Genomic DNA, 57,671 nt, shown 5'->3' on the forward strand with positions numbered 1-57,671 from the left:
GTTCTTTCCAAAGCGTGCGGCATAACATTGGAAACGGCTTGCGTATGATCAAGTTCCCTAATGTACCCCTGGAAACCGGGTTGCCATCATCATCCACAATGTCCGCATCAATACCTAAAAATTGGATACCAGCCGATCCAGGTTTCATCGGTGATAACCACGCTGCTCCTGATAAAGGACACCCTGCTGTTTCTGTCTGCCCCCACGTATTGTTCACACAAATTCGTTTTTCACCTAAAACATCACGCGTCCAATGCCATGTTTCCGGATCAAACGGTTCACCGACCAGTGACACAACTTCGAGGCAGGAAAGGTCGTACTTCTCAAGTGCCCTTTCTCCAAGACTTCGAAGCATCCTTAAAGCCGTTGGTGCTGTAAATAATTTATTGATGCGATATTTTTCAATGATTTGATAAAAACGATCCTTTTCCGGGTAATCAGGGGCGCCTTCATAGACAACGGTTGTCACACCATTCGCCAATGAACCGGCAACACCCCATATGTGCATCGTCAACCAGCCGACATCTGCCGTGCACCAGAAGACATCGTCAGGCTGATGAGCCATATGATATTTTGCATAAATATAATTTTGCACAACAAACGCTATAGCTGAATGAACGACACCCTTTGGTTTACCTGTCGTGCCGCTTGTATAAAACACAATTCCCGGTTCATTCGCCTCAACACAGGCAGGTTCGCAGTGGATACTCACTTTCTTCCGTTCCTCGTGCCACCATATGTCTCTCCCTTTTTGTATGGGTGGTTTGGTCTCCAGGCGATCAACGACAATCACACCATTAACAGCAGGGATTTCATTGATAACCTGGTCGACTTTTTCTTTTAATGGGAGTACTTTTCCCCGTCGAATACCAGCATCAGCCGTGACAATTACTTTCGGTTCAAAGCTTTCCAAACGATCTTTAAGAGACTGTTCGGAAAACCCGGAGAATATGGTGCTGTAAACAGCGCCCAAACGAAAACAAGCCAGGATCGCAATAAACGATTCGGCAAGATTAGGAAGATAGAGTGCAACTGGATCACCTTTGTTGACGCCCTGTGACTTGAGGATATTGGCAAATCGATTCACTTCAGCCAGCAGCATACGATAAGTATAAAATCGTGTCTCCCCGTCTTCACCTTCCCAGATGAGTGCCGTTCGGTTGCCGGCACCATTTTCAATATGCCGGTCTAACAGGTTATAACAAGCATTACTGATGCCACCTTTAAAAAACGAAAAATCCGGCAAACTACCACTTACCGTTTCCTGCCATGGCTCAAACCAGTGTAATTCTTGTGCAACCTCACTCCAAAAGGCTGCCGGATCTTCCTGTGACTTCCTTAACAATGATTTGAAAGCTGTCTGACTTCCCAACGACGTCGATTGTTCTTTCGTTTGATCCGGATAAACGAGCTTACTGTTTTTAATCACTTCATGAATACCACCTGCATCTGTTGTCAAGTAAATCTCCTCCTTGTATATTCTATTGATAATTGGATGAATTCGGAAATCCATGTATGTAATTTTCCGCCTGCGCAACACACATCAATTACTTAATTTCCTGTATTGTAAGCGCTATCATTTTAATATATTATAGTTCCTATAACAGAAAAATTCAAGAATTAATTATATTATTAAATATCCCATAACTCTGTGTTCGATGTTGAAACCGCGACTGCTCCGGCATCTAAAGCCGAAGAAACTTCTTCTTTATTCCTGACCAGGCCTCCTGCTATAACGGGGATTTTTGTCTGACTGTGAATATGCTCAATAATATCCGGAATAAGCCCGGGGAGCAGTTCAATACAATCCGGCTGAAAACGATCGATCAGCTTTAAATTATGGTCAACCGCCATACTATCCAATAGAAACATGCGTTGAATCGCAAGCAGATCATGTTTTTTGGCAAGCTTAATAATATTGCCCCTGGTAGAAATAATGCCATCCGGTTTTATATGTCGAATGATATATTCCATCCCATACTCATCAGCTTTCAGTCCCTGAATTAAATCGAAGTGTACCAGGATTTGCTTATCAGCCTGTCTTGAATACTTGATTAAACTTTTTAACTGAGCAAGGCGGGTTTCCAGGAAAACAATGGTCTGATGATCAGAGTCCAAAACCTTTTCGAAATCCTTCATCGTTTTGATGGCTGGCAATATACCTGTTGGCAAATTCATATGAGGACCTCCTTCATGAATGGTTTTCCATCCGCTTCTCCATATCTTCTTTCGTATAAATTACTTACATTAGATTGCCGTAGTGTTTTTAAAGATCTTTTCTCATTGCCGCAAAACCCATGAACTGCGACATAACTACTGGAAAGTCTTCCTTGCAGTCTACCTGGACTGAGTGTTGGTTCGTCGCTGCGGAAAAATACTCGCTTTCCGCGGGGAACGCTTCAGCCTCCTCGCTCGCAAAGACCGCTCGCTGCGGGGTCTTCAGACTGTTCCTTTCCCGCAGGAGTCTCGCATTTTTCCGCAGCTTTGTGTTGTGTTCTGTCCAAGTGAGAGAAACCCCGTTAACTTTTTCGTGGTTTAAAACATCCAATATGCAGAACATCAATATCAGCGGAGGAAATACGCGGAGACTCCAGCGGGAGGATAGGCATAGGTGAGACCCCGCAGTGCGCCAGCGCGAGGAGGCTCACCAGCCGCCCGCGGAAAGCGGAGCGTATTTCCGGAGCGATGTCATTGAACTCACATTTTTCACTGTGTCGCAGTTGTATCAACTAAGCAACTAGTTTTAAGAAAACAGCCTTTTTAAAAAACACAGTATCCACATTCTATAGCTGGATACTGCGCGTGTAACAAATCCTGTTTAATGTTGTCACCGTTATTGATTTGACACAAGTCGGATCATTTAAGCACACTACCCCATTGACCGCTCTTCAATCAAATCCTGTTTCATCTTCCACAAATCATAGCTCAAATCAACAAAATACGTCTGCGGGTTAAGCAGCCGCAGTGTTTCATGCCAAATAAAGGTGAGCTGTTTTTCATGATAGTCGTGAATCGCTTCAAGTGTCGGCAAATGATAAACCTGTTCGCCATTAATAAAAATGGGCTGCAGCAGTTCATAGGCTTCATAGTCACTCACATATTTGAATTTTTGCGGGAAAAACGGGTCGAACATTTTCAGTGGCTTGTCGTCCACTGTCTCATGTTCGAATGCAACATAATCACCTTCTGATTTATTCGTTTTACGGTTAATGATTCTGTATACTCTTTTCAGTCCGGGCGTGGTGACTTTAGCTATATCATCGGACAGCTTAATGACCGGAAGCATTCCATCTTCCGAATCTTCCCTGGCCGTGAGCTTGTACACCCCGCCGAGTGATGGCTTTCTGGCACCGGTAATCAATTTCGTTCCGACACCCCATGATGTTATTTTGGCTCCTTGCAGTTTTAGATGCATGATGACCTCTTCGTCAAGATCATTTGATGTCCATAATCCCCACGTAATCCAAACCTGCTTCATCAAGCATTTGCCGGCCTTCAATCGACAGTCGGGCTAAGTCACCGCTGTCAAGACGGATAGCATTTAATTTTTTACCTTGGGATTCGAGCATTTTTCCGGTTTTGATGGCATTAGGAATCCCTGATTTGAGCGTATCGTAAGTGTCAACCAAAAGTGTTGTCTGATCGGGTAAGGCCTTGGCAAAATTCCTGAATGCCTCTTCTTCTGTGTCGTGATCCTGAATCCAGGAGTGGGCATGAGTCCCCTTCGACGGAATATTAAAAAGCTTACCGGCACGCATGTTGGATGTTGCGTGAAAACCGGCAATGTAAGCGGCACGAGCACCCCAAACAGCAGCATCTGCCTCCTGTGCCCGTCGTGAGCCGAATTCCACCAGCGTATCACTATTGGCAACCTGTTTAATACGGCTTGCCTTTGTTGCAATCAGGCTCTGGTAATTCATGAAATTCAGAATGGCTGTTTCAATTAGCTGAGCTTCGAAAATACGCGCTTCAACACGGATGATGGGTTCATTCGGAAAAACAATTTCCCCTTCATTCATGGCATGTATATTTCCAGTAAAAGCAAATCGCCTTAACTCGTCCAGAAATTCTTCTTCATAATTTTCTTCCTGCTGTCTTAAGTAAGTGATATCCTCTTCCGTAAAGTGCAGGTTGTTGATGTAATGAACAATCCGCTCAAGCCCGGCAAAAACCGTATAGCCATTTTTAAAGGGATTCTTCCGGATATATGCGTCAAAAACGGCTTTTCGATTATGGGAGTTATTTTTCCAATGGGCATACATCATATTGATCTGGTATTTGTCCGTGTGCAGCGTTAAATTTTCGTACTCCATTTTTCTCCTCCATTTATGCATGTGACTTTAATGTTAATGTATATTTAATGTTAGTTAATAAAAGCCAAAATTTAAACCAATATACCAGTCGGAGCGGTTTTCTCCGCTTAACCCTTATCATCATTCATTCGCTTTTCCATCTCTTCCTTTGTATAAATCACTTGCATCGGGTTACCGCCGACAAACGCTCCGGTCGGGACATCCCGGTTGACAAGTGTCGCGGAGGAAATAATTGCACCGTCACCTATTGTTACGCCGGGCAGGATTGTGGAATTAGCGCCAATCATCACATTATTGCCGATCACGACCTCACCAATCCGGTATTCTTTGATTAAATATTCATGCGCCAGAATGGTTGTATTATAGCCGATTACACTGTTTGATCCAACCGATATTTTTTCCGGAAACATAATATCCGGCATCACCATAAGTGCAAACGCCGTCTGTTCCCCGACTTTCATCCTTAGAAAAATTCGATAGAGCCAATTTTTCACACCCAAAAAAGGGGTGTAACGCCCCAATTGGATAAAAATAAAATTTTTTACAACTTTCCAGAATGACACCGTTTTATAAATTTGCCATAACGAATTGGCCTGTTCGACAGGGTACCGATTGGTTTTTCGCATACATTACACTCCTGTCACTTTCAAAAGATCCAGCATATCATCCAACATATATGTCGGCTTATACGTTATTAACTTCTCCCGGCCTTTCAGTGACCAGGCCACACCTGCTGTCTTAACACCTGCATTGTGACCTGCTTCAATATCGTGCGAATTATCACCAACCATTAATACAGACGATGCATCTGCTTCCAAAGAATTCATCGCTTTCATGATTGATTCGGGATGCGGTTTGGCATGAACAACGTCATCAAGTGTAACAATCGTTTCAAAATAATCAGCAAGTCCGGTAACCTTTAAGCCCATGTCAACCGTCCCCTTCATTTTTGACGTAACGATACCGAGCTGAACATCCCGTCTCTTAAGCTCATCTAACGTTTCGGCAACATTGGGGAAGGCTTTAACATAATCATCGTGATGCTCCTGATTATGTTTCCGGTACGTTTCAATCATCATATCCACTTGGCTGGAATTGAATTGCTGAAATGAGTCCCTTAATGGCGGACCGATAAATTCAATCGCTTGCTCACGGGAAAGCTTTTTCCCATAATGGCTGAACGTATGCATAAAGGATTCGATAATCAGCTCATTCGTATCGATTAACGTGCCATCAAGGTCAAAGAGTATGGTATGAATGTTCATGTGCAGGTTCCTTCCTTTTTCGATTTTCCACACGCTTCCAGACAAACGCCACAGTCATCGTCAGCAAAATCGCCGTTACCAGACGGATGACCAATAATGGCCAGACAGGGATCCCCAATGGAATGAAAATCAGTGTATCTTCCACAACCGCATGACAGGAGACAAGGAATATCAATGCCAAATACATATCCCGTCTGGAAACACCATCTTCTTTCACCGCCTGTATCATGAGTCCGGCACCATAGGCAAGGCCAATCGTCAGACCGGCCACAAGCGTCATGGATGTGTTCTTTTCCATCCCGAGCATCCTGGTAAATGGTCCAAGTTTATCGGATATTCGCGTGAGCCAGCCTTTTTCTCGGAAAAATTGCATTGCGATCATCAAGGGAATAACAATTAAGGCTAATTGGATAATCGCTGCAAATGCTGTTTGGAGACCATGCAGAAAAATCTCCTCCCATCCGTTCAAAACAACGTCTGATGACGAGATAAACCCATATTGCGCTGCCTCTCCTCCGCCATTCCACATCAGGTTGATCACAATGGCAGAAAGCAAGGCCAGCGAAATACGAATACCGGAAATGAGCCACCAGCTGACACCCACTTTGGATGCAACAGCTGATTCAATGAACAAATTATGGGAAAAAGATAGCATGACTGCCAATATAAAAACTTCTTTTACCGTGAATTCAAATGATACAATCGCAGCAATCCCGGCATACAAATTCAAAGCATTCCCCAGTACGAGCGGCACGGCTGCCTCACCGGATAATCCCAACAGCCCCATTAATGGCCTGATTTGATCAATAATCCAGGGCAGTACCGGCGTATATTGTAAAATTGTCACAATCAACGTAATCGGAAAAATGATCTTTCCCAGTGACCATGCAACCTGAAGACCTTGCTGCAATCCCCGCTGTAAAATGCCAGTCAATTACGCGTCCCCCACTTCTTTTTTACTTCTTTTTATTATTCTTTTTCACCTTTTTGCCATCATAATGTTTATCAGCTATGCCTTTTTTGCGACGGTACCAGATTAAAGCAGCCACAGCCAAAATAATCACAACGGAAATGAGCTGGGCCATCCGTAAGTCGGTACCCCACACATACAAGCTGTCCGTTCGCATGCCTTCGATAAAGAACCGACCGGCGGAGTAGGCCATCAGATAACTCAGGAACACTTCACCGCGCAATGGGTTCCGACGGCGCAATATCAGCAGGAGTATAAACACCAATATGTTCCAGACTGATTCATATAAAAACGTCGGATGATGCATGACACCATCAATGCACATCTGATTCATAATGAAATCAGGCAAATATGTATGAAAGCTGTTATACGTTGCTTCCGAAATCGGCCCGCCATATGCTTCCTGGTTCATAAAATTGCCCCAGCGTCCGATTGCCTGCCCCAGAATCAGGCTTGGCGCCGCAATATCTGCCAACTGCCAGAATGACACTTTTTTGACGCGGGCAAAAATCAGCGCTGTCAAAACCGCCCCTATTAACGCACCATGAATGGCAATACCGCCCTCCCATATGGCAAACACTTGCCACCATGGTCCATTAACATAGCGGTCCCATTCAAAAATAACATAATATAGACGTGCGAATATGATCGCAACTGGAATCGCAAAAACAACCAGATCGATCATCAAGTCTTTTTGCAGATCTAACCGATCGGATTCCTTTGTCGCTATGTACAGTCCTAAAAAAGCACCAAGAGCAATGATCACACCGTACCAGTATATTGTCAGTGGACCAATGTCTAAAAAAACAGGATCTAATGCAGGTGCGCTGCAACTCAATTCAATCACCCCTAGTCTGTTTCATTTCCCTGATCTATCATGTCAGTCAAACGCTCGGAAAACTCCTCGGCGGCATTCACACCCATCCGTTTCAAGCGAAAGTTCATCGCTGCAACTTCAATAATAACGGCCAGATTTCGTCCGGGACGAACCGGGATCGTTGCTTTCGGAAGGTTGACATCCATGACTTTCATCGTTTCTTCATCCAAACCAAGACGGTCATACTGCTTCTTCTCATCCCATAATTCCAAGTTAATGATCAACGATATTTTTTTATGACTCCTGACCGCACCGGCGCCAAAGAGTGTCATGACATTAATAATGCCCAGACCGCGGATTTCCAGCAAGTGCTCGATCAATGGCGGCGAATTTCCAATCAGCCTGTCATAATCTTCCTGCCGAATTTCCACACTGTCATCCGCAATCAGACGGTGTCCCCGTTTTACCAATTCTAATGCTGATTCACTTTTACCGACACCACTCTGGCCGGTCAGTAGTACGCCAACACCGTAAATATCAACTAAAACACCATGAATGGCAGTAAATGGAGCAAATTTTGCTTCCAGATAGTTTGTCAGCCGGCTGATGACGCGGGTTGTTTGTCGTGGTGAATGTAATATCGGGACACCTGCCTTATCAGCCGTTTCAAGCATAACATCGGGGATATCCATCCCGCGTGAAATGACGATGACTGGCGTGATATCGGTGCAAAGCTGCTCCATGCGGCTTCTTTTAGCTTCATCCGATAAATCAAGAAAATAGGCCATTTCAGTTTTTCCGATTAATTGCAGACGTTCTCTCGGGTAGTAATCAAAATATCCGGTCATTTCAATACCCGGGCGATGCACATCACTCGACGTAATTTCCCGATGGACGCCATCCGCTCCTGCAACAAGAGTCAGATTGAAATTATCCAGCAAGTCTTGCGTTCGCACTTTGGCCATTATCAGAAACCTCCAATTTCCCTGTGTACAACTGATTTACATTGTAGCATATTTTAACAGTATCGAATATTATCTTTGACTGACAAACTAAGAAAAAACGCTGACGCGTCTTTTCAGATGCCAGAGGTCGGAGGTCGGATTGGCAGAAATCGGCGAGTTAGCCGATTTCAGGATTGAAAACGTCATCCGAAATTTATATTTTCTTACATCAAGAAAAAATCGCAGGAATGACACCTGCGATAGTCCGGGCTTATTATCTTACAGTATCTTTCAGTCTGTTCAACAACAAATTCAATATGGAAATAATGACTGCAGCGATAATGGCTGTTCCAAACCCTTCAATAACAAATGAATGGTCCATTATGGCCTGTGTGATCATCAGTGTGATGGCATTAATGACGAATAGGAACAACCCGAGTGTCAGCAATGTGATTGGCAATGTGAGAACAACGAGTATCGGTTTGATAATGACATTTAAAAGACCAAGAATAACACTGGCCAAAAGCGCCGTGCCAAACCCCTCAAGCTGAAAACCATTAAACAGCTCGGCGACGACAATCAGTGCCACCGCATTCAGAAAAACCGATATTAACCAGCGAATCAGCATCAGCGAACCTCCCGCTCATTTGGTATGACGAAAATACCGATAATATAAGCGTAGATTGACGCACCTCCCACAAAGGCGAATGCTGCAAACAGCAAACGGACAATGGTCGGATCGATATTGAAGTATTCTGCCAATCCTCCGCAAACACCTGATACCATACGCTCAGAGTTTGAACGATATAATCGCTTCCTCATCATCATATTCCTCCCTTCACCCTAGTTATTCACCAAAATGCCAAATGTAAAACTGCTCTTTACCCAGGTGTTTTTTCGCAGCTTCCTTCATATCTTCTGTTGCCCAATATTCCTGAAATTGTCCTATAACACCACTTGCCTGTGACTTATGGGATAGAATCGCTTCCATCTTCTTATCAAAATATGCTGTCACATCATTTTTTATATCCGGTTCACCAAGTTCGTTGATGTAATCATTGGTAATCGCCTGTGCCCAGACAGTAGGACGGTGCTGGGCATCCATCATCCGAACCGCCTCAATGGCTGCTGCACCCATTGCGTTATGATCAGGGTGCACGGCATGTTCCGGATAATGTGTGATAACCAGGCTTGGTTGTATCTCATCCAGGATCGATTTTAAGTGCTCGGCAACATGACGTTTGTCTTCAAATTCCATTGTCTTATCACGGTATCCGAGCATGCGAAGGTCGACATCCAGTTGTTTGCATGCTTCTATCAGTTCTTCTTTGCGGATTTCCGGAAGTGTTTCCCGGTTGGCAAAAGCGGGTGTTCCCATATTTCTGCCCATTTCACCCAATGTTCCGCATAAATAAGTGACAGGTACTTCTTCTTCACGGTATTTTGTAATTGTACCGGCAGCACCGAATGATTCATCATCCGGATGCGGGTAAATAACGACAACATGTTTTTCCATCTCTTTCACCTGACCCTTTTTGCTGAAGATATTATAAGCGTTTTGATTTTCTGAATAGATACTTGCTATTCGCCCAATGGTGTTTCACTGATATGCAGCGCAACCATCAGACGTCCTTCACGATCATGTCCGGCCATTAATAACTGCTTTTCCTTATGCAGCGTCCAGTCCGTCAATCCTTCAGCGTAAATCCAGCCCATTTCTGTTTTTAGTCCCACACGGTAGCTTTTGCCGTTGCCAATGATTTTTGCTTGTGAAAACTTAACCTTGGCATTGCGTATATATGCACCAACATTATATGCTTTATCATCAAAATGGCTCGCATAAGCACCATTTGTCGTTTCCAAATGAATATAGACCTCTTTAGCGGTAAAAGAGTCCAGTAATTCTTGTACTTGTTCAATTTCTATCGGTTTCATCCTATTTCCTCCCAAGCGTAAAGCTTCCTAATTTCAGGTTAGCGGAATGGTTATGCTGCGTCAAAAGTTTTGACCTGAAGATGCTTGAGATACTTCAAATTTCGCGCTCATGTTGTGCCGCTCTGGAACATATTTCAGAGCTTCTGGCCCATGTTGCGCTGTTCCGGAACATATTTCAGGATTTCTGGCCCATGTTGCGCTGTTCCGGAACATATTTCAGGATTTCTGGCCCATGTTGCGCTGTTCGGGAACATGTTTCAGGTTTTCTGGCCCGTGTTGCGCTGTTCTGGAACATGTTTCAGGCTTTCTGGCCCATGTTGCGCTGTTCCGGAACATATTTCAGGATTTCTGGCCCATGTTGCGTGCCCGCGAACATATTCCAAGGATTTCAAACCCAGCTCGGAATACCTCTGCACATATCTGTCATCAAATTTTGCCACAAAAAAAGATGGCGCACCCACATGCGGGTGGCCACCTCTTGTCTATTTCGATCCGACTTTTTCACGCTTTTCCATATCCCTTTCCATACGTTTACGGTCTCGTTCTAAAATTGGCTTCAAATAGTGTCCTGTATAGGATTTCTCGTGATCGGCGATTTCCTCCGGTGTCCCGGCGGCAAGGATTTGACCACCGCCGGCACCTCCCTCGGGACCGATATCAATAATATGGTCAGCTGTTTTAATGACATCCAGATTGTGTTCGATAATCAGGACGGAATCGCCATTATCAACTAGCCGCTGCAGCACATTCATCAGGCGGTTGATATCATCCGTGTGCAATCCGGTTGTCGGCTCATCCAAAATATAAAAGGTTTTGCCGTTTGAGCGGCGATGAAGTTCACTTGCAAGTTTAACGCGCTGTGCCTCCCCGCCGGATAGAGTCGTTGCAGGCTGCCCCAGTTTAATATATCCAAGGCCCACGTCGTAAACGGTCTGAAGCTTCCGTTTGATTTTCGGGATATTTTCAAAGAAATCCAGTGCTTCTTCAATGGTCATACTCAGAACGTCCGCGATACTTTTGCCTTTATATTTCACTTCCAGCGTATCCCGATTATAACGTTTGCCATCGCATACTTCACAAGGGACGTAGACATCCGGCAAGAAGTGCATTTCAATTCTGATAATCCCGTCGCCTTTGCATGCTTCACAGCGGCCGCCTTTCACATTGAAACTGAACCGGCCCTTTTTATACCCGCGTATCTTTGCCTCATTTGTCTGGGCAAACACATCCCGGATATTATCAAACACACCGGTGTAAGTTGCCGGGTTTGAACGCGGTGTCCGGCCGATTGGCGACTGATCAATGTCGATCACTTTTTCGATATTATTGAGACCGTTAATCCTTTTGTGTTTGCCGGGCTTTACTTTGGCGCGGTTCAACTGTTTGGCCAATGATTTATATAAAATTTCATTGACTAATGAACTTTTACCTGAACCGGAAACCCCGGTAATAACCGTCAACAGTCCGATTGGAAATGAGGCATCGATATTTTTCAGGTTATTTTCTTCGGCACCGACAACTTTGATTTGCTTACGTTTATTTTGTTTGCGGCGCTCTGTCGGCAGCGGTATATACTTATCACCCGCCAGGTATTGACCTGTCAGCGACGCCTTGTTTTTCTTCACGTTCTCCGGTGTATCACTGGCAACAATATGACCGCCATGCTCACCTGCTCCCGGACCAATATCAATCAGATGATCAGCTGCCAGCATCGTGTCCTCGTCATGCTCAACGACGATTAATGTGTTGTCCAGGTCCCGCATCTGTTTTAACGTATTTATCAGGCGGTTGTTATCCCGCTGATGCAGTCCGATTGATGGTTCATCAAGCACATACAAAACACCGGTCAAGGCCGAGCCGATCTGTGTTGCAAGACGAATACGCTGTGCCTCACCACCTGACAATGTCCCTGCCGAGCGTGACAGGGTCAGATAATTGAGTCCGACGTTGTCAAGAAAATCCAGCCGGTCATTAATCTCTTTTAGTATCATCTGGGCAATCGTTTCTTCCTTTTCCGTCAAATCAAGATTCCGGAAAAATTCCTTTGCACCGGTAATGGCATAATCGGTCACTTCACTTATGTGCTTTCCATTTATAAGTACTGCAAGCGCTTCTTCCTTAAGACGATAACCGTTACAGGTTGGGCAATTTTTATTAGCCATATATTTTCCGAGCAGTTCCCGGGTGAAATCAGAAGATGTTTCCCGGTATCTGCGGGCAATATTATTCAAAACACCTTCAAAATAAATGTCGTTATCACGGATTTTGCCGAAATCATTCTTATAACGGAAACGTATTTTTTCGTTGCCGCTTCCATATAAAATGATAGCCAGCTCATTCTTCGGGATCTCCTTGACCGGGATGTTCATATCGATGCCATAGTGATCACAAACACTTTTCAGAAGCTGTGGGTAATATTGAGAGCTGATAGGCTCCCAAGCCGTAATCGCATGCTGTTTCAAGGTCTTCTCCCAATCCGGAATGACCAGCTCCAAATCAACTTCAAGATTCGTTCCAAGTCCATCACAGGTTGGACAGGCACCAAAAGGGCTGTTAAATGAAAGCAGACGTGGTTCCAGTTCGCCGATTGAAAAACCGCAAATCGGGCACGCATGATTTTCACTAAACTTCAGTTCTTCATCACCAATCACGTCGACAATAATATTGCCATCACCTAATCCCAATGCCGTTTCAATTGAATCACTCAGGCGACCCTCAACACCCTCTTTAACAATGACGCGGTCAACAACTACCTCAATCGAATGCTTTTTATTTTTTTCAAGCTGAATATCGTCCGTCACTTCACGCATTTCCTGGTCGACACGAATGCGGACATAACCTTCCTGTTTCAGTTTTTCGATTGTTTTAACGTGTTCACCTTTACGACCGGAAACAACCGGGGCGAGAATTTGCATCTTAGTTCGCTCCGGGTATTCCATTATACGGTCCACCATCTGCTGAACCGTCTGTGAACTGATTTCGATGCCATGTTTCGGACATGTCGGATGGCCAACACGGGCATATAACAGGCGCAGATAATCGTAAATTTCCGTAACTGTCCCAACCGTTGAACGCGGGTTGTTGCTCGTCGTTTTCTGATCGATCGATATAGCCGGTGATAATCCTTCAATCGCATCAACATCAGGCTTGTCCATTTGTCCCAAAAACTGCCGGGCATACGCCGAAAGTGATTCCACATAGCGGCGCTGTCCTTCAGCATAAAGCGTATCAAAAGCCAACGACGATTTACCGGATCCGGATAACCCTGTCAGGACAACAAAATTATTTTTAGGTATCGATACATCGATATCCTGTAAATTATGTGCTCGGGCACCTTGGATTGTAATTGATTTACTCGGCATGAATAGGTCATCCTTCCACTTTGCTTGTTAGTCATTATTCAATGCTGCCAAAACTTAGTTCCTTCATTGGTGCTGAGGCCATCCAGTTACCCGGCCGACCCAGGGCATCACGCGCCTTCCGCTTTCAGTTCCAGCACAATATCCCGTAATTCAGCAGCTCTTTCGAAGTCAAGTGATTTGGCAGCTTCCTTCATTTCTTTTTCCATATTTTCAATCACTTTGTTTTTCTCAGTTTTGGACATTCCGGCAACATCTGTTTTCTTGCTTTCATAATCATCTGCTTCCTCTGCTGCCACGGTTGCCTGTATGACATCACGAACGTCTTTTCGAATGGTTGTTGGTGTAATGTTGTATTTCTCATTGTGCGCCATTTGTTTTTCGCGGCGACGATTTGTCTCGTCGATAGCTACTTGCATGGAGTTCGTTATCTTATCACCGTACATGATAACTTCACCATTCTCATTACGGGCTGCACGTCCCATCGTCTGAATGAGTGAGCGCTCAGAACGTAGAAACCCTTCCTTATCGGCATCCAAAATGGCAACAAGCGATACTTCAGGAATATCCAATCCTTCCCTGAGCAGGTTAATACCGACAAGAACGTCGTATTTGCCGACACGTAAGTCCCTGATAACTTCAATCCGCTCCAGCGTCTTTATTTCCGAATGAAGATAAGCAACTTTCATGCCGATTTCTTTCAGGTAATCAGTCAGATCCTCGGACATTTTTTTCGTCAGTGTTGTGACAAGCACGCGCTCATTCCGCTTGGCTCGTTTACTGATTTCCTCAATCAGATTATCAACCTGGCCATCAATTGGTCTGACATGGACTTTCGGATCCAATAAACCGGTCGGCCGGATAATCTGTTCGGTCACATCCGGTGCGTGTTCCTCTTCATATGGTCCAGGTGTCGCCGAGACATAAATCAGCTGGTTCGTCACTTTTTCAAACTCGCCAAACTGTAATGGACGGTTATCCAATGCAGATGGCAAACGAAAACCATGATCAACCAATACTTGCTTTCGCGCTTTGTCCCCGTTGTACATGCCCCTGATTTGCGGCAGGGTCACGTGTGATTCATCAATGACACAAAGAAAATCATCCGGGAAGAAATCCAATAATGTATAAGGTGTCGAACCGGGCTCACGAAATGTTAAATGACGTGAATAGTTCTCAATGCCTGAACAAAAGCCCATCTCCTGCATCATTTCAATATCATAATTGGTACGCTGCTCGAGACGCTGCGCTTCCAGCAATTTATCCTGTTCGCGCAACTCCGTTAACCGTTCTTCCAATTCCTTTTCAATATTTTTAATCGCTTTCTGGAGTTTTTCCTCACGGGTGACAAAGTGTGATGCCGGGAATATCGCCACATGTTCCCGGTCGCCGACAATTTCACCGGTTAATGCATCCACTTCCCTGATTCTGTCAATTTCATCACCGAAAAATTCAATGCGGATACAATGTTCCTCACGTGATGCCGGAATAACTTCAACCGAGTCACCGCGTACACGGAACGTTCCACGCTGAAAGTCAATATCGTTCCGTGCATACTGAATATCGACCAGATCGCGTAACAGCTGATCCCGGTCCTTTTCCATTCCCATTCTTAACGAAAGCACCTGGCTCTCATACTCTTCCGGTGACCCCAAACCATAAATGCATGACACACTGGAAACAATCAGCACATCACGGCGTTCAATCAATGCAGACGTTGCCGAGTGCCGCAGTTTATCGATTTCATCATTTATGCTGGCGTCTTTTTCAATAAACGTATCTGTCGATGGTACATATGCTTCCGGCTGATAGTAATCATAATAGCTGACAAAATATTCAACAGCGTTATTCGGAAACAATTCCTTAAACTCACTGTATAGCTGCCCAGCCAGTGTTTTGTTATGGGCAATCACAAGTGTCGGGCGGTTGATCTCTGTCAGCACATTCGAAACCGTAAACGTTTTTCCTGTACCCGTTGCACCAAGCAATGTCTGATGCCGCTGTCCGGCTTTAACCTTTTCGACCATTTCCTTTATCGCTTCAGGCTGGTCTCCGCTGGGTTCGTACTGTGCTACCAACTCGAATTTATTTTCCAAACCGAAAACCTCCGTTTATTCCACATAAACTTATTCTATCATATTTAAATTGATATTTTAACTAATAAACGAACAAACATTCGAATTTATTCACTTTACTTTTCTATTGCCCATTTTACCCGATGCACCACCAAAAATCATTCACAAAGGGTTAACCGGCATGCGTTTCATCAATTCAGATGAATCATGAAAAAACATTAGCGGCTTCATGCTGCTAATGTTTATTTTGGATGATTTCTGTCATTAATTCTGATACTGATCGTTTATCAAGCCGACGATGATATGCGTCAAGATTCGCTTCATACGCTTTTCGTTTTTTATCATCCGACAGAAAGTGCCATAATTGCTGTCCCAAATTTTCATCCGGATTGACCGAAATGGCTGTACCCTGCTGTTGTAATTGTTCTGCATTAATTTTTTCCTGTCCTGGCAATGGATCATATAGAAAGATCGGTTTCCGTTTCATGAGGCATTCACTGATGGTAACCCCTCCAGGCTTTGTCACGACTGCATCCACCTGATCATACAACTTATTCATTTCAACCTTATTTGCGATATACGGAAGCGGTGTTACCGTATTCGATTGGTGCTCAAGCAATTCCTGATATAATGCTTCATTTTTACCGCACAGTACATAATAGTGAATATTATCTGATTTGAGTGATGCCAGTAAACGTTTCAACGAGCCAACTCCAAGACTGCCGCCTGTGACTAATACCTTCAAGATTCGATCGTCAGTCCGACCTTTTCCTTCGTCTGTCTCCGTCTGAAATACGTGATCAATTGGTATGCCGGTCACATAAATATGTTCAGGCGAAACCCCCTTCTTCATTAAGTAGTTTTTTGCTTCAATTGTCGGTACCAAATGATAATCGATTCCTTCAATTCCCCAAACACCATTTATAAAAAAGTCCGTATAAACGTTAACGGTAATCGCCTGCAGTTGGTTTTTCATTTTTAGTACACTGGCAATATTCGAGGGGAGTGCATGTGTACAAAATAAAACGCGGGCGTTATGGCGGGTCATCAACCGCTTGAAAAAATGCATGAACATGGCTTCATACAGATACTGACGTTTGTGTGACGGTGTTTGTTTATAGGCAGCTCTTCTATACAACCAGTTGTATGTATCCGGGAAAAATTTAATCCAATTCAAGTAGGTTTGCGAAACCACTTTTTCGATTCTCCCATAGCTGTACGACAAAATATCCACTTTATCGCATATGATATCGTTATGAAATAAGTGGATTTCGTCAATTAATGCGTCTGCAACATGGTGATGCCCAGTTGGAATTTGCATGAATGGTAAAAATAGTGCCTTTTCCTTTTCCATTGTTTTACCTCCATCACAAACCAGTCAAACCTGGCTTCAATTACCAATGAATCTGCCCTCTGCTGCATGCTATAATTTTACCAGAGAGGAGTTTTGCAATGACAGTTTTCATTATTATGCTGATGATCGTTATCATCGGTTATTTCCTGTACAAAGCTTACAAAAATACAACAGATATTCAGATTAATAAAATACAAATAGAACCTGAACCGGCTGATCAGAACCCGGCATTATCAATCCTTCACCTGTCAGACCTGCATCTGGAAAACATATCGCTGACACCATCACAGCTGGCAGACAAGCTGAAATATGAACCGGTCGATATGATTGCATTGACGGGGGATTTTCTTGACCGGAAACGTACAATCCCCAAGCTTTTGCCATATTTACGCGTGTTACACGATATGAAACCTGCTTATGGCATCTATGCTGTTCTGGGCAATCACGACTATGTTCTGAAAGGCCAGGATTTGTCAGACCTTATTACCACGTTGAAGCAGCATGATGTTCATGTGTTACAGAATGAAAGTGAAAGCTTTTCGATTAATGGACACGTTATTAATGTGATCGGCATTGATGACGACAGCACTAACCGCAGTAACATTCCTTTAGCTTATAAGGATGTGAATCAAGGGACGAATGTAGTGCTGACACATGATCCCAATATCGTTCTGGATATGCAAGGGTACACATTTGATTATTTGATGGCCGGACATTTTCATGGTGGCCAAATTTGCTATCCTAAAGCTTATCATCTTGCTAAAATGGGCAAACTTGCCAGGCAAAATATGATCAAAGGGCTGCACATGCATAACAAAGCACCATTTTATATCAGTGAGGGACTTGGCCAAACCGGTCTTAATATACGGATCGGCTCAAGACCCGAAATAACGTTTCACCAGATTCCGATCAACAGCTCCAAAAGCGCCTGATTCATGATCCCCCATCTAACGGACAGTAAACCGTCAATGAATGGCGGCTATCTGTCCTTAAAAGTGAAGCCCTGCTCTATGTTGGTTTCGAATAGTCCAGCAGCTGGTTTGTGGACATGAACAAATAGACAGGCACGTTGTGGTTTGCCGTATTAGCGATAAAACCAATCAGTGAAAATGTCAGCTGTTTAACGAGACGATAATAGCGATTTTGGAGTGAGAACGTCTCAAATCCTAATCTTTCAGTTCCTTTATGCAATGCCGTAATACCGATAATTGCTTTGATAGCATAACGTCTTGGATGCTTTTCAACGTATCGGGAGAGACACTGCAAATCATTCCGGATCATATGATATAACAGTATAGCTTTTTTCATCTCGCTCTTGACCTGTTTGAGCTCACGAATCATGCGCACATTATGCAAATGAATTTTTAATAACAAGTCGTTTTTATGAATGGTTGTCCCGTCCTTCAGTACAACTGTCTTACCTTTATATTTTGTTAATCTGACACGAAATATTGTTTTATTGTGTTCATGGTCAGCTACATGATGAAGCCTGGTAAAGTTGTAATAAATTGGGTCGAATGTGTTCCATAATGTTAATAAATAACTTTTCATTGCCTTTTATCCTTTACTTTTGCTGGTTTCATTCATTAGTTTGCATAATCAAAAAAATTATATTGAAGGTATTTTAATCCAAAAGCTCTTTTCGTAAGCTTTGTTGCTCTTCGTAGTCGAATATAAACTGCGACACACTGAAAAAGTTGAGTGCAGTGACACCGCTCCGGAAATACGCTCCGCTGCTTTGTGCTTTATAATCATATTATTTATCGTGTAATCAATCCTCTCTTGAGAGTGTTGATTGGAGTGGAGGCCAGTCGACTCCTGCGGGAAAGCGGGCAGCTGAAGACCCCGCAGCGGCGGTTTTCCGCAACGGTGGCTGAAGCGTTGCCCGCGGAAAGCGACTGGCCGGAACGAAAATCAACAAAGCACTCTACGTCGCAACAATCTTTGAGAAAGCAGCCAATCCAGAAAGTCGAAAAACCCGGCCTCTTAAAAAGCCGGGTTTTGTATTTGCATTCCTTCCTTATTCAGTTACAATCAGTTCGCCAATAGCTCCTTTATGAACATGTTCGAATTGATGGGTGACAAATGGATATGTCCCAGCTTCTTTGACTGTGAATTCTACTACTGCACCGCCACTCGCCGGTAATCCAACTGTTTGCATGCCTTCTTGGTGATTGGCAGGGTTCCCGTCAATGTATACATCATCAAACATAGTACCGATTACGTGGAAACTGCTGATTTCATTTGGTCCGACATTATTGATATAGAATCGTACCTTGTCACCAACTTTGGCTTCGAGTGGTTCATCAATTAATGCGCCGACTGTACCATTTGTGTTAGGCTGATCTTCGTGAAGTGCTTTTGTCGAGAATACAACCTGGGATGGTTCTTCGTTTGTCATATTATCAAGATCATTATATTTGTACCATTCGTTCTGGATGATTACATATTCCTGATCAACTTCATCATCTGTTGGATAGCCATCATCCGGTTGTACAATAATCACACCATGCATGCCATTAGCAATATGGGACAGGACTGGATCTGTTCCACAGTGATACATGAATACACCAGGGCTTGATGCCTGATAAACAAACGTTCCATCTTCATTTGGGCCTACATCGGCATACCCTTTATCAGGTGCAGTGTGGACGGCATGAAAGTCCATACTGTGCGGAATGGATGGATCCATATTATCCAACGTAAAATGAATGGTATCGCCTTCGTTAACAACTACCACCGGACCGGGTGCTTCACCATTGAATGTCCAGGCTTTATAATTGTAGTCATCCTCAATCTCAATATCCGTAATCTGTGCTGTCATGTTAATGTAAACATCATCACCATCCCGTTCAATATCCAATGGGGTTGGCTCATGGTTTATCCCTTCATGAGCGGGGATAACCTCAGGTGCTTCCTCAGCACTTGCCCTCTCAACAGAATATTCCAAATCAGGTGATACATCTGTTTCAGATTCGGCATTTTCCCCTGAACAAGCAGATAACAACAACACCAAAACACTCAGACCAACAACTGCTTGAATCCCTAACCATTTGAACATTTCAACCACCTCTTAATGTTGTTAGATAAGTACAACCATTCGGTCTTGTTTGGTCTTTGATTGTTATCTGCCTTATGCGAATGATTCACCCTATCTTTATCTATAGTGTACGTTCATTGGCCTTGCATCCCTGTGATTCAAATCACTTAAATCATGTTCATTTATGAACAATTTATGTCGCTATAAATATAGTGAAAAGTTGATATATCAATGGTTTAAAGTCTCATTTACACTATTGTCATTGTGAAAAAATAGCATATAGTTTTTACATTTATTCTCATTTATATCTCATGTAAAAAACACTCCCCATTTCCTGATGAGCAAAGGAAACGGAAAGTGTTTATGAATGCTAAGGCGATGCTTCCGATTGATCAGCAAAGACATTCTGAAGCATATAGAGAATAAGACTGACTGTAATCACGAGGAAGCCCCAGCCTAATATTTCCTGATCAGATTCCAAATAACTGTTGCAAACCCGGACAGGTGCCTCAATATAAATCCAGGCCAACAGTCCGAACATGGAAATGTAGTTAAAAATAATAAAACTTTTCACTAAAGAACTGATCTTTTTCCAGCTATCCCGGAGCGGTATGCCAGCTAATAGCGGCAGACTGCCAAATTTGAACAGTTCCATGGACCACATCTCGAGCGACCTGTCGATGTTTAATGGAATCATCCAGTAGGCTGTAATAAAAATGACAAGCAGGATACCGGCAATACCGTTTTCATTCCATTTGGTGAAAAACGCCTTAAATCTTTCTTGGAAAACATCCGCCATCAGCCATCCGGACACGATCAAGAGCGGAATCTGGACAAGCATATGGGTTATCATAATCGATTCCAGCGTATTTCTGACAGGTGGGATGATCAGAAAAGCAAGCAAGATCATCCCATATAGAAAGTTTCGCATTTGCCTGCCTCCCCGTACCGCTAAATCTATAGCACTAAGCCAACTGTTCTTTCTTGTAAGTGCCAGGAACTGTTTTGCTCCGAATTCTAATAAACCGTATGAAGTGAATGACAAATATGGCTACCGAAATAAATGCCAACACCCCGATAACACCACCAAATAATGCAGGGCCCATCCATTCCGGAATATGGGTTGCCCATCTTCTCGGTGTACTCAACACGCCGGATACAAGGAATGAACCACTGAGCGCAGCTATGGAAACCGCATAACCGACAAAAGCGAATTTGTCAGCTGCGTTCGTTTTAATCGAACTATCCTGTTTAGCCAGATAATACATAAATCCAAAAATCATGGCACAGGCCCCCAGTGCCATATACATATGGAAGTGTCCCGGGACCCATTTCGTATTGTGCATGACCTGGTTGACGACAATCGTCGCATCGACAATGGCCGGAACAACACCAGCTACCCAGCCGAACATCGACATGAAAATCAGACCTGAGCCTACATCCCACTTAATACCTGATTTATACACAATCATCAGCGCGCCATAAGCTGTCACCACAAGCACCGGCAAGCCATTGGCATGGGAAAGTGCCTGTCCCATAATCAACATCCATGTCGGCATAACAGAGTCCATCAATAAATGATGCGTATAGATCAATAAGGTAAAGACAGTCGACATCGTCCAGGCAATCAGGAATACTTTGTTAACCGCCCACGTCCGCTTCGTATATTGCTGTAAAACTTCATAGACCGCAATGACGCCCATATAAATAATCGAATTTGCAAAAATATGGCCAAACGCGTACGTCAGATTTTTCGCCAGCAGCGGATCAACGGTAAATGCCGGATTAATGACATTGATAGCATTCATGATCAATACGGCAGCCCCGACGGTTAATGCGGTGACATTGATGATGACAACCATCGTACTGGCAACAACGGTACTGGACGGCGCATCAGCCTCTGCTTTTTTTCCGCTTATAACATCCCAGCCCAGTCCTTTAGCCAAGCTGCCATAATTTTTTATAATCGCTCGACCGGCGTCAAGGTAGAACAATAAAAAGCCAACACCTAAAATCAGCATACCGAATAAATACAGAAGGGCACCGATTGTTCCCCACGCATTTGCTGAAAGCTGCGGCAGCGGGTATAAGAATGTCCAGGAACTTGCATATTCAAATGAAAATACCCCAATGATGACCATGACAACACCAATCAGGAAAAATACCAGATTTGTCATCAATACGTTTTTCGATAAGTCCACATATTTACTTAAAAAATAAGCCATTATGCCTGCAGCCGCAAACGCAGAGGCCCCAACCATACCAGTGCCGTGTATTGTAAGAATTTGGTAAAACGCAGCCGGTTGCAGATCGAGAACACCACCTTGTGATAAGAGCATTAAAATCCCAAATATTATCATGACAAGAATAATCAAACCGCCAGCTATCAAATAAGAAACAACGACATTATTACGGGATTTTACCGATTCCATTCATCACACCTCCATCATGTTATTCTGTTACCGTTAACTCCGCCGTCATTAAATGATGAGCCAAGCCGCAATACTCCATGCAGAGAATTTCATAGGTACCCGGTTCATCAAATGTTATATAAACTTCATTCGTGTACTCGGGCATCGCCTGGGTCTGCGTGAGTATATTCATATCCTCATCATAGATACCAAATCCGTGATTAACATCCTGGCTGGTTACATGAAATTCAATCGGCTCGCCAACTTTAAATTCGGTTTGACTGATCTCCCAGCCAAATTGCAGTGCCTCCACATCAACGACGACCGGTTCTTCGTCTGCACTGTATACAGGCTGATTGTATGGAAGGTCTCTTAACGTATAAATCGATACCGCCAATAACAATACAATTAATGCTGCACCATAAAATGTACGCGCCTTGTACCACTTTTTCTTGATCGGTGTATAATCACTTTTTTTCGTGGATTTCAGGGCGACTATACCAAACACCGCTGTAACAACCAGCATGAAAAACAGACTGACAACCCATGCAATTGTTTGTATCAACTCGATGACCCCCTTTAAGATAAACTCCATTCAGAATAGATCTGTATAATCGGTTTCATCATACGAGAAAAGCAGCCGCCTCCGAGTGATGTATATCACTCATTTAAGGTTATTTTTCGAAAAAACAGTTTTTTTAGTTTTTATGGTTACAACCATCTAAACAGTAAAAAAGCAGCAAGATACAATGAGTACCTTGCTGCTTGTTAAATTGAAGCAAATCCAGGATATATTTACGCATACTTGTTTTCCCGATACCGATTTTGGGTTGTGATAATACCCAATTCATGATGATCTTCTTCATAAAGGGCACTTTGAACAAAACGTACTTCGCCATTATCACCGATTATTTCCAGTTTGAAGAACGCACCGCTTTCTTGCAGTGCATAATAAAATGCGTCCATATCAGCCACTTTTTTTCCGTTGACTTTTGAAATCGTTTCACCTATAGAAATGCCCAACCGGTCTGCCGATGTACCAGGGATAACGGCCAATACCTTTATACCGCGTTCATGCTTGTTGAAAAGAGGAGCTTTTTCCTGATCCTTTAAACGATGCCGGTAACTGAAATACTCCCGTCCAACGATCCCGGTCATTACAGCTGCCAGCGACAGCCAGCCAATATACATACTGCCGATAACCAGAAACAGAACAACCAGACTTAAAATATGGATTGAATTGGCTAAACGTGATGCAGCCTTTTCGGGCAAATCCCCTTTCACAGCATGATTAAATCCAACGATAAACGGTACCAGCACAAGGCTATATGTTTCACCGCCCAATGAAAAATACGGCCAGAAAGAGGCAAAAGATGTAATCGAGCCACTGGGAATCAGGACAAAAAACGGGATCAGCGTCATTTTTTTAAGGTGATGCACACCTACCCATGTCCCCCTGCGACCAGTCTCCAAAGCCGGAAATGTATCATTCCGGGTGTGCCGCTTTAATAAAAATGCCTCTGCCGTTAATAACAGAGCTAACAATAAACTCAGGGCAGTGAAATTTGGAGCTTCGAATAAATCGGACGGAATAAATGACTGATAATCCAATACAAACGGTGACAATAACAGCAAAAAATACGTTACGCCAATTGTATAAGCCGGTGATAACATCGTTAAGCGAAGGGCCAAACTGAGTAAAATGGTCACACCGGTGATAAGGAAAATCGTTTCATACGAAAAAACCATGCCTGACCCAATTGTTATGATCGATAATAAAAAACCAACTATCAAAGAAACAAGCCACGTATTTTTCCATTCTGAAAAGATATCAAAAATCTTCAAACCAAACTGTTTACGTTCCATTTTGATTCGTTTATATCCAACTGCTATCAGTAAAATGACTGCCCAATACACAAGCGGGTTTAAAAAGAACCTTCCCAGGCCGTTTGCCAGTTCCATAAACCATGATTCTGCCACCATGATCACCTTCTGTCATAACTTCTCTGATTCACTATATTCGATATCTATCGACGTATTTCCTGCAAATTATAAGAAAAAACGCTGACGCGTTTTTTCAGAGGCCAGAGGTCGGAGTCGGATTGGTAGAAATCGGCGAACCAGCCAATTTCAAGATTGAAAACGTCCCCTGAAATGATATACTTTTTTAACTTTTGAAAAGAAATCCGCGAGTACTACCCGCGGGCTTCCTGTCTAATTATATAAAACAGCCAACGCTTCTTCCATTTGCCGGTCATCTTCACCATTACGGACATGATCAACGACGCTGGTTTCAATTGATCCTGCTGTTTCCTCATCCACTTCTCCGGTCACTTCCAGGTCATTGTCCGCTTGAAAGTTTTCAACGGCAGTTTCGGTCTGTTCACTGAAGTAACCATCCGTACGACCGGGATCATAACCTAATCCTTCCAGCATCACCTGGATATTCCCCACATCTTCTCCTGTCTCGTCAAAGGTAATAGGCTCCTCCACCTGAACAGGGTTTGTGAAGTAGTAGTCAGGCTGCTCGACGTTAACTGTAGGCTCTACACCATCTTCATGAATCCATGTGCCTTCGGGTGAAAGCCATTTGAATAAGGTTAATTTGACCCTGCTGCCGTCATCCCCGACAGGTACAGCTTGTTGAACTGTACCCTTGCCAAAGCTGTTTGTTCCAACAACATCATAGCCTGCCTCTTTCATGGCGACTGCCAGAATTTCTGACGCGGAGGCACTTCCTTCATCTACAAGGACGCTGATTGGATAAGGTTTTTTCTCATCTAATTCTGAATATGACTTTTCTGTCTCACCATTTTGACTTTCAATTTGAACATAAGGCATATCTTCCGGAATGAAATTTTTCAATACGCCTTCAACAGAGTCCAAAACACCACCCGGGTTGCCGCGCACATCAATAACCAGGCCTTCGATACCTTCATTCTCCAGTTCTTCCAGTTGCCCGGTGAAATGGTCTCCTGTATTTTCCGCAAAAGATGTTATTTCAATGACACCCGTTTTCTTTCCATCAATCGTTTCCACTTCGGAATAAACGGTTTCGACCGGTATGTCATCACGGACCAGGGTGACATCAAACGATTCCGAAACGCCGGACCGCTGGATTTCAATAACAACTTCTGTTCCTTTTTCACCGCGGATTTTTTCGACCGCTTCATTCAAACTCAATCCTTCAACACTTTCACCATCAACACTTAAAATCTGATCATTCGGCCGCAGCCCTGCTTCTTCAGCAGGTGAATCCTTAATCGGCGATACAATTGTGACCTGATCATTAACCATGCTTACTTCAGCACCAATTCCCTCAAATGATGATTCAATGGTCTCATTAAATTGCTCCATCGATTCAACATCCATATAGGAGCTGTACGGATCTTCCAATGAGGCAATCATACCTTGAATGGCACCCTCAATTAATTGGTTGTCCTCTACATCTTCCAAGTAATGTTCCTGAATTAAATTATAGGTTTGTGCCACTTTTTGCATGTTAGTCGGCGGATTGCCACTGTTCTGATCCGGCATTTCAGCTGATTGTTCAGGCGCTTGATCCACTCCGGAGTCAGGCTGAGCCAGTGTTACCCCCAAGTATGCTCCTGCAAACCCCAATACCAGCGCACCAGCCAGAAGGAGTACGATATATAGCTTTTTCTGCTTCATTTTTTCACCCCAACTTATATATATTTACCTGACGTCTTGTCCATTCCAAAAGTCGAGGAAGACGATTAGATTAACCATTTATCCCTGTTTCTGCTATTATCTACAAAAAGGCATCACACCGTAATGTGCGATGCCTTTAATGATATAGTTTATGCAGACAAAATGCAATGACATGTGATTATTTTTAAGGGAGGTAACTTAATGGATTGGCTGAATTGCTTTTCGCGTTGTTCCAGTTACCTGTGTGAATTTCAAAATGCAGGTGCGGGCCTGTTGAACGGCCGGTATTCCCGCTTGCTCCTATGGTCTGTCCACTCGAAACTGATTGTCCCACTGAAACGGAAATGCTGTTCAGATGGGCATAAAGTGTCGTGTAGGAGGTTCCGTCAAGAAAATGACTTACCAACACAACGTTACCGTATCCGCTCATCGTACCGGCGTAGCTGACAGTTCCAGATGCAGCCGACTTAACCGGGGTGCCTATCCCTATTCCGTAGTCAATGCCATGGTGGAATGAGCCCCCACGATACTTATAGCCTGATGTGAGAGCACTTCTGCCGGCTGATAACGGATGGATGAACTTACCGTTGCCTGACGTTACCTGTTCAGGGGAATCACCGCTTGAGTTGTTGGTCGAGTTGCCGCCGGAATTTGAACTATTTTCTTCTTCCCTGGCAAGCTGTTCTAATCTTTCTTTCTCCTGCTTAGCTTCTTCCATAGCTTCCTGAGCCGCTGCTTCTTGCTGCTGCAGTATTTCCTGTTCGTCCTCCAGGCTTACCTTATAGCTTTCCAGTTCACTTTCCTCTTCTTCCAGGTCACCAAGCAAACTCTCTTTTTCAGACATTTGCTCGTCCAATTGTGATTTTAAGGATTCAAGGTCCTGTTTTTGATCCTCAAGTGAAGCTTTTTTATCTTCCACTTCACCTTTCTTTTGTTCAACATCTTCTTTCTTACCTTCTAACTCAGCTTGCTTATTCTCGACTTCCTGTTTTTCCTGAACATGGGTTTCCATTATGTTTTTATCCTGGTCCATAATGGTATTAACTGCCGAAGATCTGCTGATAAAATCACCAAAACTTGTTGCTCCAAAAATCACTTCTATGTATTTCGAGCTGCCCCCGTTGGATTGAATAGAACGAAGGCGGTCTTTAAGCATTTCCTCCCGTTGTTCAATTCGCTCTTGAAGCTCTTGAATCTCATCTTTTAATTGATCGATCTGCCCAGTTAATTCATCAATCTCATTGCTTAAATTATCAAGCTGTGAGTTCGTATCAGAAATTTCATCTTCTTTAGTTGCAATTTCATCCCTGGTATCAACCAACTCCTGGTCTATTGAATTAATTTCACTATTGACACTGTCCTGTTCATCAAGGTTTTCCTCGATTTTGTCTTCTGTTGCCTCTTTATCGCTCTGCAAATCAGACCGTTCTTCTTCTATTTCCTGTTGTTCATTCTGTTTATTTTGGATTTCCTGCTCCAGTTCATCGGTACTTTGAGCTGATACACTCTGCATACCAGCTGCTCCTGTACCGAAAACCATAACTGTAGCCAATGAATAAGAAATAAATTTCCTCATCTCGTTTCCCCTCTCTGCGGAATCTAAATGGTATGTCTCTATTTAAACTTTCAGGAATTTGCGTACGCTCATAACACTTCCCCAAATACCTATAAACGTTCCAATCAACAAAATAATCAGGGATAACTGCCAGGCAAATGGATGAAATGGCAATAAATCTACAAAAGCGTACGTAACTTGACCACTGAGGTTATTCACCAAATAATGATACCCTGTCAGAACAGCAGCAATTGGAATTATGGACCCGAATATGCCATGCAGCGCACCTTCAATGAAAAACGGCCAGCGAATAAAGTTATTGGTAGCACCGACAAGCTTCATAATACCGATTTCTCTGCTGCGGGCCATAATTGTAAGTTTAATTGTGTTTGATATAAGGAATATAGCAGTAAAGACTAATCCGATAATCAATACCAAACCAATGTTGCGTGCGTATTCATTAAATTGAAACAACTGCTGAACAACATCTCTTCCATAGTTGACTTCCTGGATATTATCCAAATTATTAATTTCCGCTGCTAACGACTCTGTTTGGGTTGGTTTCTTTGCCCTAACAGTAAAAGCATGGTTCAATGGGTTGTCCTGCTCAAACATCTGCCAGGTGGAACCTTCTTCGCCCATGTCCTCAATTAATTGACTGAGTTCTTCATCTTTTGAGCTGAATGCAACAGTTTCTGTTTCATTCATTTGTTCTATGGCCGAGCCAATTTCATTTATTTCTTCCTCATTTGCAGTACGGTCGATTAATGCTTCAATCTCGACATCTTCTTCCAGACCCTGAGCCATGTGATTAAGATTCAGCATTAACGCGAGAAAAGCTCCCACAAGCAATAGTGTTGTTGTGACTGCGCCTACAGATGCCACCGTCATCCAGCCATTTCGGAAAATATTTTTGGCACCTTCTCTGAAATGGCGCTTAGTTGTTCTATACTTCATAGCCGTAATCACCTCGTTGCTCGTCACGCACGATTAAGCCGTCTTCCACTGCGATTACGCGCTTTTTAATCGTATTGACAATCTCCTGGCTGTGAGTGGCCATGATCATCGTCGTACCTTTGTCATTAATCTCTTCAAAAACCCGCATGATTTCCCATGACGTTTCAGGATCCAAATTACCGGTAGGCTCATCCGCAATGACAATTTTAGGGTTGTTCACAATGGCACGTGCCGTCGCCACACGCTGTTGTTCACCTCCGGATAACTCGTCCGGAATGAAGCGTGCCTTATTCTTCAATCCGACCAGTTCCAGAACATCCATAACGCGTTTGCGGATATTGCGGGGGGATTCTTCAATGACTTCAAGTGCGAATGCGATATTTTCATAGGCTGATAGTTTTGGAAGCAACTTGAAATCCTGAAAAATGACACCAACATCCCGGCGCAAAAATGGAACCCGCTTTTCCTTCAGTGTGCTTAAGTCAGTATTATTAATCACAATGGTACCGTCAGTCGGCTTTACTTCACGGTAGATAAGCCTGATAAACGTTGATTTGCCGGCACCACTCGGTCCGACAACATATACAAATTCACCTTGATCAATATTTATATCAATCCCATTCAGGGCAGTCACACCATTCGCATACGTCTTGTAAACGTCTTTCATTTTAATCATGTATGTATCACCTTTTATTCATAATGTTGTAACTCTTAGCTGTTAAAATTCATCATAATTCGGTATAAGAAGACTAACTGCGTTTTAAATCGGGATGGTTTAACAATTTTTATTCATTATAACATTTTTCAGCAGAAATTTTAGGCTTATAATATTACATTTTCATTTCATTTTATGTAATTTGAATCAATCTTTGTAATATTTTAGATAATTTATGCGGAATTTGCAGGAGGGAGGAAAAGACTGGATGGTTTCCGGACAGGCAACAAAAAAAGCTTGACCCATATGTAAACAGGTCAAACTTTTGTCTGTTCGTTATTAATTGTAATTTTCGACTAACCATGTTGCAAGTGTTTGTGCATCTTCATCGCTGACTTGTTCCTGTGCCGGCATGCTTCCTGTACCATTTTGGATGATATCGACAACTTCATCGGCAGAATAGTCTGCACCAACTGCTGTTAAATCATCCCCGGCACCACCGGAAAGGTCAGCACCGTGACATTGAGCACAGTTGCTTTCGTAAATTTCTTCACCGGCTGCGGCGGTTTCTCCTCCGCTGTCGTCAGCTGATTCTTCGGTACCAGTATCACCAGTGTCACCACCGGTATCACCGTCACCGCCGTCATCTCCACCGCCGCCACAAGCGCCGAGCACTAACGCTGTGCCGAAAACAATTGTTAATAACCATTTCTTCATAGTTAAATCCCCCCTAACAAAATTTAGTGAAAAGGTTATCACAGTTATTATAACCTAATGCTAAAAAAATAAAACTCCCGTTCCTGATTTTTCTCAGGGGATAACATTACTAAACAGCGGACACATTGGGACTTTTAACAAAATGTGTCATTTTCATGAATTTTTTTCCGCATGTAACCTGAACAACCAACTGAATGGGGTGATTCACGCTTGCTTCAATCAATCCGCGAACGTAAATACGCATCGATAAATGGGTCCAGATTCCCGTCGACAACGCCTTGTGCGTTACCCACCTCAACATTGGTACGATGGTCTTTTACCATGGTATAAGGGTGGAAAACATATGAGCGAATTTGGCTTCCCCAGCCGATTTCTCTCTGCTCGCCGCGCATTTTGTCGATTTCCTGTTGTTGCCGTTCCAATTCCTGCTGATACAGTTTGGATCGGAGCATTTTCATTGCCCGCTCCCGGTTCTGGATTTGTGACCGTTCTGATTGACATGTAACAATCGTATTTGTCGGCAAGTGTGTCATTCGGACCGCGGAATCGGTCGTATTGACATGCTGACCGCCAGCACCACTTGCGCGATAGGTATCAACCTTAATATCTTCATTTTTGATTTCAATATCAACATTATCATCCATTTCCGGCATGACTTCACACGATGCAAATGATGTATGCCGCCGTCCGGAAGAATCAAATGGGGAAATACGTACAAGCCGATGGACGCCTTTTTCAGCTTTCAGATTGCCATACGCGTTATGCCCCTTAATCCACAATGTCACACTCTTGACACCTGCTTCATCACCGGGCAGGTAATCAAGCATTTCAATTGTAAAGTCTTTTTTATCAGCCCAGCGCTGGTACATTCGCAAAAGTATACTTGCCCAGTCCTGTGATTCCGTGCCGCCAGCACCAGGATGCAACTCCAAAATGGCATTATTCTGATCATACGGCTCACTTAACAGCATTTGCAGTTCAAAATCGTTCATCTCTTTTCGCAATGCTGTTATGTCGCTTTCCAGATCCGCAAACAGTTCTTGATCATTTTCTTCTTTCACAAGCTCATAGGAGACTTCAATACTTTCCAATTTTTCTTCGAGTGACTCAAATCCTTCAACATAACGTTTAAGGCTGTTGTTTTCATCAATCAGCTTTTGGGCATTTTCCTGATCATCCCAAAAGGCGGGATCACTCATCTCCAATTCCAGTTCTTTGATGCGTTCCCGTTTGACATCAAAGTCAAAGAGACCCCCTGAATTCAGTCATCCGTTTATTCATTTGTTCAAGTTCATGTCCAATTTCAACAAGCTCCATGCAGTTCACCTCATCTTATATTGTCATATCAGTGAAAACACCCCCCTTTGAACGGGTGAGTGTTCCACATGCAACAAATAACTTTCGGGTTGCTTTTCGGGATTATACTGTGTTTACTGGCTCTATTGGTTACTATGCGCCATGACAATGTTTGTATTTTTTGCCGCTGCCGCATGGACACGGTTCATTGCGGCCTACGTTTTCCGTCTTCACATAAGGCTTCCGGCTCTTTTTCTTATCTTCCTGATTTTGACCACCGGAAACGGCTTGTGTATCTTTCACAACTTCCTGACGCTGCAAATTATCCCTGATTTGTGCTTTCATCACATATTTTGCAACTTCATCCTCAATTTCAACAACCATTTCCTCGAACATTTGAAAACCTTCAGCCTGATATTCCTGGAGCGGATCGTTTTGACCATATGCGCGCAAATGAATCCCTTGACGGAGCTGCTCCATTTGATCAATATGGTCCATCCACTTGGTATCGACTGTTCGTAAAAGAATCACTTTTTCAAATTCACGCATTTGTTCAGGTGTCAGTTCTTGTTCTTTTTCTTCATAACGAGCTTTAACTTTTTCCAGAATAAATTCTGTTATTTCTTCAGGTTCTTTACCTTTAATATCATCTACTGAAATATCCTCAGGACTCAGCAGGTTCCCATGGACGTATTCGATGATTGAATTTAGTTCCCAGTTTTCATCAAGTTCATCTTGCGTATTCGCACCGACAACACGTTCCAGTGAGGATTTAATCATCCCCTGCACAATTTCACGCAGATCTTCATTCGCTTCAATGACATCAAACCGCTGCTTGTATATAATCTCACGCTGTTGCCGGAGTACGTCATCATATGAAAGCACTGTTTTACGGGCGTCAAAGTTATTGCCTTCAACGCGTTTCTGGGCCGATTCCACAGCTCTTGAAACCATTTTACTCTCAATTGGCTGTGAATCATCCATACCCATCCGTTCCATCATCGAGCTCATATTTTCAGAACCAAAGCGCCGCATCAGCTCATCTTCCATTGATAAATAAAATTGTGACATTCCAGGATCTCCTTGACGTCCTGAACGGCCACGCAGCTGATTATCAATACGACGTGATTCATGACGCTCGGTACCGATGACAGCTAGACCGCCCCGATCCACAACGCCTTCACCAAGTTTAATATCGGTTCCGCGCCCGGCCATATTTGTAGCGATGGTCACCGCACCTTTTTGCCCGGCATTTTCAATGATTTCGGCTTCCCGATAATGGTTCTTGGCGTTCAGGACATTATGCGGCACACCCGCTTTTTTCAACATCTTTGAGATTAACTCTGATGTTTCAACTGCAACGGTGCCGACCAGTACTGGCTGACCGGCTTCATGCCTCTGCTTTATGTCATCTGCAACAGCACGGAATTTCCCTTCCATGGACCTGTAAATCATATCCGCCTTGTCATCACGAATAATCGGTTCATTCGTAGGAATGGCGATAACATCCATGTTGTAGATATTACGGAACTCTTCTTCTTCCGTTTTCGCCGTACCTGTCATGCCGGAGATTTTCTCGTACATGCGGAAAAAGTTCTGGAATGTAATCGATGCAAGCGTCATGCTTTCATTTTGGATTTGCAGGCCTTCTTTGGCTTCGATTGCCTGGTGAAGACCATCACTGTAACGCCGCCCCTTCATCAGCCGGCCGGTGAATTGGTCAACAATAATCACTTCGCCTTCCTGGACGACATAATCGGTATCACGATGCATCGATACGTGTGCTTTTAAAGCCTGGTTAACATGGTGTGTCAATGTAACATGATTTAAATCAAATAGGTTTTCAATACTGAAATAACGTTCTGCCTTATTAATGCCTTCTTCCGTCAATTGAACGCCTTTCGTTTTTTCATCGTACGTATAATCCGTGTCCCGGGACAGCGTACGCACGAAGCCATTTGCCTGCTGATACATGGACGCTGATTTTTGAGCTGAGCCTGAGATGATCAGCGGTGTCCGTGCTTCATCAATTAAAATTGAGTCAACTTCATCAATGATCGCGAAATGCAGCGGGCGCTGTACCATCTGCTCTTTATATAGAACCATGTTATCACGCAGGAAGTCAAAGCCAAATTCGTTGTTCGTTCCATAAGTGATATCACTGTAGTATGCTTCCCGCTTCTCTTCTTTTGTCATACCGTTACCATTCAAGCCAACTGTCAGACCAAGAAAATTGTATAGTTCACCCATGTCCTTCGCGTCACGATCTGCCAGATAGTCATTGACCGTAATAATATGAACGCCTTTTCCGGAAATGGCGTTTAAATATGCCGGCATGGTTGATGCTAATGTTTTACCCTCACCGGTTTTCATTTCGGCGATATTACCCTCGTGCAATGCAATTGCCCCCGACAACTGAACAGGGAATGGACGTAAGCCTAACACACGCTTGGAACCCTCACGGACAACGGCATATGCTTCCACAAGCATATCATCCAATGGTTCCCCGTTTGCATACCTGTCCTTAAATTCCTCGGTTTTTCCCTTGAGATCATCATTGGATAACCGTTCCATTTCAGATTCCAGGGCTTCAATCTGATCAACTTTTCGCTGTATTTTATTTAGCTGTTTTTTATTTCCGTCACCAAAAATCTTCGTCAATAACCCTGCCATATAAAACGCTCCTCGTATTATTTCATTGGAAAAATTCAGCACGAGCCTCATTTATAACGCGTACCGAAGTTCTTAAAATCCTCTATATTTTTTATGGTTTTGAAATCTATTCATTTCATATAGTCCAATATTTATGATAACGCATCTCAAATCGTATGACAACTTATTGCGCTGGTTAGAGGCATGCATAACTTGACAATAGAATGGCCATGTTTAAAGTGAACTGCCTGGCCTCCACTCCAATCAACAACCACAAGAGAGGTTTGATTTAAATCAATATTTGGAGACGGATTAAACCAGGATTTTTTAACCATTATTATCAGCAGCTGGAATATGCGAGACTCCTGTGGGGAGAAAACAGCAAAAAAGAAAGAACAGTCCGGGGATGAACTGTTCCTTCAATGAGGTAAGTAAGAGGCAAAATGAGGATACTGAAAAGGATGAGCCTATGAAAATGAATAAGCGTGCGATGATTCTTCATTCTTCTTATCCAATTCTGACAGACGACGATTTGTAACAGCGATAATTTCCAACAACTGTGCAATCGCTTCTTCATGCTGCCGGACCTTTTTGACTAGTTCGTCATACTCGATTTCACTCACATAAGCACTTCCTTTCATCTTGTATGACTCTGTTATAGCATGGATTCATTAAAAAAAGCCAATCACCATTTTTCAAATTCAGGAATGCATTCGACACGATTTTGCCACAAAAATGCACGTTTCGACATGATTTCGATTTAACTTTAGAAAATCACCAGCATTTAAATCGCCAAAATTAAAATTCAGCATAACGTACGACAATATTCGACAATATGTCCTGAACCACTGAAATGCCGGGATTCTTATTGAGCAAAAAATGAATAAGCGGCCCTGTTTTCAGGACCGCTTTTGTAAATATATATACCGCATGTAAACTGCATTCATTCTTTCGATGGGGAAAGAACACCCCGCTGATAGAAGCTTCACTATACCGTTTATTTTGTTTAACTATTGGGTTCGATCAATCCATATTTTCCGTCTTTACGACGATATACGACACTGGTAGTTCCGGAAACTGCATCTGTAAATACGTAAAACGCATGCCCCAGCATATCCATTTGCAATACCGCTTCTTCTGAATCCATTGGTTTCAGATCAAATTGTTTTTTACGAACGATTTCCACCTCGTCCGATTCTTCTTTTTCATATTCTTCTTCTGCTTCTTTTTCGAGCTCGGCAAATATATGTTTTGGAGAACCTTCTTGTCTAAATTTACGATTCACTTTAGTTTTGTACTTGCGGATTTGCCGTTCCAATTTTGCTACTACCAGATCAATGGCAGCATATAAATCAAGATGCTGCTCTTCTGCCCGGAGAAGAAGATTTGGCATTGGAATCGTAACCTCAATTCGCTGTTCATCGTTATAGACACTTAAGTTAACATTTACATCCGATGATGGTGGTGTGTCAAAATATCTTGCCAGTTTGCCGATTTTCTTTTCGACATAATCCCGAATTGCTCCGGTCACCTCAATATTTTCACCACGAATGTTGTACTTCATAAAAAGTGTCCTCCTTTCATCCTTATATCTTTATTATACTACATTACCACTAACTTTTCCTGCTTAAACAAGCAATAATATCAGGAAAAGTATATTGGAAAACTAAAAGACCCCGGTAGATCGGAGTCTTTCAACTGTTCACTTCTTACTATCCATGAACATGCCATCTGCTATTTTCACATTTTCATATGGATTGATGTAAGAACGATTGGATTTTTTCTGTTTTTTCATTTGCTTCATTTCAATCTTTAAGTCGTCAAATAACATGTTCATTTTCGTTTGAATGTGATGATTAAGACTTACAACTTTTTCACCAAGCTGTTTTTCGCTCTCAGTAAATGGCGGGCTGATTTGGTTAAGTAGATTTCCCCTTTTTACCAGTAAATCATTAACCTCTTCCATAATAGCATCGCGGTTTTTCCCATTAACTTCTGTATCCAGAACCTTTTCCAGCTGTTTCGTAATATTCCATAATTGCTGTAATTGATCCATTAGACTTGTGCACCTTGAACATAGCGGGTTTGACGTGTCTGCTTAATAACGTGCTTCCAGGTATCCCTGAACTCCGTAACATAATGTAATGCTTCTTCGAGAAACGCAGCATCATTATGTATGTTCCCTTCTTTCAGCTGGTGCAGTATGTAGTCATACAACGGCATTATCTGCTGCGAAATCTCTACATTCGTATCCAATGTCACCATCAGTTCCTGGATAATTCTCTGAGCTTTTTGGATATTTGTATTTTTGTTCTCGATTTTTCCATTTTCCATGTCTTTCATGGCCTGTTTTATGAATTTGATGCAGCCATTATATAGCATCAGCGTCAATTCCCCGCTCGATGCAGTATTGACAGCATTATTCTGATAGGTTTGATACGGTTTTTTGATTGACATTCGGGAACACTCCTTTATAACGGTTGTTAAAATCCTGGCGGCGTTATGACATCATCCCCCGCCGCCAAACTGGTTCATCAGCATTGCTGATTGCTGATTCATCCGCTGTATGGCCTGCTCCATCTGGGAAAATTGGCTCCAATAACGATTCTCGACTTGAACCATGCGGTCTTCAAAAGATGAAATCTGTTCATCCAAATCTTTCATTCGCTTGCCAATTGTATAATTTTCCAGGGTGTCCGTCCCTTTGCCCGCACGCTGCTCAATTTGACCAATAGTCGAATCAAGTGAATCCTCAAGCCTGTTAATAATACCTCTGTCCTCACCCTCTGAACTATTGGAAAAAAGGTTGAACACACTGTCCGGATCATTAGCCAGGGCATCCTTCAGCCCCTGTTCGTCAACTTCCAATTTCCCGCCGTCCAGGTAGTTGCTCGTGGTTGAAATGCCTATCTGTGTCAGAGATGAATAGGCACCATCTGTTTCAACAGTCGAATACCAGCTGCTGCGCATTGAAAAAAGCCCTTGGGAAATAGCGGACTCCCCACGCAGTATCCCGCTTTTCGCTTTTTCTTCCCACAGTTCAATTTCCCGCTCGGACATCTCGTTTTTTTGCTCATCGGTTAACGGCGGGTAATCGCGGAATCTCTCTTCCTGCTGAGTGCCATTCAGTTTATCGACGACTTCATTATATTTATCGACGAAATTCATAATGGACTCATATGATTGTTCCACGTCATTCGTAACCGTAATGTTTGCACCGTTGCCAGTCGTTGTGTCGTTAAATTGGAACGTGACACCGCCAAGACCATACGAATTCGATTTGGAAGTCATGTCAATTCCGTTGTATTGGAATGAAGCATCTTCTCCGCCCGTCTCATCGTTCGTATCCATGTTCAAAGTATCGGTGAAAAAACTTTCCCCCGAAAAATCAATCTCCGGTCCTTCTTTATTATATTCACCCGTTCTGACTGATTCCATTATCACTTTTTGTGTGCTGGAATCATAAAACGCACGAACATTATTATCCTGCTCAGTTATTTTTTGCAGTACATCTTCCAATGTGTCCTCATCGTCTATTGCTATGTTGTGGGTATCAGCTGAATCGTCACTATTATACGTTGTGAATGAAATCTCATCGTTGTTGATATTCAGTTCACGCAATGCTATATCCGGTTCAATGTTGTCCAACCTTCCGCCCATATTTATTGCCGATGAAGCTAACGAATCAACTTCTATTGTATATATCCCATTGTTCGCATCGGGGGAACCTGTTGCAGTTACCGCATCTTTCTGTGATGAAATGACTGATTTGGCATTGTACGTGCTGCTCATTTTCATATTAAGGATCATATCGTCCAATTCCGTAAGCGACTTATTGACATCACGAAAAGCATCCCGTTTCCATGTCAGAGTCGTTTGATCCTGTTCCATTTTCTGCAGCGGCATCCGCTCTGCTTCCATCAATCTATTTACAAGACTATCAATATCCATTCCTGAAGCCAGACCGCCAATACGCATTTATTAACTCCTTCCTGATCGTTTTCACAACTCTGTTTAAATTTTTTCATCGACCAATAAGCCCAGAAATTCTGCCATTGCGGCATACATGTCCAGCATTTTTTCCGGCGGGATTTCCCTGATGACTTCCTCCGTATCATGATCGATAACCTTAACAAAGTAATCTTCAAGTTTATCATGAAGTTCGAATTTCAAATTTGTCCGTGCAGGCTCCATCAATTCATTTAATTGGGACACAATCGTTTCCGTTTGATCGGCATCCAGCGTTTCGTCTTTATATGGGGGGTTTTTAGTGCTGGTTTCAGATCTGTTTTCCTTTGCAGCTGTCATGTGCTTGCTGTGTTGTTCGTTTTGCAAGGGGTGAACTGCTGTTAGTCGGTTTTCTAACTTCATTGCCCATGCAACTCCCTAAATATAGTTACTTTTTATATCGGCACAAAAATGCCTTTGTTAAAGAGGTTGTTCAAAAAGTCCGGTAACAATGACGCATCGTTAGTGGAACTTCTGCTAAAAACCGCCCGTCTGTGGCGGGCGCAGAGTCACCACACACGCGAGCTCGTTGGCTTGTTCTCCGCTGCTCATGTATCTAAATGCATACACGCGCTCTGAAAGTTTCTCGCTCTCCTTCTGTCCGTCCGCTTGTTCCTCCTTGACACGCTTGGATTTTCACACTTTATTTTTCCCGTTACTTAAAGTCCATATGTCCTGATAGATAACGGCTTTATTCTGCTTTGAATATCGATAAATTTCTTTCCGGTCTTTCCAGTGCTGAAATTCCCCCCTTCCCCTCCGCACTTTCCTTCGTTTTTTCTTCTCCTTTTTCTTCTGTTTTCGTGTTAAAACAAGCATGGCTACTCTCCTTTCACCGATGTGGAAGCAGATAAAGCGATAGCTGCTTTGGATGGATAAACATCTGTATTTAATATGTACTGCTTTCCCTGCTGATTTTGTGAATTGATGATAATGGGCGCTTTCAAGTTAAGTGTGCTGCTGTCAAACGGTTTTTTCACTGTCACAATGGCTAATACCATCACGTCTGCTTCATTGCTGATGGCCAGGCTTGTCAGTAGACTGTCATCTAAATCGACCACATAGTCTTGATAAAAGTGGTATGGGGTGACGACGATAAAAGCAATTTCAGGCGTATCAGCTGACTGCAAAATCTGAAAAACCGGATTTCCCGGCATATCCAATAAAATAAATTGTCGTTCATCCGTAAACCCCGGCAGGCCCGACGGAAATTCAATGATTTTGTTAAAATCCACTTCCATTTCTCCCAGGTATTTAGTTTTTATATGCATGATGTTCACCCTTTCTTAAACTGAATCTGAAGAAACGTCTGCAACATCTATTTGCAAATCCTGATATTGTCCTATACGGGTTGTTACATTCCCGGGTATATATGTATGATTTGGTTTCCGCGGCTCGTTATTTATCACAGGCTCGTTCACATTCACGTTGATTTGCACCTCTGCAGGCTCATAATGGGTTGTCACTGCAAAGTTTGATGGAATGAACGTGATCCCAAGCGGCTTCTGTTGGTCATAGGCATTTGTCATGGCTTGACTGACAACCGGATTCCCTTCATTTTCGATTTTCATAAGGTCCTTACCCTGTTTGGCGCGTCGGGCAACCCCTTCCATAGCACCTCGGTGTCCATCATTTGCAAATTTTTCAATCCGTTTTAAAATATGCATCAATCCCATTTCTTCCCAAGCCTGAGTCTGGTCAATGGTCAGTTTGGAAGGCTTTGTCTCCATCGACACATCAGCGTTAGGTTGCCTGATGGATATGTCAGCTTCCGGTTGTCGTATTTCCTGTCTGGCTGGCGTTTGCTGTATTTTAATTTGTGCCATTCGAGATTCCATCCGTATTTGCGGTAAGCGCATGTTTATCACCCTTTAATCAAATGGTTGTTTTTCAAAAATTGTTGCTTTTGTTGAAAAATCCATAAAGAACTGCGACGTAGAGTGCTTTGTTGATTTCCGTTCCGGGCAGTCGCTTTCCGCGGGCAACGCTTCAGCCTCCTCGGAAGAAAACCGCTTCCTGCGGGGTCTTCAGCTGTTGCTTTTCCCGCAGGAGTCTCCTGCCCTCCACTCCAATCAACAATCACTCGAGAGTTTTGATTACAAGAAAAATTATATGATTATAAAGCACAAAACAGCGGAGGAAATACGCGGAGACTCCTGCGGGAGGAAAGGCCCCGGTGAGACCCCGGAGCGCGTCAGCGCGAGGAGGCTCACCAGCCGCCCGCGGAAAGCGGAGCGTATTTCCGGAGCGATGTCATTGCACTCAAGAAATTTTCAGTGTCGCAGTTTATATCACTATGAGGTTTAAAAGCAACAAAGTTAAAGAGCCAATCAAATAAAACCCTGTACCGGACATGGCCAGGGTCAGCAGTATTTATTAACGCAGAAAATCGATTAAGGTTGGCTGAATGATTCTGGCGCCTGCCGATAATGCGGCACGGTGAACACTCTCCTGACTTATCAGTTCGGTAATGACTTTTTCATAATCAATGTCTTCGTTTTCAGACATCGTTTTCGTAGCCGTTACCTCCTGTTCGCTTAGCCGGTTTTCCACCAATTCAAGCCGGTTCATACGAGCGCCGAGATCTGCCCGTGCATTAATGACATTATTGATATTATCATCAATCGTTTCAATGCTGTTTTCAATATCGGCCTGATTGCCGCTTTCCAGGTTTGAAATAAAACTTTCGATATCCTCGAACAGATTACTTTCAGCGTCAGTTTCAGCACCTGCAAATACTTCTCCCGCATTAACAGTTGCCTGTAATACCGTTCCATTGGCAACGTCAATCATGACTGCATCCGAGCTCATTTCCACTTTTTTTATTTCGCCATTTTCATTTATCTCAACCGGCTTCGTGTCTGTCGCTGTCCCGTTAAAAATATACTTATCGTTTACGTTTGTGTTGGCAATATCAACAAGATGTTCCTTCAATTGCTCAGCTTCTTCCTTAATACTCAGGCGTTCCTCTTCATCATATGTATCATTGCTTGCCTGCACCGCCAGTTCACGCAATTTCTGCAAAGCCTGCGTCGCTTTATCAAGTGCGGCATCAGAGTTATCCATCCAAGTATGCATCTCATTTGTATTCCGTTGATATTGTTCGATTTCTTTTACCTGTGTGCGATACCCCATACCTTTCATGGCGACAACCGGGTCATCGGAAGGACGGTTGATTTTCTTGCCGGTCGAAAGTTGCTCCATGTATGTATTCATTTTGGCGTAACTGTTTGAAATATGATTAACCATATTATTCGAAAGCATACTTTGAGTGATGCGCATGACACTATCCTACCTTCCTACTAAACCCATATTATTGATGACCCTATCAACCATCTCATCAACTGCTGTCATACTTCTGGCAGCGGCGTTATACGCATGCTGGAACTTAATCATGTTCGACATTTCTTCATCGAGCGATACCGAGCTGACCGACATCCGCTGCTGTTCTACCTGTGATTTTAAAACCCCCGTATTTCCCGTCATCCGATTGGCTTCCTGCGCTTTAACGCCCATATCACCAATGATCGATTCATAAAAACCATTAACCGATGTATTATCCAGGGTATCTAAAGGTTCGTCAAATACATCCGCTAAATCAGACGCATTCCCGCCATCACCTGCTCCACTGCCATTGCTTGCTGCTATCAGGTCCGGGTCATTCAAAATGGCTTCATTTACGGTAATACCAGCTGCAGCACTTTGTCCGGGTTCAATCTGAAAAAACGGTTCTGCTTCCTGCTCGCCTTTTAGATGCTCGCCGTCCGTGTGAATACGGTTAAACGCATCAGCAAACGCTGCTGCCATCGTGTCAAGATTATCCCGCATTTCCGGGTAATCACCTTGCGTTTCCCCGTCCTCTCCTGCATAACCATATGACTCAATCAATCCTTTCAGCGCACCTGTTGATGCAAATGAAGCTACCTGTATATCTTCACCATTCACCGTAATGTCAGTTACTGCTTGATAATTTTCCTCCGAGTAGCCCACACTGATATCGTTAAAAGCCAGATTGCCATTTTCCAGGTTACCATTAACCAGAACAGAGTCTTCCAAAGCATTGCCATTATCATCCGCAAGCTTAATGGTCACCAAACCATCGGCAATATCGGAGGCGCTGTCACTGCTCTCTGTGTGCTCGACATTAATATTGACAATACCTGATAATTCATCAATCAGCCGGTCGCGCTTATCATACAAATCATTGGCCAGCTGTCCGTGCGTTTCTACATTTTTGACCTGCCCATTTATGTCATTGATCTGTTCGAGAATTGAATTCGCATTATCAACCTTATGATCAATTTGCTTCCTTAAATCCGACCGTATTGTGCTCAATGAATCAGAGAAATAATTGAACGTTTCCGCTGCAGCTTGTCCTCTTTGGCCGACAACGGTACGCGCACCGGAGTCTTCCGGGTTAACGGACAGATCCTGCAATGACTGCCAGAATTGATCCATTGTTTCAGACAGCCCGGTTTCCGACGGTTCATTCATTAAACTTTCCATCCGGCTGAGTGCATCAGCCTTTGTCTCCCAATAGCCGGATGCGCTGTTCTCTGCCCGGAATTGGTGGTCCAAAAATTGATTGCGGATCCGCTGTACTGTCCCTGTTTCGACACCTGTGCCCATTTGTCCGGCCATTTCCGGACGATTGCGTGAAGCAGGCGGAAACGGTGAAGCTGTTTCGAAGTTCACCCGCTGGCGTGTATAGCCTTCTGTATTTGCATTTGAAATATTATGACCGGTCGTATAAAGTGCAGATTGCTGGGCAAACAGAGCTTGCTTGGCCATTTCCAATCCATGAAACGTACTCATCGGATTACTCCCTTCATTGCTGCCTATACTTTTGAGTCAAAAACAGATCGTTCCGGTGAATCAGTTGTTTGTTTTGCACCATAGTTCATATGACTTAGTGATGGTTTCATCATATCCAGCGACAGTTCAACAAATTGCAGCGATTGGCGGATCAAATCCCGATTAAGCTGCTCCTGCTGTTTTAATTGCGTGATCGTATTAGTCAGTTTCACAACGGTGTTTTCCAGGTCTTCTTTCGCTTGTTCATCTATTAAAATTTCCAGAATAGCTGTAATCGTTGCATGCGACAAGGTGATTCCCTGATTTTCCAGCCATACTTCAACCGCTTTTTGACGTTTTATTTCGGCCTGCTCCAAAGCCTGGACATATTTATGCTCTTTCACAAGCAATGTTTGCAGTTTATCCACAGACCCTTCTTTGATCAGCTCTGTTTTTTGGCTTGCTGAATCAAGCAAACCTTCATGCAGCTTAATCAGCTTTTCCAATGCTTGTATGATGGGCTCAACAGACATGTTAGCGTCCTCCCTGCTTTGACCAGAAATCAATCATTTTTTGTGCTGTTTTCTCGTAATTGATTTTGTAGTCGCCCTTATCTACAGCATCCTTAATCTGCTGGACATGGGACGCGCGTGTTGAATCTGTTTTTTGATTCTCAAGCATTTCCTTTGCCTGATTGGATATTTCCAATTGATCTTTTTTATCCGTGCCTTTGGAATAATCGTTTTGTTTTTGCAGTTGATTTTTATATGGGTTAAAGTTGGTCTGGTCAGGTCCATATATTTTCACGCTACATCACCTCTATTATCTCAACTTACCGTACCGATTGCTTTAATTTTAATATCGGCAGTTTTTCACATGAATTAAAGCATTTAGGATTATTTTTTATTCCTATTAAACCTGGATTCCCGCCTACTCATAACGAGGTAGGCGGGGTAACACCTAATTTTCCATAAATCTCTTTTTGCTTGCTAAGAAGTTCGCCAATACGCGGTTCTTTCCCTGGCGCTTCAAAGTATTCTATAACATCCAGTTGATCCAGCACGCTCTGTAACGTATATTTTTTTAATAAATCGGTATCTTGCATTTGTTTTTTGATATAAGAAAGATAGATGAGCGCCACAAACACACACAAAGTTTCCCATCAAGACTCTGTCGGATGATACCAGTGTGCGGCGCATGTTCAGCCGTTCCTTCAGATTCCCGAACGCTTTTTCAACAACGTCCTTATTGCGGTAAAGCTCCAATGCAGCGATGGCGCCCATCGTTTCATTGGTCATCAGCGCAAAATATCCAAAATATCGCTTGGCTTTGTTGACAGCCTCTTCTTTGACGGTGACTTTTGTCCCGCGTTTCGGGGTGGTTTTTGTCTCAAAATACGTTTGATACTGCTTTTCATGTTCCGGGAGCCTTTTCCCTGATTCCAATTCACGACGCAGGTTGATTAACTTGCGGTCAAATGCTTTTTCATCCTCCGCGGCCCGGTCAATATTGTAATAAAAGTGAATGTACATACGCCTGGACTGTGTCAGGGCGTCTCCTTTATAAGGACGTTGCTGCGTATAATGCCACGTTGTCCGGACCGTGCGGGCATATAACTCGTATTTCTCACTGTAGTGTTCAAACGATCGAAAGCCGTCATAGATGGCATCCAGTTCTTTCCGGACGAAAGTAAGAGACATTTTAACGGAGACCAGGAAACTTCAGATGGTTTTTCAACAAAGCGTTGATATTTTCCTGACTGTAGAAGCCTCTGTCCATGACCAGCTTCACCTTGGAGAAGCCAAGCATATCCAAATCGGCAAGCAGTTTTCTGACGGTCTTGGAATCCGGGATATTACCGGCCAGTTTGCGAATAATAAAACGGCAGGTTGGATGTTTCGCCGAACACCAACGCCAGGTTTAGCTGAGGCAGTGGATCGTTTTCTTTATTCCAGCCGTATTGGACCTGTCTCAAAAGTTCGGACTGGCTGGATATGTGGTGATATCATAGGCCCAAAAATTCCTTTCCGTCCGCCGTTTTCCCTGCAGCTGGAAGAACTTATATTTCGCGTCTTCGGTGATGGACGCGAACAGGTCGCTGCTTCGCTGAGACGTGATGTTTTGACCGTAAGGATGTTTATGTAAATGACTCCATTTTTCAAAACGGTAGAGCGGAGCGCTGTCCTCCAGGACCAGATAGTATGCGATGGATAGAATCTGGCGATACTTGTCGGGAAAACACGCTTTTAGGTCTTCTGTAACCCCGGTATTGGCACCGATTTGATCCAGAAGATAAGTAGCGCCGTAAAATAACGTGACGTTTGCACAGATTGGAACAGGACCTCTCTTTGCCACGGTATGCGCCTCTTTATTTTTTCCGTCCTCTGCCGTCTGTCGGACATTTTTCCGGTTTTTACTGTCCACCGGTCCGATTAAGGTCCTTTTGGATCGGGATTGGCGCTTGTCTTTGTCCCAGTATGAAATGGACTCATACGCATAGGTAATCCCTGAACGCTTATCTGTTTGATAGACGATAGCCATTTTTCCGCCTCCTCGTTATGTATATTGTAACACATAACGAGTATAAAAACAATAAAAAATGGGCATGAAGCCCAACATTATCGGATTTTCACCTGATTTATCGTTATGTTATGGCGGGAATCCAGGATTAAAAGCGTAATAAATTTGCTCGTGTTGGTTCGTTTGTTCTGCTTCCTGTTTTTTCATCCTTTCATGGCGTTCGAGATCACTTCTCAGTTCAAGCGAGCAATCAGCACACAGTTCCCCGCTGACAATATTAAAGCAACGATCACACGGTAAGCCAGCTTTGGAAATTCCGAGGTCCGTAATCTGCGCTCTTGATAAATTTGATAATCATTCCTCGGATATCCGTTGCCTTAACAACCTCCGTCATAGTCGCCTCACGGTTTCCCGATTTTAAAAAACCGTAAACAATTTGAAACGCTTCCTCCTCTTTATGACACGACGACACACATTTCGGACCGACTTCACAAACACACATCCCACCAGCGGAACAATTTGCTAATTCTGCCATTGCTACTTTCCCCTTTATATTATCATATCCGGCACCCACGAATCAATGTCAGGGCGTAAGCCGGGGCATCCATGCTTAAAATAAAAGCAGCATGCCTGAGCGTAGTCCGGTGTATAGATATCATCGGCAAGAACGACCGGGATTGTCGTCCTGAAATGGTAACTGCTGTGATACGCTGCCGCGGTTTTTGGACTGCTTTTCACTGGTGATACGTGTCAGTAGTCGTCAGTTTTTAGCGGCAGGAATTCTGCAGCATTTTGGATTGGTTGAAACGCGTTCATCCATGCGTCACTCAGTGTATCGGAACAGCAACCGTCCTTGGGAGAATAAAACATCCGTTCAAACGCTTTCGGTAAACTTTGAATGCATTACCAAGACAATAATCGCCCCGGTATTTCCACCTTGATACCATCTCCTATTGCTCGTTATACGCAAAAATGAATAATTCCATATCAGTGGATCCTCATATGGTGCCGAAAGTTTCCACCACTTGCAATCCGGACAAATTCGTCCTCACTTGCCCGGCTGCATTTAACACACCGTCCCCCTGAAGGATATGCAATTGACTCTCACAAGGCTGGCACAGATTTGGTTTGGCTAAAAAAGATAACCGTTTCCAGTTGATCTCCGGAATATATCGGCATCACACCATAAACAATCATGTTAATGAAAACCTCCCCGTTGTTCATTTGAGTAATGGCTTGGACCGCCTGTACCATCGCTCAGTTTGCCGTATGGAAAAAAACGACTTCCCTTTTCCTGTAGTATCTTCGACTTCTGCCGGCTCTTCCGGCAATTTGTACAAGCGCTGCCTCGTCGAAAACGTGTGCCCGCATCCAGAACCACTACATCAACGGATGGAAAGGTGACGCCGCGTTCCAAAATCGTCGTGGTCACTAAAATTTGATAGGTTTTATCTCTGAACTGCTGGACCTTTTCTTCACGATCATGATCGGATGCATAGACTGGCTTAACCGTATTGCCGGAAAGGCTGGCAGATAGTTTTGAGTCAAACTTTCGGCCAGTCTAATTGTCGGGACAAAAATCAGCAATTGCCGGCCTGGGTTTTTCCCGGTTAGCAAACCACCTGAAAAATGATAGGAGGCCCGGGATCTGCAAGTCTTAATGGTATAACACACATGTGAAAAACCGGGTACAGGAAGGGGATGTTCATGAAAGCGTTGGGGACGAATACATGCGGCAATTTCTTCCCGGCCATGCGCGTTTATATTCTTGTCTTGGCGTAGCCGTTAAATAAATGGTGGTACTGTTTCCCTTTTTGCCACGGTCAACAGCAAATGGGAGTGTTGGTCTTTCGTAAACGGAAAGGCATCGACTTCATCGATATAATCACATCAAATGCATGTTTGAAACGGGAGCAGCTGTGTGTTGTGGCAATGATGAGCTGTGAGGTTCCATCCTTTTCCAGGCTTCCACCATACAAACCCTGTATATAAATACCTGTAAAAGCTTCACGCAGCCGTGGCAGCAATTCGCGAACAACATCCGTTCTGGGCGTGGCAATACAAATACGTTTACCCAGTTTTAAGGCTTCGGTTATGCCAGGAAAAAGCATCTCTGTTTTGCCTGCACCGCAAACCGCCCAAGTAAGTATTTCCTTTTCACCACTATCAATTGCCTGAATGATGCGATTGGCAGCCGTCTCCTGTGGCAGGGTCAATTCCCCGCTCCATGTACAGGCATTAGCGTAAACGGGCCAGTCTGGTTCAGGGCCGGTCCATTCATACAATGGCAAACATTCCATCACCCGGCCCATCTCAATACATTTCCGGCAATAAACATGTGATGTTTTGCAATGATAACAGGGAATGTCTCCGAATAACGATTGTTTTTGATTACCACAGCGCTGACATTGATACATAGACCATTTCTTTAGGATAGAAACTTTGGGGGTGAAATAATTAGCATTCAGCAGGTGTTCAAATAAGGGGTCATCAATAAGAATCTCACGTCGCAGCAGAAGTTTTCCTGCATAACGTTGCGATAGTTCAGTATAATCCATTGCTTCACGCTCCAACTGAGTTAATAGGAAAGATAAGTGGAAGGGAGGAACCGGCCCGGACAGCCGATCCTGTTCTTTCGTTGTGTGACGATTATATACCCAGCATGCACCGAGAGCACCTCACCAAGATGTGTCCGATACAGGACCGAAATAACTGATCATCGTGTCCATATTCGGATAGTCAGCATCGAACTTTTCCTTAAGCTCGAGTGCTGCTCCTTATTAGCATGAATAAAGACGACTTTAGTTCTTTCCTTGTTTGCATCTTCTCAAGCATGCCCATAATCCGTTTAATGCTTTTTACGCGTCCGGATTTTCTCAAATGGCACATTGTTTATCAACAAAATGGAGTACGGTTTAACCTGCAGCAGACTCCCGACAATCGCCTGGGCACCATTCAGCCGACCGCCGCGCTGCAAATGGCTTAAGTCATCAGCCATGAAATAAGCCCGGATGGTTTTTTTTATGTCATCAAGGCGGTTAATAATTTCTTCCGGGGATTTTCCTGCTTGTGACAGCTCTGCCGCCTCAAGCACATAAAAACCCTGGCCCATGCAGCTGAGCTCCGAATCGTACGGGTAAACATCAATTCCTTCGACCATTTCTCCCGCACTGAGAACTGCCTGATATGTACCGCTTATGCCACTGGATAAATGAACCGAGATGACCGCATCATAATCGCCTGCAAGTTCCTCCAGCTTTTCAGTTATCATACCAATTGACGGCTGTGATGTTTTCGGCAGTTCGTCGGCTTCTTTAACTTTCTGATAAATTCCTCCGTTGTGATATCAATTCCTTCACGGTAAAGATGTCTCGCCAAACACAACACTCAGCGGACATATGAACATTGTACCGGTCTATTAATTCTAGGAATGTAGGATGTGCTATCAGACATTACAGCAATTTTCATCGCTAACCTTCTCCTCATACTTGTACTATTTGCTATCATTTTACATCAATTGTGACAAAAATGCATCATGAAAAAACGCTGACGCGTCTCAGATTCGGCGAGTTCGATTTCAGTATTGAAAACGTCATTTGAAATATTTTATTCTATTTGATCTTAAAAAACTCTGCAGCCAAAAGACTGCAGAGTTTTTTAGATTTTGTGTAAAGCAGGTGAAAACCTAGGAGTCTTGGACAAAAGTTTTCTTTAAAAAAACGCCCGGGTTTTCATTTTGGCTTGTTTAATGTAAGAATTAGAGGACATTTAAAAAAGGCACACCAAATAAGCTTCACTATGTTATTTTTTAATTTCTTGAGCGAAACGTTATTCACCTCCTCTCATTAAGTCTGCTTTATTAGCCGGTATCCTTGTATAATTGTTCCTTCTGGTGGACGGTTTCATGATACGACGGACTGTTAAAGTAGACTTTCACGATTTTCCGGATATTGTGCATGACGCAGTGCAATTTGAATTCACGTGAAGCATTGTCCATCCCACGTCCATGCATCTGTTTCCACTCATCCTGCACTTGAATGTTGCCCCATACAGGTTCCGGGACGCTTTTTCTCTGTTTCAGAATTTCTTTACCTTTCTCACTGTCAGCCTCGCTTTCGCTCTTCCCTGATAGGGTCATTTTCCATATTCCCTTCTATTTCCGAATACCGTCCTTTTGCTTTCGTACAGTGCGGGCTAAGCGGGCAGGACTGGCAGGCTTCTTTATTGCTGTATTCTCCAATCTTTCCTGATTTCTTTTGTTTTCTGCCGTGAAAAGCATCTGGCCCTCTGGGCAGGTGTAGGTATCACTCTGTGCATCATACGCAAACTTATCCTTGGCATACGGGGATTTCGCTACGGCGTACGAGGCATAAAAGTCCGTCCCTTTCCTTCTCATGAAAGCAATATTATTGGCTGAGAAAAAACCGGCATCGGCGCCGGCTTGTATGTCTTTTAACGAGCCGCACATTTTTTCCGCATGTTCCAACGTTGGTTGTAACCCAAGTTGATCGGAAGCATTGTTGCTTGTTATGTGCACCAAGGATAATATGCGCTTTGACATCAACCCAGGCGAGATGGTTGTAACATTGCTGCACACCATGGTGTTTCGTAAGCATGGATACTTGAATCTGGATCTGTAAATTGATTTTGTTTTCCTGGTGGGATCTTTTTATTCCCATTTTCCTCTTGCCACTTTTGCTCCAGTGTTGTTTTTGCCTGTTCCATCGTGTGAATTCGATCCTGTGTAAATGCGACGTCGTTCAAGACATCCACTGTCAGTTCAAATGATTCCGCTGGCACATCATTTAAAACAGGGCAACTGGATTTTAACACTTCTTCATCGTAACCATGCTTTCGTTTCGGTTTCCCTCTACCTCTGAATCGAGTTGAATACTGCTGTTCCTTTTGTTGTAATTCTGATTGATGCTGTTTCCGCAAAAGACGCTGCACTTGCTCCGCCTGTTCATGTATACAAGCCTCAGCTTATGGTCCGGCATCTGCTCCACTTCATCTATGTATGGTTTAATAACGTCATATAATGCTTCCATATCGTTTGTTTGGCGATCGATTTTCTTTGTCAGGTGCTCATAACTCATCGCTTTGTGCTTCGAGGCATTGGCTTTGACTTTTGTACCATCAATATGCATGCGTTGTCGGCCAATCAGGGACAACCTTCACAGATTCCAATGACTTTGAAATGAAAAGGCGGTCCACTTCAGCCAAAAAAGAGCATCTATCGTCGTTCTACTTGTTTTATAACTTGGCATACGCATGCCGGATAATATCCACTGTGCGCCAATACTGTCCTCGGCAAACCGACAGATCTTCTGAGCTGCATAATGTCCATGGTACATGGCGTAAAAAATAACAGCCGTTACGATACGGCGGGTGTAAGGTGGCGCCCCCATTCGTAAGCGTTCATAGTAGGTCAGATCCAACTCCTCTGCCAAGTACGAAAAGAACCGGCAGCATGTGGCTATGTTCAAATTCTTGTCCTGTAATAATTCCTGGAAAAGAACATCTGATTAGGGCATCGGGGTTTCGTTTGTGCCATTTAATCTCTCCTCGTTTTTTGAGATTCCAACGAAAGAGTGGCAGCACTGAAGAGTAAAAATTTTTCGAGCTAATACGACCTAAAATATGAAAAACATGGTATATAATATAATTACGAGAAGCCTATTATACCGCATATTTTTAGGGGATTTTTAAGATGTAACGAGAAAAATAAAAAGAAACATGGAAAAGGTGAAATTATTTTTCGAGCTCAATGAAATTCAGGAAAACACTTTTTTAAAGATTTGCAAACATAATGAAACATTGTCTCTGATCCACGCCATCAAAAGCTATATCGATATGGGTGCGATATCCTTCTTTTCATGATCATCCTGAAAAAATGTTATGTGACCTGAAAAGCATTGCGATCGATGACGAATCAATCAACAAAGATGAATGTAATGTCAACATCAAAAAGGCGTTGAACATTGGAAACCTTGGAGGAATTACCACATTACGACACCATCATGACTTCCTCTCGCGCTTGGAAACCGGATTGAACTGCGTAAACATACGACTTATATGATCAGGGAGTTATGAAAAAGAAGGTGTTTTTGAAGATGGCCGTATTGGCGGCAAGTATTGGGCGATTATTATTGATGGGACCGGGTTATTTCACGTTCAATCAGAAAGCATTGCGGATCATTGCTTGAGGCGGGAAATACAAAGACGAAGAAGGAATGTCGAAAAAGACTGTTTACATGCATCATGTTCCTGGAGGCGAAACTGGTTGTTGGCAAAATATGGTTTTTCAGTGTTGATTCCGAGTTTATTGAGATGAGTCAGAAAGAGGTCCCAAACAGGACTGTGAATTAAATGCGTTTTATCGTATGGCTTCCCGATTAAATCAAACATTTAAGAGGCTGCCATCTGCATTATTGCCGATAGTCTGTATGCATGTGAGAAAACGTATTTAAAACCTGTCATAACAACCATTGGAAGTTCCTGTTACGCTTTAAAGAAGACCGCATCAAAAAGCATCAGTGAAGAGTTTCATGCGTTGATAAAGATGGAAAGAGACTAATGGAAAGGGCAGCAGAGACAAGATCGTTGGTTAATCACATTGCGTATAATGATTGGACATTCATGTATTGGAAGGTAACGATCAAACGGCAGATTGGCCAAAGCGTTTCATGTTTTTTGACCGATATCAAAAAATCACGGATAAAAACTGTCGAAAGCTTCTCTATGCAGGGCAGAAAGCCGCTGGAAGAATTGAAATGAAGTTTCACAGACAAAGCATATCCATATCATATCGAACATGCATCAAGCCATGATTACACGGCCATGAAGAACCATTATCTTTTGACACAAATAACGGATATTTTGATGCAGCTATTTGAAAATGGCTCAAACATACTTAAGCGTGTCAAAAAGACGGCAAAAGAAATATCCTCAAATCTGTTAGAGACCATCAGAACAAAACGACTAACAGACGAGGATATAACGAAAATGGTAAAACCTATACAGGTGCGGTTCACCTGATAGATTCATTATAGCAAAGGATGTGATGCCAAGCAAAGAAATCTATTTGTGTAAAGTTTTCAAAAAATTATCCCCTGAAAATTCGGCTTCTCTTTTTTGGTAAAATAGGAGAAAAATAATTTCCGAATATTCAGTGTTTAATATAGTGAATTTCAAGAAACAAGTGATATGAAAATAAATTTAATCCTCAGTGCTGGAAGAGTGGCTACTGTGGCGTTTTTAAACAAAATAAGTACAATGAAATCAAAGCACTCTTCGTTGGGTTTGTTTTTCTCTCAAAAAACATTGTACCATTAAAAGAGTGCTTTTTCTATGGTTAAAACCTTATAAACCCTGCATTGAAAGGGTATTAGGCGATTTCATCCAAAGCATATTTAAAGCAATTTTAATCACTTATCGAATATACATTATTTTACATAAATTACGGCATACTTCTGTCCAAGGCTCCTAGGTGTTCACCTCGACCCAGCCTTTGCGAATAGCTGAAACGACTGCCTGCGTACGATCATTCACATTCATTTTTTGTAAAATATTGCTAACGTGATTTTTGACTGTTTTTTCACTGATATATAACCTTTCTGCGACACCACGATTGCTTTTCCCGTCTGCCAACAGCTGCAGAACTTCACATTCACGACGTGTAAGCAAGTGGAGTGGTTTATAATATTCAACTGTGCTTTCACCCACTCCCACCGTTGCTACGTTTTCCTGAGCCAGACGGCGGTACTCCTGCACCAGGTTATGTGTTATTTTCGGATGGAGATAGGAACCACCTTCACGAACAACTTTAATCGCCTCTATCAAGGCATCTGAATCCATTTCCTTCAGCAGATAACCCTGTGCGCCCGTTTTCAAAGCATGTGTCACATAATTCTCATCATCGTGTATCGAAAGGATAATGACATTCGTATTCGGGAATTTCCGCACGAGGTCTGAGGTAGCCTGAACACCATTTAATTTGGGCATATTGATATCCATCAGCACAACATCCGGTCTATGTTTCCGGACCAATTTAGAGGCAACATTACCATCGTCGCCTTCAGCAACAACTTCAAAAGAGGCTTCAAAATCAAGAATCCGTTTGACCCCTTCACGAAATAACTTATGGTCATCAATCAATACAATTTTCGTTAATTTTTCACTCATCAATTGTTCCTCCCAAATTATTACTCTATTAAATATAAGGTTACCCTATTACATTTATGTATCAATTCCGCTTACTTTCTATATCGTAATAATATAAGTATACTTTAAATGTTCTAAAATAAAAAATTTTACGAGACCTTGTATGGCACCTGTATCATGATTGTTGTTCCTTTACCAATCGTTGAGTTTATCGAAAGCGTTCCATCCAGCATTTCCACACGTTCCCTCATACCAATTAAACCAAACGTCTTTTCTTGTTTTAACGCGGGATCGAATCCTTTTCCGTCATCCTTGATCATCATCGCAATAATGGATTCATTTATTTCCAGTTTCACTTTGATTAATGATGCTTCAGCATGTTTAACCGCGTTCTGTAACGCTTCCTGCATTAAGCGGAAAAAAGCAATTTCATATTTTTGATGTAACCGTTCTTCTTTCCCGACCGGTGTGAATTCAATATCGATATCATTGTAGTCAGCAATCGTTGCAACATATTTTTTAATCGTTGGAACCAATCCCAGGTCATCCAATGCCATAGGCCGGAGATCATATATAATACGACGGACTTCATATAAGGACGAACGGATCATTTTCCGGACACTCTTGACCTCACCGAGTGCTTCATTTACCGTGCCTTCACGGAAGGTTCGGTCAACCAGCTCTGAACGGAGCAGGATATTTGCCAGCATCTGAGCTGGGCCATCATGGATTTCCCGGGATATTTTCCGTCGTTCATCCTCCTGTGCCTCAATAATTTTCAGTCCGAATTCCTGTTTTTCTTTTGCTTCTTCAATCATTTCATTGACTTGTCTGAAATCATCGTTCAGGTAAGTGAGAATGACAGATATTTTACTGGCCAGCCCTTCTGCACGTTCAATTGTCTGATCCAGTGTCATCAAGCGTCGATCGAGTTCATCACGTTTATCACGCAGAACCTTTTCTTCCCGGCGCGCAATAGCAAGTTCTGTCTGCATGGCATGGGTCTTTTCATAAACTTCCCGGATTTCAGATTCTGAATAACGGTCAAATTCCCTGCTGACCTCTGATAAACGCTGCCTTGAATAGCGTACTTTCTGTTCCAGCTCATCTCCGTTATTAATATGGCTGATGACCTTCTCTCTTGTTCCCTGTAGTTCCGTTTGCAGCTGTTCATACTCGGTACGCGCTTCTTCGCCGATGTTGAAAATTTCATCTTTGCTGTTTTGGACCACTTCAATCATTTCATCAATGACATAATCCAACGTTTTTTCTTCCAGCTTGTGTGCCATATATTCCCACCAACCTATGTTATAATTATTCGAAGCCCGTTAATATTTTATAGGGGGCTTAATGCTTACTTTTAGATACTATTCAAAAATACGGGTAAAATCGATTCATCAAATCGTATGATCAGCAACAATACAGGCGTTACTGCGGACAAGGAAGACATCAGATATATACATCGGACGAAAAAATGCCTTGCTTTACATGGACATCGGAACCCAGCCTGCTGAATCGTCCTGAACATCCGATGTCAGATAATCCCAGCCTGAAATTTTCAGATCTTACGTAACCTATTATCTACTATAATATCTCCCGGGGGGTAAAAAGCAACATGCTATCTAACTATTATACCGTAAAAAAGGAAGATTTTGATCAGTTAGTCATACAAAAGTCACGGTTTATCGGATATGTTAAACGTGTCGAAACTGAAGAAGAAGCACAGGATTTTGTTCAAAAAATCAAAAAGAAGCACCATGATGCAACGCACAATTGTTCAGCCTATATGGTAGGCGAACATAATCAGGTCCAAAAGGCGAATGACGATGGAGAGCCGAACGGGACGGCCGGGGTACCGATTCTGGAAGTGTTGAAAAAACAGGATTTAAAAGACACCGCTGTTGTGGTGACACGCTATTTTGGCGGTATTAAACTTGGTGCCGGCGGCTTAATCCGTGCATACAGCAGCACAACATCACAAGCACTACAGACTGCCGGAGTGGTAGAGCGCAAGTTAATGAAAGGTTTTTCAATCGTTATCGACTATTCGTTACTCGGAAAACTTGAAAATGCTCTGCGTAATTCGGATTATATTTTAGATTCGATCAATTACCTCGATACAGTGGAATTTATTGTGTATGTTCCTGACGGCGAAGAAGCGGAATTCCGAAACTGGATAGTCGATCTCACCAGCGACAACGCAATATTTTCGGATAAAGGAACTGCTTATGTGGAGATTGATGTGTAACCGGGCGATGGTTTGAATTTCCGGCCCATGTTTTGATTCTCCGGCCCATGTTTTGATTCTCTGGCCCATGTTTTGATTCTCTGGCCCTGTTATTTTGATTTTTCTGCCGGCCCATGTTTTGATTCTCCGGCCCATGTTTTGATTCTCCGGCCCATGTTTTGATTCTCCGGCCCATGTTTTGATTCTCCGGCCCATGTTTTGATTCTCCGGCCCATGTTTTGATTCTCCGGCCCATGTTGAGAAGAGGCACTGTCTCAAAGTTTCGACAGTGCCTCTTCGTCTGCGATCAAAATAACATTTTCGTGCTTTTGCAGGACTGATGCCGGGAATTCCTCAGTAACCTCACCATTCACGAGCCGTTTAACAGCCTCAGCTTTTTTCTCACCGGATACGAGCAGCATGATTTGCCTGCTTTCCATAATCGTGCCAATCCCCATTGTCAACGCTTTTTTCGGTACATCATCCATGGACGTGAAAAAACGTGCATTGGCTTCCCGAGTTGACTCATCCAGCTCAACCACATGTGTACGGCTGTCAAAAAGCAGTCCCCGGCTCGTTAAAGCCGATATGGACCATTCAGCCCAGCCCCAATACTTGCAGATCAACATAGCCGGAATTCGAAATGCGTGCTTCATAATTTATCACATTCCTTTCCAAATCTCCACATCGCCATCGGCAGGGAAAGCATTCTCATCCGGCAGGTCAATATGGTTAAATAATTTTTCATTCATATAATACCGGTAACTGTTTGGCTCATCAGCAGTAAGTCCGACATATTCATCAAGGTTAAATGTGGTAACTTTCTTAAATGAGACATTTCCTGCCTCGTATTGCTCAATCAACTGTTGGTAAAGGCCTTCCGGGGTGGAGCCCGTTGCAAGCCCCAACACTGATCTGTCTGATTTTTTCACCTGATCCATGACTAATTCACAGGCTTTTTCACTCATTTCATCATAATTTTTTGCTTTAATGATTTCCATCTGATTCGTCCTCCTGATATGCCACAGCACCACGACAAATGGTATATTTAATTTGCAGATTGTCATCAACTAACAATAAATCTGCATCCTTTCCCGTCCTGATGCTACCTTTTCGGTCAAAAATATTCAATTGCTTTGCAGGGTTTTCCGATGCCATTTGTACGACATTCTCGATTGAAGCATTCTCCAAGCGCAACATTTGTTGTGCGCCCTGCTGCATTTTCAAAATACTTCCGGCTAACGTCCCATCTTCCAGGACAGCACGATCATCCGTGACGGTTACAGGCTGTCCGCCAAGCTCATAGTTGCCTGCTTGCAGACATTTTGCCCGCATGGCATCTGTTATGAGAATCAGCCGTTCACTTCCGAGATTGGAAAAAATCAGCTGCAGCATTTCCGGGGACACATGAATCCCATCAGCAATCAATTCTGCCCGTATTTCTTCCAGTTGGAATGCCGCTCCAACTGCCCCAATGTCACGATGATGGATGCCGTTCATGGCATTGCAAAGGTGTGTCAATTGCCTCAAGCCGTATGGGATGGCTTTTTTAATAGCTTCAAAACCTGCATCCGTATGCCCTGCTGAAACATTGACACCGGATTGATATAAATACTGGATAAATTCACCGGTCGTATCGTGTTCCGGCGCCATTGTAGTCGTCTTTATCGAATTCCCTGACAATTCCTGCCAGTATTTAAATTGGTCAATATCAGGCCCCATTATGTATTCCAGCGGCTGTGCGCCTTTTTTGCTTGCTTCTATAAATGGCCCTTCCAAATGGACACCGATAACTTCAGCCTTTCCTTGCTTGGAAGAATAAACTGCCACATTTTCAAGTGCCTTGCTGATGTTTTGCGGGGATTGTGTAATTGTCGTTGCCAAAAAGCTAGTTGTCCCTTCTTCCGGAAGTGCACCTGCCATCGTATCCAACGCCTCTTCGGTTGCATCCATGACATCTGCTCCGGCTGCC

The 57,671-nt window shown here is 43.1% G+C and carries 56 protein-coding genes and 2 pseudogenes (2 of these 58 running past the window's edge); 3 read left to right on the forward strand and 55 right to left on the reverse strand.

The window, feature by feature from the left end:
- The 15 genes and pseudogenes from Len3610_RS10185 to Len3610_RS10255 form a co-directional block, all read right to left on the reverse strand.
- Positions 1-1,459 carry the 5' portion of an acetate--CoA ligase gene (locus tag Len3610_RS10185; RefSeq protein WP_255259551.1) on the reverse strand. Its footprint begins 320 nt before the window's first position, so the window shows 1,459 of its 1,779 coding nt (coding positions 1-1,459); it begins with the start codon at positions 1,457-1,459; its stop codon lies beyond the left edge, outside the window.
- 173 nt (positions 1,460-1,632) lie between these two features.
- Entirely contained in the window at positions 1,633-2,178 is a 546-nt protein-coding gene (locus Len3610_RS10190; protein ID WP_176447849.1) for a glycerol-3-phosphate responsive antiterminator, read from the reverse strand.
- A gap of 691 nt (positions 2,179-2,869) precedes the next feature.
- Positions 2,870-4,313 (reverse strand): annotated as a pseudogene (locus Len3610_RS10195) (nicotinate phosphoribosyltransferase).
- Positions 4,314-4,420: 107 nt separating this feature from the next.
- The gene (locus Len3610_RS10200; protein WP_176447850.1) at positions 4,421-4,939 is read right to left on the reverse strand and encodes an acyltransferase; all 519 of its coding nucleotides are present in this window, start codon (positions 4,937-4,939) and stop codon (positions 4,421-4,423) included.
- 3 nt (positions 4,940-4,942) lie between these two features.
- Positions 4,943-5,578: a pyrophosphatase PpaX gene (ppaX, locus tag Len3610_RS10205; protein WP_176447851.1), complete on the reverse strand. Its 636-nt coding sequence runs from the start codon at positions 5,576-5,578 to the stop codon at positions 4,943-4,945.
- Positions 5,553-6,512 carry a nucleoside recognition domain-containing protein gene (locus Len3610_RS10210; protein ID WP_176447852.1) on the reverse strand — a complete coding sequence of 320 codons (960 nt, stop codon included), beginning with the start codon at positions 6,510-6,512 and terminating at the stop codon, positions 5,553-5,555. The genes ppaX and Len3610_RS10210 overlap by 26 nt, the downstream gene beginning before the upstream one ends.
- Before the next feature lie 22 nt (positions 6,513-6,534).
- On the reverse strand, positions 6,535-7,386 hold the full coding sequence (lgt, locus tag Len3610_RS10215; protein WP_176447853.1) for a prolipoprotein diacylglyceryl transferase: 852 nt from the start codon (positions 7,384-7,386) through the stop codon (positions 6,535-6,537).
- 11 nt (positions 7,387-7,397) lie between these two features.
- Positions 7,398-8,330 (reverse strand): HPr(Ser) kinase/phosphatase, encoded by a 933-nt coding sequence (gene hprK / locus Len3610_RS10220; protein ID WP_176447854.1) that lies wholly within the window; start codon positions 8,328-8,330, stop codon positions 7,398-7,400.
- Between the two features lie 253 nt (positions 8,331-8,583).
- Positions 8,584-8,937, reverse strand: a complete 354-nt coding sequence (locus tag Len3610_RS10225; protein ID WP_176447855.1) for a phage holin family protein — start codon at positions 8,935-8,937, stop codon at positions 8,584-8,586.
- Positions 8,937-9,131, reverse strand: coding sequence for a PspC domain-containing protein (locus tag Len3610_RS10230; protein ID WP_176449624.1), 195 nt, complete (start codon positions 9,129-9,131; stop codon positions 8,937-8,939). Before Len3610_RS10230 ends, Len3610_RS10225 begins: the two co-directional genes overlap by 1 nt.
- A gap of 25 nt (positions 9,132-9,156) precedes the next feature.
- Positions 9,157-9,825, reverse strand: a complete 669-nt coding sequence (gene bshB2, locus Len3610_RS10235; RefSeq protein ID WP_176447856.1) for a bacillithiol biosynthesis deacetylase BshB2 — start codon at positions 9,823-9,825, stop codon at positions 9,157-9,159.
- Positions 9,826-9,890: 65 nt separating this feature from the next.
- A complete protein-coding gene (locus Len3610_RS10240) occupies positions 9,891-10,244 on the reverse strand; it encodes a YojF family protein (protein ID WP_176447857.1) in 354 nt (117 codons plus the stop codon).
- Positions 10,245-10,726: 482 nt separating this feature from the next.
- Entirely contained in the window at positions 10,727-13,606 is a 2,880-nt protein-coding gene (uvrA, locus tag Len3610_RS10245) for an excinuclease ABC subunit UvrA (RefSeq protein ID WP_176447858.1), read from the reverse strand.
- Between the two features lie 107 nt (positions 13,607-13,713).
- Complete coding sequence (uvrB, locus tag Len3610_RS10250; protein ID WP_176447859.1) at positions 13,714-15,699, reverse strand: excinuclease ABC subunit UvrB; 1,986 nt, start codon at positions 15,697-15,699, stop codon at positions 13,714-13,716.
- Between the two features lie 214 nt (positions 15,700-15,913).
- Positions 15,914-17,032 carry an MGDG synthase family glycosyltransferase gene (locus Len3610_RS10255; RefSeq protein WP_176447860.1) on the reverse strand — a complete coding sequence of 373 codons (1,119 nt, stop codon included), beginning with the start codon at positions 17,030-17,032 and terminating at the stop codon, positions 15,914-15,916.
- A 98-nt stretch (positions 17,033-17,130) separates the two neighbouring features.
- Between Len3610_RS10255 and Len3610_RS10260 the strand changes: the two genes are divergently transcribed.
- Complete coding sequence (locus Len3610_RS10260; RefSeq protein WP_176447861.1) at positions 17,131-17,964, forward strand: metallophosphoesterase; 834 nt, start codon at positions 17,131-17,133, stop codon at positions 17,962-17,964.
- Positions 17,965-18,040: 76 nt separating this feature from the next.
- On the opposite strand, the gene Len3610_RS10265 is transcribed toward Len3610_RS10260, so the two are convergent.
- From Len3610_RS10265 to Len3610_RS10425, 35 genes are all read right to left on the reverse strand, one after another.
- A complete protein-coding gene (locus tag Len3610_RS10265) occupies positions 18,041-18,583 on the reverse strand; it encodes a YkoP family protein (protein WP_176447862.1) in 543 nt (180 codons plus the stop codon).
- 469 nt (positions 18,584-19,052) lie between these two features.
- Positions 19,053-20,093, reverse strand: a complete 1,041-nt coding sequence (locus Len3610_RS10270; RefSeq protein ID WP_176447863.1) for a multicopper oxidase domain-containing protein — start codon at positions 20,091-20,093, stop codon at positions 19,053-19,055.
- 349 nt (positions 20,094-20,442) lie between these two features.
- Positions 20,443-21,003 (reverse strand): hypothetical protein, encoded by a 561-nt coding sequence (locus Len3610_RS10275; RefSeq protein ID WP_176447864.1) that lies wholly within the window; start codon positions 21,001-21,003, stop codon positions 20,443-20,445.
- Between the two features lie 34 nt (positions 21,004-21,037).
- Positions 21,038-22,504 carry a cbb3-type cytochrome c oxidase subunit I gene (locus Len3610_RS10280; protein WP_176447865.1) on the reverse strand — a complete coding sequence of 489 codons (1,467 nt, stop codon included), beginning with the start codon at positions 22,502-22,504 and terminating at the stop codon, positions 21,038-21,040.
- Positions 22,505-22,523: 19 nt separating this feature from the next.
- Positions 22,524-23,048 carry a cupredoxin domain-containing protein gene (locus Len3610_RS10285; RefSeq protein ID WP_176447866.1) on the reverse strand — a complete coding sequence of 175 codons (525 nt, stop codon included), beginning with the start codon at positions 23,046-23,048 and terminating at the stop codon, positions 22,524-22,526.
- A gap of 230 nt (positions 23,049-23,278) precedes the next feature.
- Positions 23,279-24,466, reverse strand: a complete 1,188-nt coding sequence (locus Len3610_RS10290; protein ID WP_255259552.1) for a PDZ domain-containing protein — start codon at positions 24,464-24,466, stop codon at positions 23,279-23,281.
- A gap of 231 nt (positions 24,467-24,697) precedes the next feature.
- On the reverse strand, positions 24,698-26,155 hold the full coding sequence (locus Len3610_RS10295) for a S41 family peptidase (RefSeq protein ID WP_176447867.1): 1,458 nt from the start codon (positions 26,153-26,155) through the stop codon (positions 24,698-24,700).
- Positions 26,156-26,339: 184 nt separating this feature from the next.
- Positions 26,340-27,731 carry a murein hydrolase activator EnvC family protein gene (locus Len3610_RS10300; protein ID WP_176447868.1) on the reverse strand — a complete coding sequence of 464 codons (1,392 nt, stop codon included), beginning with the start codon at positions 27,729-27,731 and terminating at the stop codon, positions 26,340-26,342.
- A 42-nt stretch (positions 27,732-27,773) separates the two neighbouring features.
- On the reverse strand, positions 27,774-28,667 hold the full coding sequence (gene ftsX, locus Len3610_RS10305) for a permease-like cell division protein FtsX (RefSeq protein ID WP_176447869.1): 894 nt from the start codon (positions 28,665-28,667) through the stop codon (positions 27,774-27,776).
- Positions 28,657-29,343 (reverse strand): cell division ATP-binding protein FtsE, encoded by a 687-nt coding sequence (gene ftsE / locus Len3610_RS10310; protein ID WP_176447870.1) that lies wholly within the window; start codon positions 29,341-29,343, stop codon positions 28,657-28,659. The genes ftsX and ftsE overlap by 11 nt, the downstream gene beginning before the upstream one ends.
- A 318-nt stretch (positions 29,344-29,661) precedes the next feature.
- Positions 29,662-30,039 (reverse strand): cytochrome c551, encoded by a 378-nt coding sequence (gene cccB / locus Len3610_RS10315; RefSeq protein WP_176447871.1) that lies wholly within the window; start codon positions 30,037-30,039, stop codon positions 29,662-29,664.
- Between the two features lie 215 nt (positions 30,040-30,254).
- A protein-coding gene (gene prfB, locus Len3610_RS10320) for a peptide chain release factor 2 (RefSeq protein WP_176447872.1) occupies positions 30,255-31,356 on the reverse strand; the annotation gives its coding sequence in 2 pieces (ribosomal slippage) (positions 30,255-31,283 and positions 31,285-31,356; 1,101 coding nt in all).
- Between the two features lie 132 nt (positions 31,357-31,488).
- Positions 31,489-34,008, reverse strand: a complete 2,520-nt coding sequence (gene secA / locus Len3610_RS10325; protein WP_176447873.1) for a preprotein translocase subunit SecA — start codon at positions 34,006-34,008, stop codon at positions 31,489-31,491.
- Between the two features lie 446 nt (positions 34,009-34,454).
- Positions 34,455-34,610 (reverse strand): hypothetical protein, encoded by a 156-nt coding sequence (locus Len3610_RS10330; RefSeq protein WP_176447874.1) that lies wholly within the window; start codon positions 34,608-34,610, stop codon positions 34,455-34,457.
- A 383-nt stretch (positions 34,611-34,993) separates the two neighbouring features.
- Positions 34,994-35,551: a ribosome hibernation-promoting factor, HPF/YfiA family gene (gene raiA, locus Len3610_RS10335; protein WP_176447875.1), complete on the reverse strand. Its 558-nt coding sequence runs from the start codon at positions 35,549-35,551 to the stop codon at positions 34,994-34,996.
- Between the two features lie 138 nt (positions 35,552-35,689).
- Positions 35,690-36,043 carry a flagellar protein FliT gene (locus Len3610_RS10340; RefSeq protein WP_176447876.1) on the reverse strand — a complete coding sequence of 118 codons (354 nt, stop codon included), beginning with the start codon at positions 36,041-36,043 and terminating at the stop codon, positions 35,690-35,692.
- Positions 36,043-36,444 (reverse strand): flagellar export chaperone FliS, encoded by a 402-nt coding sequence (gene fliS, locus Len3610_RS10345; protein ID WP_176447877.1) that lies wholly within the window; start codon positions 36,442-36,444, stop codon positions 36,043-36,045. Before fliS ends, Len3610_RS10340 begins: the two co-directional genes overlap by 1 nt.
- A gap of 51 nt (positions 36,445-36,495) precedes the next feature.
- A complete protein-coding gene (locus tag Len3610_RS10350) occupies positions 36,496-37,965 on the reverse strand; it encodes a flagellar hook-associated protein 2 (protein ID WP_176447878.1) in 1,470 nt (489 codons plus the stop codon).
- Between the two features lie 36 nt (positions 37,966-38,001).
- Complete coding sequence (flaG, locus tag Len3610_RS10355) at positions 38,002-38,358, reverse strand: flagellar protein FlaG (RefSeq protein ID WP_176447879.1); 357 nt, start codon at positions 38,356-38,358, stop codon at positions 38,002-38,004.
- A 458-nt stretch (positions 38,359-38,816) separates the two neighbouring features.
- Positions 38,817-39,266, reverse strand: coding sequence for a flagellar assembly protein FliW (gene fliW, locus Len3610_RS10360; RefSeq protein WP_176447880.1), 450 nt, complete (start codon positions 39,264-39,266; stop codon positions 38,817-38,819).
- A 15-nt stretch (positions 39,267-39,281) separates the two neighbouring features.
- Entirely contained in the window at positions 39,282-39,854 is a 573-nt protein-coding gene (locus tag Len3610_RS10365; RefSeq protein ID WP_176447881.1) for a DUF6470 family protein, read from the reverse strand.
- Positions 39,855-40,371: 517 nt separating this feature from the next.
- Positions 40,372-41,277 carry a flagellar hook-associated protein FlgL gene (flgL, locus tag Len3610_RS10370; RefSeq protein ID WP_176447882.1) on the reverse strand — a complete coding sequence of 302 codons (906 nt, stop codon included), beginning with the start codon at positions 41,275-41,277 and terminating at the stop codon, positions 40,372-40,374.
- A gap of 9 nt (positions 41,278-41,286) precedes the next feature.
- Complete coding sequence (flgK, locus tag Len3610_RS10375) at positions 41,287-42,810, reverse strand: flagellar hook-associated protein FlgK (RefSeq protein ID WP_176447883.1); 1,524 nt, start codon at positions 42,808-42,810, stop codon at positions 41,287-41,289.
- Between the two features lie 23 nt (positions 42,811-42,833).
- On the reverse strand, positions 42,834-43,322 hold the full coding sequence (locus Len3610_RS10380; protein ID WP_176447884.1) for a flagellar protein FlgN: 489 nt from the start codon (positions 43,320-43,322) through the stop codon (positions 42,834-42,836).
- A 1-nt stretch (position 43,323) separates the two neighbouring features.
- Complete coding sequence (gene flgM / locus Len3610_RS10385; protein ID WP_176447885.1) at positions 43,324-43,596, reverse strand: flagellar biosynthesis anti-sigma factor FlgM; 273 nt, start codon at positions 43,594-43,596, stop codon at positions 43,324-43,326.
- Between the two features lie 221 nt (positions 43,597-43,817).
- Positions 43,818-44,489 carry an IS1634 family transposase gene (locus tag Len3610_RS20900; protein ID WP_255259553.1) on the reverse strand — a complete coding sequence of 224 codons (672 nt, stop codon included), beginning with the start codon at positions 44,487-44,489 and terminating at the stop codon, positions 43,818-43,820.
- Between the two features lie 271 nt (positions 44,490-44,760).
- Positions 44,761-45,330: a hypothetical protein gene (locus Len3610_RS20905; protein ID WP_255259554.1), complete on the reverse strand. Its 570-nt coding sequence runs from the start codon at positions 45,328-45,330 to the stop codon at positions 44,761-44,763.
- 268 nt (positions 45,331-45,598) lie between these two features.
- Complete coding sequence (locus Len3610_RS20910; RefSeq protein WP_255259555.1) at positions 45,599-45,844, reverse strand: hypothetical protein; 246 nt, start codon at positions 45,842-45,844, stop codon at positions 45,599-45,601.
- A 663-nt stretch (positions 45,845-46,507) separates the two neighbouring features.
- Positions 46,508-46,747, reverse strand: coding sequence for a hypothetical protein (locus tag Len3610_RS21805; RefSeq protein ID WP_369693689.1), 240 nt, complete (start codon positions 46,745-46,747; stop codon positions 46,508-46,510).
- 385 nt (positions 46,748-47,132) lie between these two features.
- Positions 47,133-47,867: a DEAD/DEAH box helicase family protein gene (locus tag Len3610_RS20915; RefSeq protein ID WP_255259556.1), complete on the reverse strand. Its 735-nt coding sequence runs from the start codon at positions 47,865-47,867 to the stop codon at positions 47,133-47,135.
- A 290-nt stretch (positions 47,868-48,157) separates the two neighbouring features.
- On the reverse strand, positions 48,158-48,580 hold the full coding sequence (locus tag Len3610_RS20920) for a DegV family protein (RefSeq protein ID WP_255259557.1): 423 nt from the start codon (positions 48,578-48,580) through the stop codon (positions 48,158-48,160).
- 588 nt (positions 48,581-49,168) lie between these two features.
- Complete coding sequence (locus Len3610_RS10410) at positions 49,169-49,447, reverse strand: transposase (RefSeq protein WP_176447886.1); 279 nt, start codon at positions 49,445-49,447, stop codon at positions 49,169-49,171.
- A gap of 15 nt (positions 49,448-49,462) precedes the next feature.
- The gene (locus Len3610_RS10415) at positions 49,463-49,870 is read right to left on the reverse strand and encodes a hypothetical protein (protein WP_176447887.1); all 408 of its coding nucleotides are present in this window, start codon (positions 49,868-49,870) and stop codon (positions 49,463-49,465) included.
- Complete coding sequence (locus tag Len3610_RS10420) at positions 49,870-50,259, reverse strand: hypothetical protein (protein WP_176447888.1); 390 nt, start codon at positions 50,257-50,259, stop codon at positions 49,870-49,872. The genes Len3610_RS10415 and Len3610_RS10420 overlap by 1 nt, the downstream gene beginning before the upstream one ends.
- A gap of 224 nt (positions 50,260-50,483) precedes the next feature.
- A complete protein-coding gene (locus Len3610_RS10425) occupies positions 50,484-50,795 on the reverse strand; it encodes a hypothetical protein (RefSeq protein ID WP_176447889.1) in 312 nt (103 codons plus the stop codon).
- A 1,090-nt stretch (positions 50,796-51,885) separates the two neighbouring features.
- Between Len3610_RS10425 and Len3610_RS10430 the strand changes: the two genes are divergently transcribed.
- Positions 51,886-52,086 (forward strand): hypothetical protein, encoded by a 201-nt coding sequence (locus Len3610_RS10430; protein WP_176447890.1) that lies wholly within the window; start codon positions 51,886-51,888, stop codon positions 52,084-52,086.
- 708 nt (positions 52,087-52,794) lie between these two features.
- On the opposite strand, the gene Len3610_RS10435 is transcribed toward Len3610_RS10430, so the two are convergent.
- Positions 52,795-53,493 carry a response regulator gene (locus tag Len3610_RS10435; RefSeq protein WP_176447891.1) on the reverse strand — a complete coding sequence of 233 codons (699 nt, stop codon included), beginning with the start codon at positions 53,491-53,493 and terminating at the stop codon, positions 52,795-52,797.
- 128 nt (positions 53,494-53,621) lie between these two features.
- Positions 53,622-54,761 carry a sensor histidine kinase gene (locus Len3610_RS10440; protein WP_176447892.1) on the reverse strand — a complete coding sequence of 380 codons (1,140 nt, stop codon included), beginning with the start codon at positions 54,759-54,761 and terminating at the stop codon, positions 53,622-53,624.
- A gap of 326 nt (positions 54,762-55,087) precedes the next feature.
- On the opposite strand from Len3610_RS10440, the gene Len3610_RS10445 reads away from it, so the two are divergent.
- Entirely contained in the window at positions 55,088-55,720 is a 633-nt protein-coding gene (locus tag Len3610_RS10445) for a YigZ family protein (protein ID WP_176447893.1), read from the forward strand.
- Between the two features lie 89 nt (positions 55,721-55,809).
- Here Len3610_RS10445 and Len3610_RS20925 read toward each other — a convergent pair whose 3' ends face one another.
- The 3 genes and pseudogenes from Len3610_RS20925 to nagA form a co-directional block, all read right to left on the reverse strand.
- Positions 55,810-55,935: a hypothetical protein gene (locus tag Len3610_RS20925; RefSeq protein ID WP_255259558.1), complete on the reverse strand. Its 126-nt coding sequence runs from the start codon at positions 55,933-55,935 to the stop codon at positions 55,810-55,812.
- A 39-nt stretch (positions 55,936-55,974) separates the two neighbouring features.
- Positions 55,975-56,700, reverse strand: a pseudogene (gene nagB, locus Len3610_RS10450) (glucosamine-6-phosphate deaminase).
- Positions 56,687-57,671: the 3' portion of an N-acetylglucosamine-6-phosphate deacetylase gene (gene nagA / locus Len3610_RS10455; protein WP_176447894.1), read on the reverse strand. Its footprint extends 197 nt past the window's final position; the window shows 985 of its 1,182 coding nt (coding positions 198-1,182); the start codon falls outside the window, past its right edge; it ends in the stop codon at positions 56,687-56,689. Before nagA ends, nagB begins: the two are co-directional and overlap by 14 nt.

This window comes from Lentibacillus sp. CBA3610 (assembly GCF_013373365.1).
Classification (GTDB): domain Bacteria; phylum Bacillota; class Bacilli; order Bacillales; family Amphibacillaceae; genus Lentibacillus.

Bases quoted from the DNA above. Each gene is read 5' to 3' on its own strand.
- bshB2 (WP_176447856.1), bottom strand. From the start codon at position 9,825: ATGGAAAAACATGTTGTCGTTATTTACCCGCATCCGGATGATGAATCA.
- ppaX (WP_176447851.1), bottom strand. From the start codon at position 5,578: ATGAACATTCATACCATACTCTTTGACCTTGATGGCACGTTAATCGAT.
- Len3610_RS10275 (WP_176447864.1), bottom strand. From the start codon at position 21,003: ATGCGAAACTTTCTATATGGGATGATCTTGCTTGCTTTTCTGATCATC.
- ftsX (WP_176447869.1), bottom strand. From the start codon at position 28,667: ATGAAGTATAGAACAACTAAGCGCCATTTCAGAGAAGGTGCCAAAAAT.
- Len3610_RS10445 (WP_176447893.1), top strand. From the start codon at position 55,088: ATGCTATCTAACTATTATACCGTAAAAAAGGAAGATTTTGATCAGTTA.
- ftsE (WP_176447870.1), bottom strand. From the start codon at position 29,343: ATGATTAAAATGAAAGACGTTTACAAGACGTATGCGAATGGTGTGACT.
- Len3610_RS10290 (WP_255259552.1), bottom strand. From the start codon at position 24,466: ATGGTGGCAGAATCATGGTTTATGGAACTGGCAAACGGCCTGGGAAGG.
- Len3610_RS10435 (WP_176447891.1), bottom strand. From the start codon at position 53,493: ATGAGTGAAAAATTAACGAAAATTGTATTGATTGATGACCATAAGTTA.
- Len3610_RS20925 (WP_255259558.1), bottom strand. From the start codon at position 55,935: ATGGGCCGGAGAATCAAAACATGGGCCGGAGAATCAAAACATGGGCCG.
- Len3610_RS10340 (WP_176447876.1), bottom strand. From the start codon at position 36,043: ATGGATCAATTACAGCAATTATGGAATATTACGAAACAGCTGGAAAAG.
- Len3610_RS10190 (WP_176447849.1), bottom strand. From the start codon at position 2,178: ATGAATTTGCCAACAGGTATATTGCCAGCCATCAAAACGATGAAGGAT.
- Len3610_RS10200 (WP_176447850.1), bottom strand. From the start codon at position 4,939: ATGCGAAAAACCAATCGGTACCCTGTCGAACAGGCCAATTCGTTATGG.
- Len3610_RS20905 (WP_255259554.1), bottom strand. From the start codon at position 45,330: ATGGCTATCGTCTATCAAACAGATAAGCGTTCAGGGATTACCTATGCG.
- Len3610_RS20910 (WP_255259555.1), bottom strand. From the start codon at position 45,844: ATGGCAGAATTAGCAAATTGTTCCGCTGGTGGGATGTGTGTTTGTGAA.
- Len3610_RS20920 (WP_255259557.1), bottom strand. From the start codon at position 48,580: ATGATAACTGAAAAGCTGGAGGAACTTGCAGGCGATTATGATGCGGTC.
- Len3610_RS10295 (WP_176447867.1), bottom strand. From the start codon at position 26,155: ATGAAGCAGAAAAAGCTATATATCGTACTCCTTCTGGCTGGTGCGCTG.
- Len3610_RS10260 (WP_176447861.1), top strand. From the start codon at position 17,131: ATGACAGTTTTCATTATTATGCTGATGATCGTTATCATCGGTTATTTC.
- Len3610_RS10430 (WP_176447890.1), top strand. From the start codon at position 51,886: ATGGAAAGGGCAGCAGAGACAAGATCGTTGGTTAATCACATTGCGTAT.
- Len3610_RS10365 (WP_176447881.1), bottom strand. From the start codon at position 39,854: ATGCGCTTACCGCAAATACGGATGGAATCTCGAATGGCACAAATTAAA.
- Len3610_RS20900 (WP_255259553.1), bottom strand. From the start codon at position 44,489: ATGTCTCTTACTTTCGTCCGGAAAGAACTGGATGCCATCTATGACGGC.
- Len3610_RS10280 (WP_176447865.1), bottom strand. From the start codon at position 22,504: ATGGAATCGGTAAAATCCCGTAATAATGTCGTTGTTTCTTATTTGATA.
- Len3610_RS10440 (WP_176447892.1), bottom strand. From the start codon at position 54,761: ATGGCACACAAGCTGGAAGAAAAAACGTTGGATTATGTCATTGATGAA.
- Len3610_RS20915 (WP_255259556.1), bottom strand. From the start codon at position 47,867: ATGGATTATACTGAACTATCGCAACGTTATGCAGGAAAACTTCTGCTG.
- cccB (WP_176447871.1), bottom strand. From the start codon at position 30,039: ATGAAGAAATGGTTATTAACAATTGTTTTCGGCACAGCGTTAGTGCTC.
- flgK (WP_176447883.1), bottom strand. From the start codon at position 42,810: ATGAGTACGTTTCATGGATTGGAAATGGCCAAGCAAGCTCTGTTTGCC.
- flaG (WP_176447879.1), bottom strand. From the start codon at position 38,358: ATGAAGTTAGAAAACCGACTAACAGCAGTTCACCCCTTGCAAAACGAA.
- Len3610_RS10255 (WP_176447860.1), bottom strand. From the start codon at position 17,032: ATGGAAAAGGAAAAGGCACTATTTTTACCATTCATGCAAATTCCAACT.
- Len3610_RS10380 (WP_176447884.1), bottom strand. From the start codon at position 43,322: ATGTCTGTTGAGCCCATCATACAAGCATTGGAAAAGCTGATTAAGCTG.
- hprK (WP_176447854.1), bottom strand. From the start codon at position 8,330: ATGGCCAAAGTGCGAACGCAAGACTTGCTGGATAATTTCAATCTGACT.
- Len3610_RS10225 (WP_176447855.1), bottom strand. From the start codon at position 8,937: ATGCTGATTCGCTGGTTAATATCGGTTTTTCTGAATGCGGTGGCACTG.
- Len3610_RS10415 (WP_176447887.1), bottom strand. From the start codon at position 49,870: ATGTCAAAGCGCATATTATCCTTGGTGCACATAACAAGCAACAATGCT.
- Len3610_RS10230 (WP_176449624.1), bottom strand. From the start codon at position 9,131: ATGAGGAAGCGATTATATCGTTCAAACTCTGAGCGTATGGTATCAGGT.
- Len3610_RS10265 (WP_176447862.1), bottom strand. From the start codon at position 18,583: ATGAAAAGTTATTTATTAACATTATGGAACACATTCGACCCAATTTAT.
- secA (WP_176447873.1), bottom strand. From the start codon at position 34,008: ATGGCAGGGTTATTGACGAAGATTTTTGGTGACGGAAATAAAAAACAG.
- fliS (WP_176447877.1), bottom strand. From the start codon at position 36,444: ATGTCAATCAAAAAACCGTATCAAACCTATCAGAATAATGCTGTCAAT.
- Len3610_RS10300 (WP_176447868.1), bottom strand. From the start codon at position 27,731: ATGAGGAAATTTATTTCTTATTCATTGGCTACAGTTATGGTTTTCGGT.
- Len3610_RS10240 (WP_176447857.1), bottom strand. From the start codon at position 10,244: ATGAAACCGATAGAAATTGAACAAGTACAAGAATTACTGGACTCTTTT.
- raiA (WP_176447875.1), bottom strand. From the start codon at position 35,551: ATGAAGTACAACATTCGTGGTGAAAATATTGAGGTGACCGGAGCAATT.
- Len3610_RS10410 (WP_176447886.1), bottom strand. From the start codon at position 49,447: ATGACCCTATCAGGGAAGAGCGAAAGCGAGGCTGACAGTGAGAAAGGT.
- flgL (WP_176447882.1), bottom strand. From the start codon at position 41,277: ATGCGCATCACTCAAAGTATGCTTTCGAATAATATGGTTAATCATATT.
- Len3610_RS10350 (WP_176447878.1), bottom strand. From the start codon at position 37,965: ATGCGTATTGGCGGTCTGGCTTCAGGAATGGATATTGATAGTCTTGTA.
- Len3610_RS10270 (WP_176447863.1), bottom strand. From the start codon at position 20,093: ATGTTCAAATGGTTAGGGATTCAAGCAGTTGTTGGTCTGAGTGTTTTG.
- fliW (WP_176447880.1), bottom strand. From the start codon at position 39,266: ATGCATATAAAAACTAAATACCTGGGAGAAATGGAAGTGGATTTTAAC.
- uvrA (WP_176447858.1), bottom strand. From the start codon at position 13,606: ATGCCGAGTAAATCAATTACAATCCAAGGTGCCCGAGCACATAATTTA.